Source organism: Paenibacillus sp. FSL R5-0744 (assembly GCF_037972555.1).
Taxonomy (GTDB): Bacteria; Bacillota; Bacilli; order Paenibacillales; family Paenibacillaceae; genus Paenibacillus_AQ.
The window spans coordinates 3,979,329-4,036,999 of sequence record NZ_CP150228.1 but is presented as its reverse complement, the minus strand read 5'-3'; the positions used below and the strand labels follow the sequence as shown (position 1 = coordinate 4,036,999).

Below are 57,671 nucleotides of genomic sequence, written 5' to 3'. Positions count from 1 at the left end.
AGATTGGACTGTCTTATGGAATCATTTTTATGAAATTAATCCCGATGACTTTCATGACGACTCATTTCCTTATGTATGGGAGCTACATGAGGATATATTCTATTTAAGAAATGAAAAGACAGGTTTGATTTTGGATTTAGGATGCTATCCAGCTATGCGTTCAGAGGGTGTGTATACATTGCATTTAGTGAAAATTGGTGATGATGAAACTGGACCCGAATATTGGGCTAACCCTATTTTAAAATATTGTTCCCGCAAAATTAACGACATAACAAATATAATCCATGAAGTTCTCAATAAAGAGCAATAGGATTCGTCCGAAGCAAAGTAAATCATTAAGCTCACGAAGAACGACAGTAGAATAGCGGCTGCTTCGGCAGCCGTTTTTTATTGTTCAATTAGCCGGCAGAATACTTACAATTTGTGGCGCTATAGCGTCACATTATTAGCATTAGGTTATGTAATGATATTCTGATACTCAAAAAAATTGGAACAATGTGGTAAAGTGGGATGATGGAAGAAGTACTCAATAAATAATAGAGGAGGAGACAAATATTTCATGGGCAACGACTTTTACAGAAAACTAGGTGCATCCTTTCTAATTTCCGCTGGAGTAATCTATGCAATCGAACGAGTAGGCTCTTTGATAGCTCGCAGCCATGAAATTGCAGCGTTGTACGAAGCAAATATGTTCAATGCCCTACCTGAAACTCATATTACAAGCTTCTTCGATAATATCTTTGTGCCAATCCTTGCGTTTCTCGGTATGATACTTTTTGTAAATGGGTTTCCAAAAAAAATCAAATGAGATAACTCATTCAACGCGATGTGAGCACATAATGAGTTGTAATAAAGTTACAGAGGAGGTGAATAGGTGGCGGAAAGAAGATGGGGTATTGTCCAATGGTACAAAGAAGATAAAGGTTACGGACGGATAATGCTAGACGGGCAGGAAGGTAACCATGTTTTTGTACACTTCAGCGAAATACTACCAGACCCTATTAGATTACCGAACGGCTTTCGGTTCCTTAAAGAGGGTCAAAAAGTTGAATTCGACCTATTCGAGTTTCCGAATATAGTTGATTCTCAGCGTAGGACAGCTAAAAATGTACAAATATTAGAGGAATGAAGGAATCGAGACGTACTTGATGAATGTATGGACTTTCGGGAATCATAATTAAGCTAACAGGAGACGATAGTTCAATAAAAACACGATAAGGCAGTCAATCAGTCAACATGATCGGCTGCCTTTATTCAATTAACGGGCATTTATCTTCAACTACTAATTACAGTTTTCTTGCTTTGATTACGAAAGTTACAGGAAGCATCTTTGCTTTTTTTGCAAAATCGTCGTTATCGTCCCGCAATTGAATAATTTCATCATCAGATTGCTCAATCATTTCATCAATAACAAAACCCGCTTTTGAGAGCGCATTCACATAGGTTGATAGTTTACGGTCAGCTAATGTTAGCGTACTTTCGTCAAGAGTTACCGAATACCAAGATTCATCGAAGTAACATTTTTTAAAAACAAGCATATCATTTTCTGCAACAACACATTTGTGTATAGGGTGAGACCAACTGAAAATAAATACGCCGTCTTTTTTTAGGTAAGAAGCAATCCTGCTAAAAGTACCCTCAAGATCGGTTGTCCAGCCTATAGCATAAATCGAATAAACAAAGTCAAAATAATCCTCAGGTAGTCCACATTTTTCTTCCATGGGAGAACAGATTAATTTTGCTGAAAGTCCGTGATCTGACAAATATTCTCTTGTTTTTTCGATTTGGTTTTCTGATATATCCATACCCCATAGTTCAGATGCTTTACGTTCCCCGAGATATTGCAATGATTGACCGCTTCCACAGCCTATCTCCAACATCTTTTTTCCTGAAATATCGCCAAAAAGCTGGCATTTTTCTTCTGAGACAAATGCTCCATATAAAGGAAGTGCGGTTGCTCCTAAAATATCATTTCCTTTTGTATCCCAAAATAAGCTGTTAGTTTCATGAATAACATTCTTGTCCATATCGACCGAGATAGCGCTACCAACCTCGCCAGCGCCTATAATATTTGTTCTATAAACAGAATTCTTGTCCATGCCAGTACCATCCCCCAATATAAAAATATTAGTCTAAATGTATATCCTGACTTGCGCGCTATTGATTCCAAAATAATGTACCATTTTTCTATGAATACATCTACCTAAAATCTTCCATACTGCATCCATTGGATCTAGTAGACTCATTGCGCTAACGGGACACGATAGTGGAATAGCGGTTGCTATGGCAGTAGGTTTTTAATTGTTCAATTCATGGGCAAGATAGTTAAAAAAGGAACTTAAATTTAAATCTCGAATATTTATTGAGAACGGATAGCTAAAAAATTGATGACTGACAGGAGATAAATACGATGATAAAAGGTTTCGGAGGAATCTTTTGGAGAACTAAGAATCTTGAAGTTATAAAAAAATGGTACAGTGAGGTCTTGAAGATTGAAATAGATCATTGGAATGGGACTGTGATAAAGCCCCAATCAGGAAATGAGACTATCTTTTCTTTCTTTACCGAGGATGACAGTTATTTTCCAACAGAACAACAAGTGATGTTAAATTTCCAAGTACATAATCTAGACGAGACTATTAAGCATCTTGAGCATATTGGTATACCACTTGCAAAGAAAGAAGAAATTAGTGAATTTGGAAAGTTTGTTTGGATTGAAGATCCTGAAGGTCGACTGATCGAGCTTTGGGAGAAATAAAGAGCTGTGCAATAAAAATGAGTTGACACAAAAGTAGTTAGGGACCATACTACATATATGAACAACAATAATAAAAAAATAAATGACATTGAGGCTATTCCCTCGCTTGTACAATCCAAGCGTCAGATTGATCGCTATAACCTAGACATAGACGCACAGGCTATACTCGTCGCGTCTAGGCTAATGGCAGCGGGAGCCATGCTTGGACACGCCTCAGAGATTCATTTCTCTAGATTCGGTTTATCAACAGGGCGTTATCGTTTATTGGCAGATCTTGAAGATAACGAAGGAGAAGAGTTGCCTTCGCAATTAGCGGAGCATCTAGGCGTTACACGTGCTACAGTGACTGGTCTTATCGACATTCTTGAACGAGATGGGCTAGTATCTCGGCGATCAAGCTCAGACGATGGCCGTCAGAAATCAGTCGTTTTAACGGAAGAAGGAGCGAAGAAGCTCCGTGAAATGGCTCCTGAGCATTTTGCTCGGTTGGAAGCAATGGTGGGCTTGCTCAACATCGAAGAACGCTGCGTATTTCTCGACTTGCTAGGTCGAGTTACACAAGGCATCTCAGCACTTACGGGCGAATTAGGCTCGAAACCAAAGGGAAACATCAGTAATGAGTAGAATGGGCTAGTGAAGCTAGCCTATTTTTACTCTTATATAGTTAGGCACCTAATTATATCTAGCTGAACGCAATCATTGAACTACTTCAAAGAAGAAAGGAGCAAGTAAATGAACCAGATGAAATACTCTAATCAGACAGATGATGTTTACGGCATCAAGGCTGCTGGTTCCAAGAAAAAGACTTTTGTACTATGGCGTGAAGTTGTAATGGCCTATGCTGCTCCTGCCATTATGGCAGGTATCGGGGGATTGGTTACTGCAGATAGGGGGCTTCAAATAGCGGCATTGACCACAATTGGCGGTGCATCGGCCTTGATGGCCTTGATGATTGGGCTATTGTTGCACAGCCGAGTGGGCCATTTGCGATGGGTCGTCGGTGCACCTCACTTGGTTGTGGTAGGGGTATTCGCAATGGCCGGGTCCTCATTTGGACTATACGCTGCATGGGTGACATCTGTTGTAGTAGAAATTATGATTCCGAGTAATCACTTGGCCTGGGTAAATCGTGTATGGATCGATTTCCCGTTGTCTGGATTCATAGCAAGCACGATAGTGACATGGCGGTGGCGACTTGCCGTCACAACTAATTTTTCATCTAAAAGGAGAAGATAAAAAATGATAGTTATTATGGGAGCAACAGGTACGATAGGTAGTGCGCTTTTGGAACGTTTGGTTGATCTTGGCGTACCTGTCAGGGCGCTAAGCAGAGAGCCAGAGAAGTTACGTGATCAGATCGGAGAAAAAGGCCGATCGACTACCGAGGTCGCAAGGGTGGATGCTTCCGATCCCGAATCACTGCGCCGCGTGTTTACAGGTGCTAGCCAGCTCTTCCTTGCCATGTCCAACAGTCCAAGACAAATCGAATTAGAAACCTCAATCATTCAGATTGCCGCCGAATCTGGAATCAAACACATCGTAAAAATATCCAGTCCAGCCTTTGAGCAGAGCTCTCCAGTAGCAGTGGCGGGCTGGCATCAAGAAATTGAGAAAACGCTCAGGGAGTCGGGTCTCACTCACACCGTGTTGCGCCCTTATGCGTTCATGCAAAACTTAATGAACTTTGCACCAACGATCACAACCCAAAATGTTTTCTTCGGCTCTATGGGTGATTCACCGTGTAACTTCATTGACTGTCGCGATATTGCAGACGTTGCCGCAGAAGTTCTGACCAACCACGAGGTATCAGGCCATATATATACGCTTACTGGTTCGGAGATTTTCAGTTATCCCCAGATCGCGAGTCGACTATCTGCTCTGCTTAATCGGCCGATAAGTTACAACAACATGGAACCCCAAGTACTACTCCGCAATCTTATCGATCACGGGAATATGCCTCCTTGGCTCGCGAACCATGTTGTGGAAATTCAAACCATGTCTAGGATGGTGCCAGAAAGTCCAAATGACACTGTGAAGCGCTTGCTCGGCAGAGAGCCACGCACACTAGACGCCTTTCTACATGAGTGTGCAGAAAATTTCCGGTAGAGGCGGAGGCCACCTATTCTGATATTTCTGTTGTTAGCAGTATTTTATTCCGATTTAAGATAAGTCATTGAGCTTAAAGAGAACGTTAGTGGAGGAGCTTCCTATATGGTAGCTCTTCTTTATCATTTAAGCTAACAGCAGGTTAACGGAATGGGACCGCAGTCGAAAAAATTTTGCGTCATTTGGCCCGGTTATTGTTCCGACACGGTGTCTGCGAACCAGTTTCGGCTTGAAGATGGGAACGAGATTTCGTTTACACGGTCACCTGTAACGAATAAAGAAAGATGCTATGCCGAATACGAAAAAAAGACGACCATTTTGTTGGTCGGCCACTAATTATTCTATTGCGGTCAGGATAAAGTAGTGATTATCGACTTAAAAAGTAGTTATGTAAGGTTCGATAAAAATTGATTATAACTATGAATTACCAAATGGTTTATCGAATAAATAGTAAAATATTACTGTTAAGTACGAGGGTTATCAAGAGGACTTTTATTTTGATTATCCTTTTTTGGTCAATATAAGTACTTTCCTAATGAAAATTATTTTTTCTCTAATGTAACATTGAAATGAAAGAGGGGGATGGCGTTGATTGAACATAGCAATCTTGAAGAATATCTGGATCCGGTAAATTATGATCTTGAATTTGACGGTGAAATGGACAAATATCAGTTCTATCTTGAGCTTGCAAGATCGAGTCCTGGCGAAGTGTTAGAACTTGCTTGTGGTACAGGCTTAACAACGATACCCCTGTCAAAAGCCGGTATAACGATGACCGGCGTAGATATCTCTTCTGTGATGCTCGCGTATGCGCGGCTGAAGGCGGAAGGGTTGACTGTTACTTTTATGGAAGGCGATGCCCGTACCTTCGAATCGGACAAGCGATTTTCGATGATTTATTTGACTGGCAATGCATTTCAGGCATTCTTAAGTGATCAAGATCAAATCGATTTGCTTACTACCGTTCACAAACATTTACAACCCCATGGAATCTTTGCATTCGAGACCCGTAATCCGGAGGGAACTGATTTATCCGATCAAGAGGAGACAGAATGGGGATCATTTATTGATAAGGATGGGCAAAACGTAAAGGTATCAGGCACACAATATTACGATATTAGCCAGCATATCATGCATTGGGTCACGATGCGTGATTGGGGAGATAAACGAACGACTTCCCGAATTGCTTGTCGATTCACAGATCAGGCTACGCTGCAATCTTTATTAATCCGTCACGGATTTCGCGTCGAACATCAATATGCTGACTGGGATAAAACGCCGTTCTCGCCGTCATCTTCATCTATTATTAGCGTCTGTAGAAAATGTTAGGAGAGACGTAATTCATTTCAATAGGAAAACTCCCCTCAGGTCGAGGGGAGTTTTGGTGATCCTAAGCAGATTCCCATTTAAAGTCCGGCTTTAATCAACAAGACGGCAAGATAGCGTAATAGCCTGTCTGAAAATATGGTACAATTTGTAACACTAAAGCGAGGTGAGAGAATTTGAGAAATATTGTTGAGGACTCACAGTTTCTCAGTGAAAGAGCTGAGATGATGTACTATTTTCAAGATGAATTTTACATCTCTGAGAAAACTGAAATTATTTATTCAACTTCAGGAAAGTTCAAACTTGAAATCCATCACTATAACCATGTTGAAGGTTTTATCAGACATAATTACACAAAAGGGATTGTTACGGATAGTGAGCATAAAATCATCGACATAATATATAGAAATTATGACCCATTCTTATTCAGTTGGTTGGAGGTAAATGGCACAGAATATCTGTTGTGTGGGTTAGATTATCAGGGGTATTCAATTGTTAATTTATCAAATACAGAAACCAATCATTATGTTCCCGAAGAGGCTTATAAAGGGCATGGATTTTGCTGGGGGGAAATAATATATTTTCAACAAAAAAAACTAATAGTGATTGATGGATGCTATTGGGCATGCCCCTATGAACTTGTTTTTTATGATTTTTCTAATCCTATGAATGTACCATATAATGAATTATTCCGTGTGGATGTTGATAGCGTATTAAATTGGGATAGTTGGAAAGATTCCTGTAGGGTTATATATCTTGATAAGGAAAACAACGAGACAGAATTTGTATTTTAGAAACTAAGCTAACAGAGAACGATAGTGGAATAGCGGTTGCTTCGGCAGCCGTTTTATTTGTTCAACTAATCGGGTAGTATAGAGAAACCTATTTTTGTAAATTATGGTCTAATTATTATAGAGTACGTATTAGCTCCAGTCCTAAGGATTAAGGAGGATTTATGAAAACTGCAGCAAAAATAAACTTATGATCAAAGGTGAATGCAGATGGAACAACTGAAAATTGAACCCTATAAACCCGAAAGGGACGAAGCTTCAATCATAGCCATGTTGTGTGAAAATGAACAATTTAATATGTTTCAACAGAGTAACAAAATGCTCTCAGACGGTATATTTGTTGTTCGTTACAACGACTTAACGGTAGGTTTTCTCTCTTTTGATGGTTTTAAGAGAAGAGCGTTGGCGACGATATTTGTTAACGAAGAATACAGAAGAATGGGTATCGGTGCCACACTTATGGAAAAGACGGATAAAATGCTTTCTCAAAACGGAGCGGATGAGATTCGCCGAAGATAGAAGCAATAGATTCGTGATGCTTATTGATGGTGAAATAGCAGCAGTCGGAATTATTGACGGGGTTGAACTGAGTCATGTGTCTGTTCGTCTAGATCTTCAATCACGAGGATACGGAAGAGCTTTTATTTCATTTCTTGTAAATGAAATTGTGCGAAGGGGTGGGTAAATCGTGACACTCGGGGTTGTGAAAGGCAATCCTGCAATAAAATTGTATAAGAGTCTTGGTTTCAAAGCAAAGTCATTAAACCATTGGGTAACAAAATATTATAAGCCGGACACTCGATTGAGCAGACCACCTAGCGATATATATCCTCAAATGACTCGTTGAGCTAACAGGTAATGTTAGTGGAATAAGCATAGAATATTATTAGAAGTGTTCGATATTTCAGGAGAGATTGGAGAAAGTATGAAGAAGATAGACTGGATTAAAGTAATTCTAATAGTATCGCTATTCGGTAATGTTGTCTTTTTTATGAATCAGAAAAAGGATAGCAGAAATCAAGAATTGAAATATGAATTATTGAATGCTAATATCCACCGAGATCTAGCTCAACTTGAAGCAACTATACAGTATCAACAAGATCATAATTGGAATAATGAAACTCTTGTTACACAGAAACTAGATGATGCAATCGATTCAATTATCTTACACAGTGGAATGGAAAGAGATAAGGATAAGGAAGATATCCTTATGAAAATGTACGATTACATGAACGAATTCAAGTTTGGTGACGAGATTTTAGATGTAAACCTAAATGATAAGCAACGCGCCGATTACATCTATTTAGGTGAGAAGCTTCGATCTAACGGGTGGACGTTTAATGTAGGATATGATACAAGCTGGGAGACCTTTGCATCTAAAGTAAAGGAGTTGGTAACGGAGTCATAGATGTCACAAGTCTGTACTGGATTGCACGAATACGGATTAACTAGTACAGCAAGACTCACATGGATCTATACAAACATTTTAAAAAACTTACTTGAACTAATGGGAAACGTTAGTTTTATGAATACAGAGAGGCTACGGACATAAGCCTGCGTTAGTTCGGGGATTGGGGAATTAATTATGATATGTGAGAAGAAATCTAAGCGTCTTGGAATTGTTCGATCCCTTGTTTATGAAATGCAGAGCAGCTTCAAGAATCAGAAAGCTTGGGCTCATCTTTCAGGAGTGTCTACCTTCGCTTCGATGCTCGCTATGAGAAGAGGACAAGATTCGGAAATAGCTGCGATCGCGGGGGTGCTACACGATTTTTATTTCTATAAAACTGGAATAAATACCTTTCCTGGTCACAATAGCGCAGACGCGGTAAGACCTATAATACGTAGCACTCAAATCTTTACCGACGAAGAGATCTCAGTAATTCTTAGATCAATCTTTTATCAAGAAGATAGAAATCGAGTTCATGGACCAGATGAGGAAGTTATTAAAGACGCTATTTTATTGCAGAGGTACTTTCAAAATACAGGAAATCATTTACTTAAGACGGATATACATAGACTACAAAATGTATTTATTGAATTAGGGATTCAGGAGGGAAATGTAGATACAGAATTAAACGTAGATGTGGAAGCATTAAATAGAGAAACTAAAGACAGACGACTTATGCTGGCTGATTTTGCGGAAAAGCTCGCAGAGCAAAACATAATCGGGGTACCGGAAGATGAACGTTATCGGGAAATTTGCAAGTATTGGCCGGACTCTGATATCTATAAATTACTAGAAGGTAACTGGTGTGCTGCATTTGTATATTACTGCTGTATGCAGGTTGGAATACTTCTTCCAATTCGATATCCTAACCGAATGTATCGTCTAGCTGGGGTTGGTGCGTGGTTGGATTGGGCTCAGCTGCACGAAACTAGATTTTTCTATGACGCTAAACAAGAAGAATTTATTCCGGCACGTGGTGATATTGTTATTTTCGATAAGCTTCTCTCCGATAATTCTCACGATCATATCGGAATTGTTTTAGCTTGTGAAGACAATGAAATTTTGATTGCTGAAGGTAATAAAGACAATAAAAACTACTCTAGTGTCTCATTCAGGGGTAGAGATCATTGTATACTCGGATATGTCCGAATAGATAACGGCTACCGTTATCATTTCAATGGAGAGTATGTACCCTTTGGTTATTGATTTCGAGCAGTTATTACGCTAACGGATAGGATAGTTTAATAAGAGTTATGTTGAGTTTTTTCGGGCCAGTCTAACCCAAAGGCGATAAAATGGTAATAAACCGATTAGGGAGGCAAATCCATGATTGATATTGAAAGAATTAAAGAGATTATTCCTCATCGGAATCCATTTCTCTTGGTCGATAGAATATTGGAGATTAATGAGGGGAAGAGAGCTGTTGGGATTAAAAATGTAACCATTAATGAACCTTATTTTCTCGGTCATTTCCCTGACTATCCCGTAATGCCTGGAGTCTTAATTGTAGAAGCACTGGCACAGGTCGGTGGAGTCGCTATGTCTAACGTTGAAAGCAACAATCATAAAATAGGCTTACTGACTGGTATTGATAATTGTCGTTTCAAACGACAAGTAAAACCAGGAGACCAACTCCTTCTTGTATTTGATGTAATTCGAATCAAGGGACAAATCGTCAAAGGAAAGGGAGTCGCCACGGTAAATAATGAATTGGTATGCGAATCTGAAATAATGTTTGCATTCAGTTCGATTTAGGTTTTAATGTAACGGGAAACGACAATTAAACAATATACATTGATGAGCAGGTGCTTCGGTATCCTGCTCTTTTCATTAAGCTAACGGGCAGGCTAGCGTAAACAAAATGATCAAAAGTATTAACCATACGTAGTTAATTACATTTCGGGATTAGCGCAATGATTTTCGGCAGCTTCGTTTGGTTAACGGGGGTAGTTTAAGTAAATGTAAATATTTACTTACGAACTAGTGTTCGGTATAATAAACTTGATTCCATTACAAAAAGGAGATGTTGGATATGTATAAACACATTAAAGATTTTGCCGCAACTTGGCAGAATGAAACGGAAGCAACAATGCGGACACTGGAGATCCTGACCGACGAGTCTCTTGGCCAACAGATAACAAGCGAACATAGAACGCTTGGACGTGTTGCATGGCACCTTGTACAGACATTGCACGAAATGCCATCTCGGACGGGACTGTCTTTCGAAGGACCGAGCGAAGATATGCCGGTGCCAGCTTCGGCAGCAGACATCGCGTCAGTCTATAAGAGGACCTCACAAGCGCTCCTTGATGCTATACAGTCCAGTTGGAAAGATGAGAATCTGCTTATCATGAGCGATATGTATGGTGATCAATGGCCAAACGGCTTAATGCTGGATATTCTCGTAAAGCATGAGATTCATCATCGTGGTCAGATGACAGTCCTGATGCGTCAGGCAGGCCTTCGTGTGCCGGATCTTTACGGCCCGACAAAAGAGCAGTGGGCCGAGTACGGAGCGCTACCTCCAGTAATTTAGAGTAAGATTATATCCGCATTTGGCCGTTTGCTATAGTGGGATTTATAAGTATTTTATCATAGGATTGAAAGTGGTGGCTTGAATCATAGACAAGAGGATACCATCGGACTGAAACTGTTAATTCTATTGAACTAACGGGGAACGTTAGTGGAATAGCGGTTGCTTCGGCAGCCGTTTTTTATTTGTTCAACTAACGGGCAGTAGAGCGTGATGTTGCCTTGTTGAACTATTAGGCAGTTAAATGCGGTATTATATTGTACGATTATCCATAAGAGATGAGGTGCTTTTATCAAGAAGAAATATGCTTTCCTAATAGTTTCCATATTATTATTTGTGATGGCTTATACAAAACCAAGTAGTCAAGATTATGATAATTACCTCCATAAGGTTCACGGTCTTAAATGTGACAGTTCTGAAAGCTCAAATTGCTTTCATACTATTAATGACTTGAAATCATCAAGTCTCACACATCAGATTATTTTTATGACAGCAGAAACAAAAATTTTTGGAGAGGCAGATAATAAAGTACGAGTAGTAGGTATTTTCAATCATTTTTTTGTAATAGAAAATCGTCTTCATCCTAAATCAGATAATAACAATAATATCGAAGTTCCGTTAAGCTAACGGGACACGATAGTTGAATAATACATATTGATGAGCAGGTTACCTTAATCAACTAAGTGATGGATAAAAAATAAATATAAGTGTTCTCTCTCAAACTATTGGAAAATATTATGGTACGATGTCCTTGTTCGGTTGTTTCAAGGGGAGGGAAGATACCGTGCTAAATACTCAGGATATTGCTATAGAAGCATTAACTTGTTATCCAATTACTTATCAATCAATAGCTCATATTGGACAAAATGCAAACACCATCTATAAAGTGACAGATAAGGAAAGTAACTGCTATAGTTTGCGAATACATCTATCAAAAAATGATTCGATGGAAAGTATTTGGTCTGAGGAAAAAGTCATCCATTCAGAAATGATTTGGCTGGAATCATTAACAAATGATACAAATCTGGTGTTGCCATCACCTATAAAAAATAACATTGGTGAATATGTTACTAAGATAGCTGACATAAACTGTACATTGTTAAAATGGGTAGATGGTGAACAAAAACAATTTGTTCCAACAGTCAATGATGCCGAGTGCGTAGGCGAATTGATCGGAAAGCTTCATAAACAATCATCCTTTTGGAAAATTCCGTCATCATTTACTCGACCGTCATTTGATAATTCTAGAATTTCACAATCATTAGAAAAGCTAAAACAGCTTGCTAACGCTGGTGAGCTCGATAAAAATGATGTGGAAATTCTGCAATTGGCCGGAGAGTGTGCAATTTTAATGATGAACGACATAGAAAGAACACCAGGCAATTGGGGGATAATTCACGCAGATTTGATTCCAAGTAATTTTGTGTTCCATGAACAAGAAGCTAGAGCTATTGATTTTGGAGCTTGTGGGTTCGGATATTATTTATTCGATTTAGGTTGGACACTTTCTTATATCCACCCAGCATTCAGAAACCAGTTGCTAGAATCATACGCAAAACAATTCGACCTGCCTCATAACTATGTTCAACGTTTAGAAGGTTTCTTTGTAGCAGCCCAACTCGAAACAATGAATTTTTGGCTTGGGCTGCCTGAATCTAATGAGTGGTTACCCAGTCACATTAGTAAATTAGCAAGTCGGGAATTTAAGCGATATGTAAATAAAGAAGAATTTCTCTTTAGTGGCACTCCTTACTGGGAGTAGTTTGTTCAACGAACGGAGAACGTTAGCCCAGATACTTTGGGAGCAGTTTAGCTTCAGAAGAATAGAGATCATGATAAGCTTAAAGTCGAAAAGAATCTATAACTGCATAAAACAAAAGGAGAGGTACTTTGAAAAAAATTAGGGAAGCAACAAAAGAGGAAATGATCGAAATTTATAAGATGGGCTATGATGTTTGGGAGATAATCTGCCATATGAAGAATATATAACTATGTGCCAGGCTTCCAAAAAGTATAAAAAGGGAAAGTGGTACGTTCTTGAAGCAACAGATACAAAGCAGCTATTAAGCTCCCTCATCGTATATGAACTAAATCTTTCTGATGACCAAGTTGTAAAGGGGGTTGGTTCAATTGCTACCCCTTTATATTTAAGAAAAAAAGGATATGCTTCTTTATTGGTCAAAGAAAAGATAAATAAACTTGAACAGGAAGAAAAGTGTAACAACTTTTTCCTTTATAGTGATATTGGAATAGAATTTTACAAAGAATTAGGTTTTATTGTACTACCTAATGAGTTTCAAAAATATAAAGACAGTGTTTGTATGTATTACTCAAAAGAAAATGATATCGACTCCATAGTACTTGATATCCCCGATTACTTTTAAAGCACATCCTTATTGAAGTAATGGGAAACGATAGGCTAACCCAGGTGATTTGAATTACAGATATGAGATTATAGTGGGTGTGAAAAAACGCCAGTCACCTTAAGCAGGTGACTGGCGTCTTCATATTAGCTTTTAGGCATTTTGCTCTCATCCATGTACAACAGGTTCCAGCGGTGACCGTCCAGGTCGGCAAATCCTGCGCCGTACATCCAGCCGTCAGTTTCACTCGGCTTGCCAAAGATGTTTCCTCCGGCAGACTCTGCTTTTTGAATAAAGGCATCTACTTCCTCTCTGCTTTCAGCGCCAATGGAGAATATTACTTCTGCGCTATGGGAAGTATCTGCGGTTTTAGAACCTGTGAATTTCTCAAACGCTGCATCCGGGAACAGCAGTATCGTTGTTTGGCCTATGTCAAGCTTGGCTCTCTCGTTACCAACGCTCACTGCATGGAATCCAATCTCATTGAAAAAGGCAGTTGACCTCTCAACATCTTTGACCGGCAGGTTAATCCAGATCTCCTGTGGCATGGCTATAGCCTCCTGGAATATATTTTTAACAACTCCTACTATACTCTAGTTCTGGCAGCAGAAGCGAATCTTACAAAAGAATCCGTAATGACATTTCTGTCATGCATTCTGCGGTTTCCTTTGTAACTTTTCTTCTCTAAATCGCAACTCACTCTTAATTGAAATACTCGATAGTTTTCTCAATAAATGCCTTGGCCGATTTTGTCAGAAAACGGTCGGACCTATGAATGATCTCAAAGTGACGGTATGGCGGATCGTCTGTAATTCGGACGCAGCGTAGTGTTGGTTCATTCATCGCTTGGATCAAACGATAAGGCAGCAATGTTCCTCCGACGTTGGCTTTAACCAAGCTAATAATGGAAGTAGCCGAACTGGTCTCCATGATCGTATTTAAACTGAAGCCATATTTACGGCAATAGCCATCAACCAGTTCTCTGCCTGTAAATCCTTCGGGGAACATCACAGTTTGGATATTTCGCAGTTCCTGGATTCCAATCGTGCTTCGTTCAGCCCAATCATGATTCTCGGAAACGACGAGTACATATTCTTCACTGCACAAAGGAATGCGTACAAGCCGATCATCAGGAGCAGACGTGATCTCGATACCGATGTCTACTTCATTATCGAGCACTTGATTCAAGACATAGATCGAAGAGATAACCTTCAGTTGTACCTTGGGGAATCGTGCATGAAAATTCACGAGCAATGGAGTGAGCCGATAGTCCAGATCGGAAGGAAGAACACCAATTACTAAGCGACCTCGTTGATCATTGCGGAGTTCAGCTAACGCATCCTGGGTATTCTGTAAATGCCGAATCATCTGTACACAGTGCTCCAGAAACAGATTTCCTGCCTGGGTCATCACAATCTTTTTGCCGACTCGGTCAAATAAGGGAACACCGAGTTCATCCTCGAGCGCGCGTATTTGTTGGCTCAACGTAGGTTGAGATATGCCGAGTTTCTCAGCTGCTCGTGTAAAATGAAGCTCCTCACAAACAGCAATGAAGTTTTCCATCTGACGAATCTCCATATGTATTACCTCTAATCATTGGTTTTAGTAATCATTTTAATAGAAACTATAGTATTGTTCAATCATTCTAAAGATTCTATACTTAATCGTGCACCACCCAACGATCTGTCGTTAAAAAATAGGATGATGGGTGAATGTAACGATACTACTACCATGAGGTGATTCATAATGAAACTTTTTTATATCGTCCTAGCGCTTATCCTGGCTTCACTGAATTTACGACCACCTATTACATCCATTTCACCTCTAATGAGCACCGTACAGAATGATCTGGGTATAAGCGGGATTACCGCCAGTCTGTTAACCACACTTCCGGTATTATGCATGGGCATATTTGCTCCGTTCTCCGTAAGATTAAGCAGAAAGTGGGGGAATGAGGGCGCAATTGTTCTGGCTTTAATCCTCATTGGGTTAGGTACAGGATTACGATGGTTTGTTGGTACAACTCCATTGATGATGTTCACTTCTTTTCTGTCCGGTGTAGGAATTGCATTGGCAGGGCCGCTATTATCCAGCTTCATTAAGCAGTACTTCCCTGACCGAGTGGCAGCTATGGTGGGCATCTACTCTACAGCGATGGTGATGGGGGCCAGCATTAGTGTGGGATTATCGGTTCCGCTTCAGCATACGCTGGGTGGTTCGTGGAGGGGCTCGTTGGCTGTATGGGCATTTCTCGCAGCCATTGCATTGCCGATCTGGTTGAGATTAGCCTGGTCTGCGCGCATAGATCGACAATCCGGTAAAATCTCGAGTGTACTTAATTCACCACTTCCGGTGAACAACAAGCGTGCCTGGATGCTGACATTATTCTTCGGGCTGATGGCAGCGATCTTCTACTCATTGACCGCTTGGCTTGCGCCAGCAATCCAAAGCCAGGGGTATAGTCAAGAGACGGCCGGCAACATCCAAACCTTATTTACATTGATATCTCTGCCCTCTACGTTGTTCATTCCCATGCTTGTACACCGTTACCAAAGACGTGTATTCTGGCTTGTCGGGTGTGCTTTATTAGAGTTGATGGGTGTCCTGATGCTGAACATATCCGTTAGCCCCTGGCTCGCGGCGATTCCACTCGGTATTGGAGCGGGTGGACTGTTCCCGATTGCACTGATGTTGCCCATTGATGAAACAAGCAATGCTCAGGAAGCCAGTAGCTGGTCCGCAATGACCCAATCAGGTGGCTACATTCTCGGAGCGCTTGGGCCGCTAGCCATTGGCTGGCTCCACGATGCAACGGGCAGCTTCGTCCAAGCATTCTATGGTTTGGCTGTAATTATCGTGCTTCAGATTATCGTTCAATTGGCTATAGGTAATAAAAAAAGTTCTCCAGCGAGTTAGGATAAGCCCCAGAGCTGAGAGGATGTACTATTTTCATGATGAATTTAGAAACGGATTTTGTTGGGGGGAAATAAGTAGAGGAGCTTCCTATATGGTAGCTCCTCTTTTCTAGTAAATTAAATGGGCAATATACTAAGGTAATATTGGATTATAGGTTCATTCTATAAAGATTATTCCTTTTATATATTAGACCAATAAAAGCCTGTAGCGATATTATGTTATTTATAATAATAACGCGGAGGAATGGTGGTCTGATGTCTATTTATGATTTTCAAGCGAAGTCAATTAATGGTGAGCCTGTTGAATTGTCAATTTATCGTGGAAAAGTTCTGCTTATTCTGAACACGGCTAGTAGATGCAGCTATTCTCGCCAATTACCTGATCTTCAAAGGCTTTACGAAATACACCATGAGCAAGGGTTTGAAATACTAGGTTTTCCTTGTAACCAATTCAACGAGAAAGAGCCAGAGAGTAACTCGGAAGTACATGAATATTGTGAGAGCAACTTTGGAGTTAAGTTTTCTTTATTCGAGAAAGTTGAGGTTAGAGGACCGTCTGCTCATCCGTTATTTCAATATTTAACACAGCAAGCACCATTTCAAGGGTTCGATACTGAGACATCAGGCGGTCAATGGATGCAGGATTTTCTGCGGGAAAAGTATCCGGACATATATGCCGGTGACGGGATCAAGTGGAATTTCTCAAAGTTTTTAATCGATCGAAACGGCCATATATATGGTAGATACGAAACTACGACTGAACCATTTGACATAGAGGTATTTATTGAATCACTTCTTTTAAAGTAAATGAATCCGATTAGTGATTAAGCTAACGGGCAGATTAACGCAACAATTCAATCGCTCCTGCGTCTTTACCTAGTAATAAATCGATAAAAGGAAGATCTTGAAGGCGAGTGGGACGTGCCGGTTGCGCACATCGGTTTTTCGAAGATAAAGAGAGGAAGAGCAGAACATGAATGTGGAAGTGTATACGTTAAAAGCGTTTGCGAAAGGGGAGCGTGGCGGTAATCCAGCAGGCGTTGTCTTAGAGGATGGCCTTTCTCTGGATGCTGCCGAAATGCAGCTCATAGCGAAGAAATTGGGCCTTTCGGAGACGGCCTTTATGGAAAAATCTCTGCTAGCGGATTACAAAATCCGCTATTTCACCCCCGCCAGCGAAGTTGATCTGTGCGGACACGCCACGATTGCTGCGTTTGGACTAATGCATTCGCTGGGTTTGTCAAAGGAAGGGACCTCCTATTCGATAGAAACTAAGGCAGGGATTCTGGATGTCGATATTAGCTCCGAGGGTCTTGTTTATTTGTCACAGGCATTACCACAATTTCTTGAAAGGATATCCTGTGAGGAAATCGCCCCATCTTTGGGGATAGATGCCGAGGATCTGGAAACCGGGTTGCCGATCCAGATTGTTTCGACGGGCCTGCGGGACATTATGATCCCGATCCGCAGCAGGAAGCTCTTGAATGAGGTTCAGCCAAATTTTGATGCCATAACCGCCATCAGCGAAAAATATGATGTGGTTGGATATCATCTGTTCACGATGGATACTCCAGACGATGCTGCTGCGGAATGCCGGAATTTTGCGCCGCTGTACGATATTCCCGAGGAGAGCGCGACAGGAACATCCAACGGTGCTCTGCTCAGCTATTTGTACCAACATGGCCAACGATCTTTGCGGGAAGTAGAGAATGTCATTTTCAGGCAAGGGTATTCGATGGATTGTCCTTCTGAAATCAAAGCAGGATTGCGCCTGAGCGAGAGCGGTGAAATCAATCAGGTTCGGGTCGGCGGTGCAGTGGCTGGCATTGAACGAGGACATATCATGATATAAGCGGAATCAATAAGCCTATTTGCAGCCACCGTACCATAGGAGGCAAATAGGCTTATTCTGCTACTGCGAGGCTAGATAGCAGAGGATGCTTGCGTAAGCAGACGGGTTAACAGTTCTTCATCTAACCTGTCGTTTTCCTTGATTTTGATCGTTTTGCGTTCCTCGAGGCCATCGAACAAGCCCCTCCCGCAATGCTAGGCCGTTTGCGTTGAAGATCGTGAACGACACGTATTTGTATTGAACTAACGGACAGATTAGTTATAAGCATAACAACTTGACCATCCTTTTGATTCCGTGGTACAAAATGCTTATGCTTTATACAAGACGAATGGCGAAAGAGTTTTTTTGTGTGGAAAATTGGGGATTTTAACTTTGAACTCTAAGAAAATATAGGAGAAAGTGCAATGGCAAATATTATTGATATTGCGAAGCGTGCGGGTGTATCTGTGTCAACAGTATCAAGGGTGCTAAATAATCATCCTTACGTATCTGAGTCGAAGCGGAAAGCTGTGCAACGAGTGATTGATGCCCCGAATCGGTTAGCTGTCGATTTAGTCCGTAAGGAAACAAGGAGTATAGGCGTGGTCATGCCTTACAACAACAATCAAGCCTTTGATCAACTGCTCCATGGTGTACTTAATCGATCGGTTGAGCATGATTATTCTGTAATGGTTCTTCCTACGAAGTACGATCCGGAAAAAGAGCTAAGCTGCTTAAATATGCTGAAAAACAAACAATTGGACGGAATCATTATTACTTCTCGTTCGAATGATTGGAATGCAATTATTCCATACACCAAGTATGGAACAATTGTTGCGTGCGAGTTTACGGATCATCCTGAGATTGGCTGTGCCTATATGGATCGATATGCATCTTTCCTAGACACGTTTCAACTGTTGAAAGATAAAGGCCATTCACGAGTTGCCTTTACAACAGCAAGAGGAGAAGAGAGTGCTAGCACACAGCTGACAAAAAAAGCATATAAGCATATATTCGGTGATCTGCCGCCAGCATACCATATCAGTGATTGCCAAAGTATTGATGATGGGTTAAGAGTGGCACAACAACTGCTTAATATGGAGGTTAGACCAACGGCTATCTATGCGAACGGTGATGAGGTTGCGGCGGGTTTTTATCAGTATTCAAGAAGTATACAATTGGAAGTGCCCAATGATCTAGCGATCATTGGCCAAGAGAATCAGCCTGTTGGAATAGGTTTAGACCTATCTACGGTCGATCATCAATTGGTGAAAGTCGGTGAAGAAGCCTTTGATCTTACAATTGATAGCTCCAATAATAAGGTGGAAATTCCCTACCATATCATTGTACGGCATTCAATATAGGTATTGACCTGAAAAGGATTCCATACTTTAGCATTCATATAGGAGCTCATTTCTAATAATGCTTAAGGAGGATGAAATTATGTATACTACCGTTATCTTTGACATTGACGGCACATTAATAAATACAGAACAAGCGGTGTTGGGATCCTTACAGAAGTTGCTGAAGAAGAACTATAATAGGAAAATGGCGCAGCAAGATCTCGCATTTGTGCTCGGAATTCCGGGTACAGTATCCCTGGGACAACTCGGTATTGAAGATATTGAACATGCGAATAAATGCTGGAATGATCTTATGAGTGATTACCGGCATACCATTCACGTATTTGAGGGTTTTCATCAACTGCTTACTAACCTAAGGAAGCAATCGATTGCTACAGGGATCGTAACTTCTAAGACAAAAAAAGAGTTTCACGATGACTTCGTCCCATTTGGCCTCGCTCGTTATCTTCCTTATGTTATATGTGCAGATGATACAGAGCTGCACAAGCCTCATCCCGAGCCATTGCTTAGATTCCTTGAGCTATCAGGTGCAAAGGCTGAAACAGCCATATACATCGGTGACACCATTTATGATTACGAATGTGCCAGAGACGCTGGAGTAGACTTTGGATTAGCATTGTGGGGATGCAAACAACCTGATGCTGTTCCAGCTAAGTATAAGTTCGAGAATCCAGAAGATATTCTTACACTTTTGGATCTCAAGTAATGTTATGTGTCGCTCTAATATTTTTCATTGTTAAGCTCCCATGAAAATTAAATTAGCTCAAAACCTGAAAAAGAGCATAATAAAGCAAACCCAGAAAAACACTTTTAAAAAAAGGATGAGCCTCTTGAGTAATCATATAAAGATTGTTAAATCTATTAAGCACAAAAAACATCATAGATAACAAACAAAAAGGCAAGGCTGGTGCAACAACCAAAAAAGAATTAATCTCCCATGAGTGCTACCCATATAGGGTGCGACATTCTGTGATGCACCGTGGTAGTCGGAGTCAGACTAACGGTTGGGCTCTATGGCACGATAGCTTATCGACCTTCTTCGCCAGCCGTACAAACAGTATTGACAGAGGTATCCATTTTCATCCTCTGTGGTGCAGCCAGCTCTTAGGCTGCATGTATGGCTAACGGGACACTTTAGTTCAATAAACCAACAGTAGTCTAGGACTTTATTTTTTAGTTTAAGGCAACTGTTAGTTTTTTATATTGGAACCCTCAAAACGAGTTCTTTTGGAATTCACTAGTAAGCAGTATGAGTCTACTGCGATGTATCTACGTACTGCAAATAACAATGGAAAGTGATTAAACTTTGGGCAGAATAATTCTATCATTTATGCGGAAAATAACCCAAACATTTATGGGGGATTCTGTTCAATGTTACGGAGAGGCGTTTTGATTTTTTTGATCTTGTTAAGCGGCATTAATGTAATGAGTAAAGCCAAAGCATCCACTAGTTCAGGGATCACATTAGTAGACGCTTTCCAGATCGGTCTTACAGAATCAAGAAAATGGGATGCTCAGGCGAATCTAATCTCAATCACGAGTGTTGGTGACACAAGCTCAACACCACCATCTACTCTTGGTATTGATGGCAAAAGAGAAATTTGAAATTTGCTCTTTGGAAATGGTCAAAGAAATCAAATTTTAATCATTAACATAAAAAAGGTAAGATTGCGATTATGCGAACTGTACAAGAAGACATTCAAGACTTTGAAATTATTCCACAAAGTGATCTCATACTTGACTCACCTAATATGGTACAGATTGCGATTGAAAACGATGTCAAACCAGGGGAAGGATGGGCTAAAGGATATCATTTCAACGTTATAAAAGACCATCAAGCCTTGTTTTTTGGAGTAATTAGGCATAACAAGTACAGTATGATGACAAAACTGTACATGGACAAGACAGGGAAGGTTCTGGGTTCCGAAACTAAAAATGAAGGTCTGAAATAACTTTTCCTCCATGAACTCATTGAACTAACGGGACACTATAGTTCAATAATGAGAGGGCTGCCGAGAGGTAGCCCTTTGTTCAACTAACGTGCAGGTTAGTTGAAAAGTTTCGCGAATACCCTACATATGAATTATTTATAGAGTCCGTGATAAGACGATATTGGAAATAACGCCAAGATACACAAATGAGGAGTACAAAATGATGAATAACCGATTCTCAATGCCAAGTAAATTAGTAAATCAGTCAGAATTACTTAAAACTACAATCATTGATAAAGGAAGACATTATCAATCTTTGCACATTTTAGAGTTTGATAATTCTGTAAAATATGTGTTGAAAGAAAAAAACGTTAAAGATTCTGGAAGTTTAATGGACGAAGCAGAAAGACTAAAATGGGTAAATAATGTGATTCCTTCTCCTAAAGTAATAAGTTATCAGATGGAGAATGGAAAGGAATATTTAGTTATGACCTATATAGAAGGTTGTACTGCGGAAGAATACCAGCAGGAAGAGGGAGATAAAAGTCTAGGCTATATTTTAGGAGAAGGTTTAAGAACAATACACAATGTTCCCATTGATGATTGCTTTTTCAATGATTTTTTGCCAGAAAAACTGATTGATATGGTCAAAAACAATATTAATGAGAGAAAACATGAAGTCATAGAGGCTATTAATAACTCATTTCCCAACCATACTATTGAGCAACTAATTGATTTTTTGGAAATGAATAAAGCGTCGACAGAGGAACTAGTTTTTACTCATGGTGACTATGGTTCTGGAAACGTTATGATAAATAATGGATGTATTGAAGCATTTATTGATTTAGGAGCTTCAGGGATATCAGATCCATACTATGATATTTATTATCTTGTAAAAAGTCTTACTTATTATACAGATAGGAAAGAAGAAATAGTTGAATTTATGAAAGGATATGGAATATCTGAATTAGACGAGGATAGAATGAAATTTCATCAAATTATCGATACTTTATTATTGTGATTTATATAGTAGTAACTCTAAGAAGGCGTTGACATCCTGTAACACCGTATGCTGAGTCGCATTCACTCCTTGATTCTGTCCGAAGCATCTCTAGGAAGAGCAATCAGTCAGACCATTCTACAATGGCGAAGTCCGTCGGACCCGTGCGTCATGTCGTTAAGCTAACGAGGAACGCTAGCTCAAGCAGGTTAGAAGATTAAAACCTCCCTTTAGAAGCAAACCTAGTTGTAATAGCTTCTAAGGGGAGGTTTTATTATGAAGTTAAGTGAGTTGTGGCATCTATATGAGGCTGATAAACGAATTCAAGGATATAGTCCGAGAACATTGAACGCCTACGTCCTCCAAAACAAAATGCTAATGACGGAACTAGGTGATCCCGAGATAGCGGAGATTACATTGCCAATGCTGAAGCAATATTTGGCGAAACAAGCAGAACGTTTGAAGCCAAGCAGCCTAGGGCATCGAATTCGTTTCGTCCGATCCCTATTTCGCTATGCGTATGAAGAGACTTACCTGACTTCAAATCCTTCTTTAAAACTAAGAGAACCCAAATTGGACAAGCGAATTCCTAAGTTTTTAGTCGAGGAAGATGTTATTCATCTTAAGATCTCGTGCCAAACATTAAGAGAAAGAGCTCTGCTTGAGCTTCTCTATTGTACTGGCTGTCGAGTCGGGGAAGTAGAGAGGATAAACATCAAGGATCTCAACTGGGAAAACTGCTCTATAGTCGTAAACGGTAAGGGCTCCAAGCAGAGAGAAGTGTACTTTACGACAGAGTGCAAAGTATGGTTAAGGAAGTACCTGACCAGTCTTGGAGATACCTGTAAAGCCTTATTCGTAACGGATACCAACCCAACTAAACGCATGGCTATTCCTACAATAAGATAGACATTAAAACGACTTGCAGATCGAGGAGAGATTGAAACGAATGTTTATCCGCATCGCTTTCTACATACCTATGCTTGCCAACTCCTTGATAATGGTGCTCCCTTGGATTTCATCCAAGGTATGTTGGGTCATGAGAAAGCCTCAACCACGCAAATATACGCACAACTTCGTGGCGAACGCAGGAGAGAAATGTAGCGACGATTTTTTTAGCATATAATAGCGGCAGATCCCTTTTAGAAATCTGCCGCTATTCAACTAAAGGGCAGTATAGTTTAATAAGCACGGAGAACCTACCAAAAGACATCCCCTTGTAACCGAATGAGAGAGCAACATTTCAAATGTTATCCTGTGATATAACTATATTTGAATTCGGACAAGGAGATGAAAGCATGAGTAAGTTGGAAGGTAAAATCGCTTTAATAACTGGAGCGAGCCGAGGAATTGGCCGCAGCATCGCATTGCGTCTGGCACAAGAGGGCGCATTTGTCGTCGTGCACTATGGAAAAAGAAGAAATGAAGCGGAGGCAGTTGTTCACCAGATCGAGCAAAGCGGAGGTAACGCGTGCGCAATTGGTGCTGACCTAAGCACTCTCGAGGGCATTCATGATTTATTTTCGGTACTGGATGATGATATTCGGGAACGTACAGGCGGTAGCGGATTCGATATTCTTGTCAACAATGCTGGAATCGGTCAAATAGTTAGCCTAGAAGAGACAACTGAAGAATCTTTTGACGAGGTGATGAAGATTAACGTAAAAGCACCGCTTTTTGTTACCCAGCAAGCTTTACCGCGTCTAAAAGACGGGGGGCGCATTATTAATATTTCATCCTTTGTGACGCGCGTAGCCTCTCCAAGTGTGTTCACCTACAGCATGTCGAAAGGGGCCATCGATACATTTACGCATCTTCTGGCCAAACAACTGGGTAACCGCAATATTACGGTAAACGCCATCCAGCCCGGCATTATTAACACAGAGATGAATGCCGGGACGTTGCAAGATCCCCATGGACAAAAATATGCGGCCGGTCTTTCAACCTTCAACAGGTGGGGAGAACCTGAGGATGTAGCGGATATTGTTACCTTTCTCGCTTCGTCGGACAGCCGTTGGGTAACTGGTCAATTGCTCGATGCAAGCGGTGGATCTCACCTATAAGTAAAATCATTAGAATCCCACACTTTATGTTCATTTCACTATTACAATCCCACCCGATTTAAGGGATGAAACAGAGTGTTTCATCCAAGTATGCTTATATCCTTGATTAAGCTAAGGGGGAACGATAGTATAGTATATCATTAGGCTTCGAGCACGATCGGCAGCCTGTTTAGTTAACGTGCAGAATAGTTGGGTATTAATGGTGAATATTTGAAAAAGGGGCATACATCACATCAAAATTTCAGTGTAGAGGGAGTGAGCAATTGAATATTAGAGAGGCTCATGAAGGGGATTACCCTGAACTAAGAAAGCTGTATCTCGAATCACGGCACAATACCTTCGTATGGGACAATATTATTGAAATGACCTTGGAGGATTTCGACAAGCATACGGAGGACGAATTCATCATCGTAGTAGAAGAGGCCGGTATCCTTATGGGCTTTACCTCCTTGTATTTGCCGGATAACTTCATTCATAATCTTTTTGTTCACCCGGATTGCTCAGGGAAAGGAGTCGGCAGTCGTTTGCTGCAAGCAGCTGACGTTAAAATGAATAAACCGATGCGATTAAAATGCGTATCTAAAAATCATAAGGCATTGACCTTTTATGAACGCAACGGATGGAAGAAGGTTGTTGAGGAAGGCCGTCTGGGAGAAGAGAAGTACTGGGTTATGGAATATAAATAAAACAAGGAACCGCATTTGGTTCCTTGTCAGGCTGTCGAGAAAGGCTCGACAGCCATTCTTTTTGCTTAGTATTTCTATACGACAAGATAACAGGCAACCTCAAAGAGTTTCATTATGTTTATGCCTCCAATAACCGACCTTATAGTGACCAAACAGTGCATTTCGTTCGACTAACGAGACACGATAGTTCAATAATACACATTGATGAGCAGGAGCTACGGTATCCTGCTTTTTTCATTGAACGGGCAGGACGGTTCCAATATATGGTATATTTAAATAAGACGAAATCCTACTTATTGGAGGCCATATGAATTGTCCAATCCATTATTGGGGTATGGTAGAGGGAGCGTGATGTAGTGGAAAAGATAGCTGAAATTTTTTTGTTTTTTATTTTTATGATTCCTATGTATGGAGTATTAATATGGACCTATTTTTGTCCTGAGGATAGTTTATTATGGGGGAAACGATGGATGTATAAAGAAGAACCTGAAGTATCTGAGGGGGCAATTCGTTATGCAAAAGTAGCCTCATTGACAGTTATTGTGGTACTGACTATTATATTTGGAGTCCTAATATTTAGTTAGCATCAACGTCCGTTTGTACTTTTTTGATTCTCGTGATACCTCAATCTTGTTCAAATAAAATCTAGGGTTGTTCCCAATAGTAAGCAAAAAGCGGTTAACCTAACGGGAAACTATAGTTCAATAATGAGAGGGCTGCCGAGAGGTAGCCCTTTGTTCAACTAACGGGCAGGATAGTTCAATCATTTCTCGAATATTTTATGAGTTGGATATTTTTATGAACTTTGTGATTATAACGTTATCTGAAAAATACGTTTTTGAAGGGATGATTAAATTGAAACAAGGGATATTAGTTTATCTAAATGGAACTTCAAGTTCTGGAAAGACCTCCATATCGACTGAACTGATAAATCAGAAAGAGATTCCTTTTTATCATTTATCAATTGATGATTTTTTTAATAATTACAATGATTTTATTAATAATAAATTTCCAGATGAACCTCCAAGAGAAATAGATCATCAAGTTGTTTCACAAATACTTGATGATTCCATATTCTCAGTGTACCATTCGACAATTAAATTGTTATCAGAAATGGGTTTTAATGTAATAGTAGATACCGTAATCGACAATGACAAGAGGTTTAATGAGTTTCTTGATCAATTTTTCGATCAGCCTACGTTATTTATAGGTGTAATATGCTCGAAAGAAGAACTCATAAGAAGAGAGCAAGCAAGAGGAGATAGAAAAATCGGACTGGCAGCTTCACAGTTTAGCAAAGTATATTGCTTTGATGAATATGACCTCGAAGTAAATACTGAAGAGATGAATCCAAAAGAATGTGCCGAAAAGATATTAAGTTTTATTAAGTCCAATAAGGAATACTCGGTATTTAAGAAATTAAGTAACAGAAATGTTAGTGTCTCTTAGAAGGCGTATTCATCAGATAACACCATATCAAGCGTTGGGGCTATCGCCCCTCGGTCTGCCCGAGGGATTTCGGAATTAAGGTAAAAGGAAACGATAGTTCGATTAGACATAAGGGCAGCCGATCAATGGATCGGGTGCCTTTATTCAACTAACAGGCAGGATAGCGTAGTGATAGCTTTTTTTTGTATCGAAAGCACTTAAACCCCAAATGATTATAATTAATTATTATAGATACAAATAATTAGTAAGATGGTAAAATTTACATTTGATCATTACCTGATTAGGATTATGAACTGATATATGATCAAGAAAAAATTGAGGAGTAATGCGATGTATACACAACCTACTGTCTTACGTTCAGTCCTAGATCCAAAATACTTGGAATATTGTTTGAGCAAACATTATGATATCGGGCAATGGATTGAATGTTTGTATTGGTTACGAGGATTAAATGATACTTACAGGGTGCGAACTTCTAATGGATTTTACATACTTCGTATTTACCGCCTTGCAATTAACGAAAATGATGTAGCGTATGAGTTATCCTTATTAACTCAATTGAAAATTGTCCTTAACTCTGTGGACACAAAAGTGTCGGAACCCATAGCAAAAAAAGACAATAGCTTGTATACCGTTCTAAATGCACCAGAAGGGAAGCGAATTGCTGTAATTTTTCGCTATCTCAATGGCACGGAGAACATACTTCATGACGAGGCATCATGCTTTACCTTTGGAAGATCAGCTGCCGAACTGCATACAGCAATGGATCAAGTTATTCTAAACCAACCGCGATGCGAGTTGGACACAAATTTTCTCATCACTCAACCATTGGAACGAATTGTTAACTACATTGGTGAAAAAAATGAGGCAGTACCATTTCTACATGAATTTGCGAATGCATTGAAAGAACAAATCCTTATTGCTTCAAGACAAGGCTTGGATTGGGGGTTATGTCATGGAGATATGCATGGAAATAATAATGCATTCAAAGAAGGAAGCTATTTTACTCACTACGACTTTGAATGGTCTGCTAATGGTTGGCGTGCATATGATTTGGCACAAGTTCGGGCTAGAAAGCGTCAGTTAGAGGATCAAAAAGAACCTTTATGGAATGCGTTAATCTCGGGTTACCGATCTGTCAGAAACTTCTCGGCACAAGATGAAATGGCAATAGAACTATTTGTTATAGCTCGACGCTTTTGGGTGATGAGTCTAGATGTCGCTTTTATCGAAAGTGATTCTGGTGCTTTAGACTATTCAGATGATTGGCTTGAATGTTTTATTGATGAATTTAGAAACTTTGAAATTGTGTAAATGAAATATTATTATTAATTCTTACTAACGGGACAAGATAGCGCCATGAGAACAGGCTGCCAGCATAATTGGCAGCCTGTTCTGCTCAACGGGCAGGATTGAATGGTAGATAAGTTGAATATTTTAATAAGTTATTGAATATGCCTCATCGAAATCCATTTCTCTTGGTTGATAGGATATTGGGAATTAATGAGGGAAGAGAGCTGTTGGAATTAAAAATGTAACAATTAATGAACCTTATTTTCTAGGTCATTTTCCTGGCTATCCTGTTATGCCTGGAGTCTTAATTGTAGAAGCACTGGCACAGGTCGGTGGAATCGCGATGTCCAACGTTGAAAGCAGCCATCTTAAAATAGGCTTATTAACGGGTATTGATAATTGTCGTTTCAAACGACAAGTAAAACCAGAAGACCAACTCCTTCTTGAATTTGAGGTAATTCGAATTAAGGGACAAATTGTCAAAGGAAAGGGAGTGGCCACGGTAGATAATGAATTGGTATGTGAATCTGAAATTATGTTTGCATTCAGTTCGATTTAGGTTGTAAGCTAACGGTCTGTTTAGCTTCAGAAGCATAACCGGTCAATGGATCGGATTTATCATAAGAAACAATATAACAACGATACAAAAGAAAGTATTAATCAATATGACGAAGTGTCTAAATTGTATTACACAACTCGCTCAAAGAAAAAACAGAATAATCAAAGGGTCTGAGTCAGCAGCAGGAAGTTTGTTCGTCATGCTAGAACCTTTATGAAAGATTTTCCTAACGAAAGGATAGGCTAAACGTTAATGAAATGAATAGAGTGATTAAAACACAATACGTGTTGGATTAACTAACAAAATATAACGAATTCCATAGACGACGATCACCTTTCTGAGCACTATTGGCGAGAGATCTCACTTAGTGGACAGTGGGATTTTGTTTGTGTTTGTGTTTGATTTTTTAAGCGAATTCGGATTCGCAGTTAAACGGCGATAGCCCATTGGCGGGAGACCTGTCCAGCGTTTGAATTGCTTGCTGAAATGGGACACATCACGGTACCCCAGTCGTTGAGCAACCGATTCGACAGATAGACTATTATCCATCAGCAGCAGTTTGGCGTGTCGAATGATTAAGCGTGATAAATATTGCCTTGGTGACATCCCGTAGATTTGATGAAAAGCACGATTACAGTGAGTAGTGCTATATCCGAGCTTGGCAGCAATGTCCTCAATACCGCTACCTCTTTCGCCTGTGCTGGCAGCGGTGGAGACGGATTCCTGCAATAGTCCTTCAATAGCGTTAGCTAGGGCAACTGTATTTTCTGTAGCTTCTGTATCTGCTGGGAGAGGCATTTCCGAAAGCACCCAACCGCTAAGCGCGGTCAGAAGCTGCAGTGAAGCATGCAGTGTGATCAAGCGATTTCTATGTGTGTCTTTAGACTCTGACAAGATGGAAGAGTTAATGATTACATCTAGCGCGGAACGGATGGCCAGCAGTTCGGGGGTGTTCCCGCTGAGACTAACAGCATCTGCTGTAAGTAAAGCACGCCGCAAAATCAGGTCATCAATATCAAAATGCAGGCAGTAATAAGTCATGTCACAGTCAGCATTTGAACCCATACTACTATGCTCAACACCGGGGCGAATGAATAAAATATCGCCGCTTTTCTGTATAAAAGACTTATTGCCTACCGTCATTTGTTGCTCACCTTGAAGGACAATATTAATCTCAAACATCGGATGAGTGTGTACAGGATATTGCCAATCCGAATTTACTTTTCTCCAATGTGCGGCGAAGATATGAAAGGCTGCTTGAATGTCTGGTGACATCTGACCGTCAATAGAATTATGGAAGGCGGGATCATTCGAGATCATTTCAATCCTCTTTTACAATAAAATTTGGCTTAATTATATCATAGGTTGTTATCGATGTTTGATTTGCCCAAATAATAGAAGGCTTTAGCCCTGTTGCACTTCCAGAAATATCGATAACATGGATATATAGCCCGAGGTATCCGGGATCATGTTGGAGGGAGTGCATTTATTTATGTTACATAATAAATTTTTTAATGCTCATCATTCACCGATCGGTGCATTTGCGAGTTTTACCTTAGGATTTAAAGGAGCTAGTGGTGGTTTCGATTTGGAGATGGCCAAACCTCCTAGACAGAATATATTCATAGGATTAGAACGCACTGATGGGAAAGGGTATGACACACTACCATTTCACGAGATTGGCGGAGACGACGAGAGCAAACGCTATGACATCGAGAATCCAGACCCCAATCCAGACAAGGAGAATATTCTATTCCCTTTTCAAGATCGTGAGATTTCAAGAGATTTTCAAGTAGCTACAGACAGCTGGAGTGCGGGGGATCTGACCTTCCGGATTCTCTCGCCAGTTCGATCAGTACCAGATCCTGAAACTGCGTCTGTGGAAGAAATGAAGGAAGTGTTGCTGCCAGCAGTACTGGTTGAGCTCGAAGTGGATAACACCTCATCAGCTACCTCACGTCGCGCGTTCTTTGGTTTTCAGGGAACAGATGTGTATAGCGGAATGAGAAGACTGGATGATGTGTCATCTGAAATTACAGGCGTTGGACAAGGAAGATTTATTGCGATTGCTGCCGAGAAAGGCACTACAAAGTCCGCACTTCATTTCACGATGGAGGATATTCTAAGTGAGGAGCTTCAGGGAAATTGGACCTTTGGACTGGGTCGCGTGGGTGCTTTAATCATGGATGTTCCAGCCGGAGTAAAAGAAACGTACCGGTTTGCGATTTGTTTTCACCGTTCGGGTTATGTTACCTCTGGTATGGATTCTTCCTATTACTATAATCGCTATTTCAACAATGTTGAGGCAGTAGCCGAATATGCATTAGCTAAATTCGATGTTCTTAAACAAGCAGCGGAGAAAGCTAACGAGATGTTAAATCATGCAAACCTATCCGAAGATCAAACCTTTATGCTAGCGCATGCGATTCGTAGTTATTATGGTTCCACACAATTACTGGATAATAAAAATAAGCCGTTCTGGATCGTCAACGAAGGCGAATACCGGATGATGAATACCTTTGATCTGACCGTCGATCAGTTATTCTACGAGCTGCGTCTGAATCCTTGGACGGTTCGTAATGAGCTGGATATGTTCGTAGAGAGATTCAGCTATGAAGATACGGTACGTTTCCCTGGGGATGATACAGAGTATCCAGGTGGAATTAGCTTCACACATGATATGGGTGTAGCCAACGTAGTTTCACGTCCGGGCTATTCCTCCTATGAGTTATATGGGATTGATGGTTGCTTCTCACATATGACACATGAACAATTGGTGAACTGGGTGCTGAGTGCGGCAACTTATTTTGAGCACACAGGTGATCGGAGCTGGATGGAACGTAATCTGAGTATCTTGGAGAAGTGCTTGGATAGTATGTTAAATCGGGATCATCCAGATCCTGAGCAAAGAAACGGTGTTATGGCACTAGATAGCTCACGTACGATGGGTGGAGCAGAGATTACTACCTATGACAGTCTGGATGTCTCTTTAGGTCAGGCTCGCAACAATATTTACTTGGCAGGAAAATGCTGGGCGGCTTACTTAGCTATGGAGAAAATATTTGCAGAGTATGAGCGTGTGGAGCTGTCCAAAACAGCAGGGGCAGGGGCAGAGAAATGCGCCGCAACGATGGTGGCAAGCGTTACAGCAGATGGATATATCCCGGCTGTGATTGGAGAAGGTAACGACTCCAAGATCATTCCAGCTATCGAGGGTCTTGTATTCCCATACTATACGGGTTGTAAAGAAGCTCTTGATCGCAATGGACGGTTCGCCGCATATATCAGCGCACTCGACAAACATCTTCATGCGGTGTTGAAGCCGGGCGTTTGTTTATTTGATGACGGCGGTTGGAAAATCTCATCCACTAGCAATAACAGCTGGCTTAGCAAAATCTATCTCTCGCAGTTTATCGCCCGCAACATTCTGGGACTGGAATGGGATGAACGCGGAGCGGCAGCAGATCACGCTCATGTGGCATGGCTTACCCATCCAGAATTATCGATCTTCAGCTGGAGTGATCAAATTATTTCCGGGGAGATTACAGGCAGTAAATATTATCCTCGTGGAGTAACAGCGATATTGTGGTTGGATGAGAAGTAGGGATTTGGAGTTTCATTGAATAAATGGCAAACGGACCTCTTATTAGGGGGGGCGTTTGCTTTTTTTGTTAAATTATGAATTTCTTTTTTTGATTTATATTCCCAAAACTAGTACTATAGTATTAATTTGTAATTAATTCTAATAGGATGCGGAGCGGTGTATATGGTAAAAGTTACACGTACAAGGTTGCGACTAACAATTCGGAAAAAACTGCTCATGATGTCACTCACGCTACTAATTCTTCCCATCGGAATATTAGGAGCAGTTATTTATCAGATTTCAGTCAAAGAAACGAATCAGCTCATTGAGAGTAAACTGAGTTCAAGCGTAAACCTGGCTGTCGCCTTAATTGAGAATTTGGAAAATTCCGTTCAATTGGGACAGTTGACTGAAGTGGAAGCCCAAGAGCAAGTACGGACCTTACTACTTGGAAACAAAAATGAGGATGGTACTCGGCCTATTAATCAATCAATTGATTTGGGACCAAACGGCTATTTCTTTATATTAGATAACAAGGGGGAACTGCTTGCTCATCCCAAACTAGAGGGAGACAATATTTGGGATAAACAAACCTCAAACGGTACTTTTTACATACAGGATTTGATTAAAGCAGCACAGAACGGTGGTGGAGCTACTTACTATAAATGGCCGCTACCTAAATCGGATGGTACTGGAAACGCTGTAGGAGAAGAAGCGTTGAAAATATCTTATGCTAAACTATCGCCCTCTTGGGGCTGGGTCGTAGCAGCAGGCTCTTATATGCAAGACTATAATACCGGGCAACAAACCATTCTAAAGGGAATTATTACTACATTGATTGTATGCGTTGTCATCGGAATCGCTGTAATATACATATTTGCACAACATATTTCAAGACCGATTGTACGCATAGCCCGTGAAGCTGAACGGATCGCTCAAGGGGATCTAAGCGGTAAATCATTGACTGTGCGCAATCGGGATGAGATCGGACAGCTCGGAATCAGCTTTAATCAATTATCGGGTAATATTCGGGAGTTAGTTGGGAATTTAACTATAAGCTCGGAGTTATTAGCTTCTTCCTCCAAACAGTTGTCTTCAACGTTAGGTGAAACCACAGCGGCACTTGTTCAGACTTCATCCTCAATGACTGAAGTGGCGAACAATAGTGAGAAACAAGCTTCCTCAACGCAGGAGACTTCCCAATCGATGGAGGAGATGGTAAAAGAGATTCAGCGAGTAGCTGAAGCCTCTACACATGCCTATCAGCTGTCCATGCAAACACTGGAAGAGGCTGATAAAGGAAACAGCCTTATCATTAACTCTTCCGAACAAATGAACGCAGTAAGTAATACTGTTGTTGATTTAGGAATCACCGTTACTAGTTTAAATGACCAGTCTCAACAAATAGGCACCATCGTCAGTACTATTAAAGGAATATCTGAGCAAACGAATCTATTAGCGCTTAATGCAGCAATTGAAGCTGCTCGATCAGGAGAACAAGGTAGAGGATTTGCAGTGGTAGCTAGTGAAGTCCGTAAGCTGGCAGGACAAACAAGTGAAGCAGCTGAAAGGGTTTCAGTCATGGTCGAAGAAATTATTACGAGTATAGGTCATGCCCATCATTCGATGAGTAAAGGCCAAAATGAAGTCGCAGCAGGAGTTCAAGCGATTGATGATACGGGTAAAGCATTTGAACGCATTTTGCAGGCCACCCGGACCATTGTAGATCAGGTGGAGCAATCCTCGACCGCTGCACAACAGATGTACACGGGCTCCGAACAAATATCAGCTGCGGTGATGGAGGTCGAGCAGGTTTCATTGCACTCAGCTTCGGCTGCACAAACTGTATCTGCTGCCACTCTGGAGCAGCTTGCATCTATGGAGGAAATTGCTGCATCTGCTCGCAAGCTCCAAGAGGGTTCAAATGAGATGCGTGCTTTAGTAAATCAGTTTAAATTAGAATAGATACTCAGACTTAGAGTTACAGAAATAGAATATGTAAAATATTAAAGAGGGGGAGTAACCCCTCTTTTTTGCTGTTCTGACGTAAATAACCTTTTGAATACTAAGGGGAAATTAATATAGCTTTTACAGCTCATTAACGCGGAGCGTATACTGGCTTGCTATATTGAAGGGAAAAGGGGGATGAATATGAAAGAAATGGAAGAGTCGTCCTTTGCAGCTGCTCAGCCTGTCCTTGCAAGTGATACTTTTGGTTGGGATAAGCTTCAGGTTTCGCAATGGTATAGCCCGCAGCAAGCTTTCACCCCATCCTCGGAGTCTAAATATTTAATAGGAATTCACTGCACAGCCTACTACGAAAATTACTACACCATTCATATTACCCCCTGTAATGAGAGCCTTCTTTGCCCTTGGGGCAGAACCTCGCTCTATTTTTTGAAAATAGAAATTACGCCAGCGGTACTCGAAGAGATTGCTCGTGAATCTGGTTATCTAAAGGAAGGCCATATCCAGTTGGACCGCAAATTTCATGTCAAGGATTCCAAGCTACTGCAATTAGGGCTTTGGATGCTGGAGGAATTACAGAATGGCGGTGCCAAAGGGAAAATATATAGCGACTCTTTATCCAACATGTTAATTATTCACTTGTTACAACACTATTCTTCAGTGATTCCCCAGCATTCAAACCGAAAAACGCCAGCCAATCAAGAAATATTTCAGGTCATTCAATTTATGCGTGAGCGTTTAGAAGATGAGATTCAACTGAATGATCTCGCTGGCATGGCTAATATGAGCCAGTCGCATTTTATTCGGATTTTTAAACAACAGACAGGATATACTCCCCATAATTATTTAATTCGCCTGAGAATCGAACGTTCTAAATTTCTTATTCGTTCCGGAAAAATTGGTTTGAAGGAAATTGCATCTCAGGTTGGTTTTGCCGATCAAGGTCATTTTACTAGATTATTCAAACGAGAAACCGGCCTAACCCCAAAGCTGTATGCGAATCAAAGCTCCTCCAAACCTAATCATATGATTTATTGATTTTATTTTTGCAAATGAGAGTTTTGTTCAAGGAAAGAAGTGTTTTGTTCAATTAGAGAGCTGTTGCCAGCTCCTATAATAAGGTTGAAGTAAGGCGCACAAATGCCGAACTACAACCTTATTAGGAGGAGAGAAAACATGAGATTAAAGAGATTATTCAGTCTGATTTGCGCGGGGGTACTTACGACCAGTTCTTTATCTTTAGTAGCATCTGCCACACCAGTCGGACCGGATAACCTAGTAAACACTGAGGTAGAAATCAGTGCAGAGTCAACGTCGACTTCAGCTACAACTGCTGGAACTTGGCATGAAGTATCTAAGCAAACCTTCTGGTTACTTGATGCCCTGGAACGGGGACAAGGGGTGGCTACGGACGGGAATTCATGGATCTTTAATTCCTCGTATGGGCTCTTACGGACTGGACTTGATGGAAAATCCGTAAAAGCACGGAATGAATTGGCTATTCCACTGGAGATTGCCTCCCAAGGTGGAGACCATATCGGTGATATTTCCTACTATAACGGTAAAATATACGCTCCTATTGAAGACGGCAAAAACTATCAGCATCCTTACATCGCCCTCTATGATGTGAACACTTTGAAATATACGGGTACATCCTATGCTTTACCGTTGAATCTGCATATTGGCGGTGTGCCTTGGGTAGCCGTTGATGCCGCTCGCGGTCAGGTCTACACAGCTCAGTGGAGTAATGCAAGCGTCTTGAATGTACTAAGTCTTGACGATATGCATGTGATCACAACCATTCCACTTTCCCAAAGTATTGATCGAATTCAAGGTGCCGAAATGTACAACGGTGTTCTGTATGCTTCTACGGATAACGCAACCCAAACGGTTTATCAGATTGATCCGGAGACTGGAAACGTATCTGTTGCCTTTGATCGCAATCTGCCTAGTGGTACTGAAGCCCAAGGAATTGCTGTATTGCCTACCGCTGATGGTGCACAGCTCCATATTCTTGATGTAGGCTCGAATCGCATTAGTGTGAACTTTCGCCATTATGCATTTTAATTCAAATCCAAGCGAAAAAAGGGGCTAACAGAAATGCTAAAGCAAACCAAAACTATTCTAACACTGCTATCCGTCTCAATGCTGGCAGTAGCGGGCTGCGGACAATCTAATAACAGTACGGCTGAAGCCAAAGAAAATACCGCTCAACCCACAGCAATCGCTGCAACTCCGGAATCCACAGAGACTCCAGCCGCTAAGCCGGTGGAGATTACATTTTATTATCCGGTTAATGTTGGTGGTCCCCTTACAAAAGTAATCGATGGGATGGCTAGTGCATTCATGGAGCAGCACCCGGAAATTAAGGTTAATCCCGTGTACACAGGTAATTACGGTGACAATACCGTGAAAATTCAAGCGGGTGTACAGGCCAAACAGCCACCGGATGTCGCGGTCATGATGTCAACAGAGCTGTACAGTATGCTCGATATGAATGCAATCATTCCGCTGGATGATTTTATTGCAAAGGACACGGATATACAGATGGCTGATTTTTATCCCGCCTTTGTAGAGGATACACAGTCTGAAGGTAAAACGTACAGCCTGCCTTTTCAGCGAAGCACGATTGTTATGTACTACAACAAAGAAATGTTCAAAGCCGCAGGACTTGATCCAGAGAAACCACCCACTACATGGGATGAGCTTGTAACCTATGCTAAGAAGCTGAACAAAGACGGTCACGTGGGGCTGGAAATTCCGGGCAATGATGATTCGTATTGGATGTTTCAAATGCTTGCAAGGCAAAATGCTTCCGATCCGAAGCAAAACATAATGTCCTCCGATGGCAAAAAAGCGATGTTCGATACGCCGGAAAATGTGGAGGCATTGCAATTCTGGTTAGATTTGTCCCATAAATATAAGGCGATGCCCGAAGGTGTTATTGATTGGGCGACCGTTCCGACAGACTTCATTCAAGGCAAAACAGCCATGATGCTGCATACAAGCGGCAACTTAACCAATGTAAAAAATAACGCGAAGTTCGAATTCGGCGTAGCGTTCCCTCCCGCACAAAAGCAATTTGGATCACCTACTGGGGGAGGTAACCTGTATATTTTCAAGGACACATCTCCTGAAAAACAAGCTGCGGCTTGGGAATTTGCCAAATATATGACGGCTTCAGAACAAGCTGCCCTCTTTAGCAGCTCATCCGGTTATGTTGGCGTAAGAAAATCTGCATATGATACAGATGCTATGAAGAAGTATACGGCGGATTTCCCGCAAGCATTGGTAGCGAGAGATCAATTGGAATATGCGTTCCGGGAATTGTCCACTCATAATCATGGTAAAGTATCGACGGCAATTACGAACCAGATTCAAGCGGCATTGGCAGGAGAGATTGATGCAGCAGGTGCACTTAAAAAGGCTCAAGCAGAAGCAGAACAGGCACTTGCTCCCTTCAATAAGTAAGCTTTGAGGTATGGAATACGCCAGGACGGCTCGATAGCTTGTTCTGGCGTCATTACTATATTCATTAATCGTAGAAACCTTAATCAAGGAAGGATTGAATGGTATGAATGCCGGATGGAGTGAGAGGCTTAGACGAAACGGATTTGGCTGGGGACTAGTGTTGCCTTCGCTGCTCTTTCTTTGCTTGTTTACTTATTACCCTATGTTTAAATCGTTCTGGCTTAGCTTTTACGAGAAAAATTTGGCGACTCCTGAGCCTTTGTTCGTCGGTTTTGACAATTACGCTAATCTATTGCACGACAATGTCTTTATGAAGGTGTTCAGTAACAATATATGGTTCGCCATTGGCACAGTACCCACTTCATTAGCTTTGGCTTTCTTGATGGCACTGTTTGCCGACAAGGCGATAAAAGGGCGGGGACTGGCACGTCTTTCATTTTTCTATCCGAATATGATCCCGATGATCGCTGTGGCGAACATCTGGTTGTTTCTGTATACCCCTCATTTTGGGCTCTTTGCCAGACTGGCTTCATGGATTGCGGATCAGCCTGTGAATTTGCTGGGAACACCTGATACGGTGATGGGCGCATTAGTCATCATGATGATTTGGAAAGAAGCCGGATATTTTATGATTTTTTATTTAGCAGGAATGCAGCAGATTCCCAAGGATTTATATGAAGCGGCTGCAGTAAGTGGAGTCGGTACATTCACTTCCATCCGCAGAATCACAATTCCGCTCACGATGCCGACTACGTTGTTCGTGGCTGTTGTGGCGATAACCAATTCTTTTAAGCTGGTAGACCATCTCTGGATTATGACAAAAGGCGGTCCGAATAATGCAAGTAACCTGCTGCTTTATTATATCTACGAGTCCACCTTTAATTTCTACGATCAAGGGATGGCCGCATCGATGACGGTGGTCATGATCGTGCTACTGCTCCTGATTTCCTCTTTGCAGTTTTTTGGCTGGGATCGGAAAATCCATTATGAATAGGAGGTGGAATCCATGGAGGATAATCCACTAAAGCTGCCCTTAGTATTAAGGCAGAATACACGCAAAGCTTTAGAAGAGGAGCGCATGCTGAACTCCGAAAGAACGAAGCGCCGAATCGGGCAGATACTGTGGCATGCGGTTGGATTTACGTTTGCCGCGGCCTGGATCATTCCCTTCCTATGGGTGGTCAGAACGGCTTTTCTACCCAAAGACGTCGCTATTGATGAGGGATGGTCTTGGGACTTCACGTTTGAGAATTTGATTCATGTCTGGAATGGAGCGCCTTTTGGACGATTTTTAATGAATACATTGCTTGTGTGCGGTGTTGTGCTTGCTGTGCAACTCGTTACAATGACGATGGCTGCTTATGCGTTTGCACGGGTACGATTCGCCTTGAAAGATCTGTTATTCATGTTATTTTTGGTGCAAATTATGGTGCCGCCAGATGTACTTATCTTTTCCAACTATCAGGTGTTGAACGAAATGGGTCTGCTGGATACCAAGCTGGGGATTATGCTACCTTACTTTGCCTCCTCCTTTGGAGTGTTTCTGTTAAGGCAATCCTTCAAGCAATTACCCTATGAGCTGGATGAAGCTGCCCGGGTGGAAGGCGCCTCACGCCTGCATATTCTTTCAAGAATCTATGTCCCACTGTCACGCCCGATTTATGTGTCCTTTGCGATCGTGTCGGTCAGCTTTCATTGGAATGATTTCTTGTGGCCCCTTATTGTAACCAATTCTGAGGAGAATCGCTTATTAACTGTAGGCTTGGCGATGTTCGCAAAAGCCACAGAGTCGGGTGCACAATGGTCCGATGTTTGTGCGGCTACATTGATTGTGTCGGCACCCTTAATGATTGGATTTTTATTGTTTCAGCGGCAAGTGATAGGTAGTTTTATGAGCTCTGGCATTAAAGGTTAGGAGGAGGCATTTATGAGGCTGGCGATTATTGGGGACTTACATTACCCGGACGAATTGTTAAACAACAAGGTTTTGATTAAAGAGGCACGAGATGCTTTTTACGAGCAATTTATGAATCTATTTTTGTCCATCCCAGCCGATTATCATATTTCCGTGGGAGATATGGTGCATGCAGGAGAATTTAGCGAATTTAATTATATCATGGGTAAGATTAAGGACAGCAAGCATTCTAGACGTTTTCTACATGTTCTTGGTAATCATGATACGTACACTTATCCTAAGGAAGAAATCCTTTCCGTCACCCGGCAGCAGCGATACAGTGTGATTGAAGAGACGAATGCAATCATTATATTGCTGGATACCGCACGGGAAAATCGTGAAGATTGGAGCGGAACACTTGATGATGAACAGCTGACTTGGCTCGAAGCACAAATGAAGCGGAAATCGGAAAAGCCTTTATTCGTCTTCGGTCATCATCCCTTGTATAATACGACGGCTAGATCAACTGAGCCAATGATGTCACTGGATCCCAGCTTAGATATTTGGCCGATATTGAAGCAATGGCAAGGTGTGGGTTTCTATTTCAACGGGCATAATCATGTGCATTCTATCGTCAGAAAAGAAAACTGGAATTTCATTCAAACAGCCTCCATCCTGGATATTCCTGCTGCTCGAATCCTTACTGTGCTTGAAGATGAAATCAGGTTAGAGATGGTGAATCTGGCAAGCGAGCAATTGAGTAAATGGTCTTCATTATTTACCTTCAGCATTTTTGATTATGAAAAATATCCGCAGGCTGAAGGGGAGACGAGAGATCAGGAGCTAATCATCAATCGACTTCAAATGGATAGAAAGCAGGTGGACCAGCAATGAATCGTCAGCCAGTAAGATTAGCGATCGTAGGTGGAAATCGCGGAGCCAGTTTTATGAATGCACTGTACTCTCTATCGGATCGGATACATCTGACCGCCACTTGTGACTTGAATGAGTGGGTGCTTAACCAATGGAAAGAGAAATTCCCAGAAATCCGAACGTATCGGGATTATCATGAAATGTTAAAAGATTCGGCGATAGATGCGGTGTTTATCTTAAGCCCCATGCATTTGCATGCCAGACAATCTATTGATGCTTTAAAAGCGGGTAAGCATGTCCTAAGCGAAGTGATTTCGATCCAATCTTTAGAGGAAGCTTGGGAGCTTATCGAAACTGTTGAACAAACTGGACTAAAATATATGATGTCTGAAAATTACTGCTTCTCGCGCTCAAATCTGACGATTAAACATATGGCGGATCAAGGCATGTTCGGTGAAATTACTTATCTGGAAGGCGGATATATCCATGATTTACGTCATTTGACTCATCATCCGGATGGTTCTCTGACTTGGCGGGGGCAATTACATCAGCAGTATAACGGGATCAATTATCCAACACATTCTATTGGTCCAGTTGCGCAATGGATTAACCTCAATAAGCCTGAGGGCGATCGATTAAAAAGCGTCTCGTCTTTTGTTTCCAAATCTAGATCCTTACAATATTATTTCGGAGAGCATTATGGAAAAGATCACCCAGCAGCACGGGAGGGATTCTGGCGGCAAGGGGATAGCGCGGTTGCGGTCATTCAAACGGAAAAGGGTGTACTGATTGAACTGCGTGTAGACTGGTCCTCCGTTAGACCGCATAATAAAACTCATTATTTACTGCAAGGAACTGAGGGAGCGTATATTACGGGCCGCCATCAGTACGAAGAGGATTTGATCTGGTTCAAGAATCTCTCGCCCAAAAATATAGCGGATGGAGAGGAAATGTGGGAGCCTTTAAGCAGTTATCAACCACTCTATGATCACCCGACATGGATGAAATGGGGCGAATATGCCGCTGGGACGAAACATGGCGGAGGCGATTTTATGGTGCTTGAAGAATTTATTTCTGCCATTCAGGAGGATCGAACCCCTTCGGTGGACGTATATGATGCCGTTACTTGGAGCTCTGTGTTTACTTTGTCTATGGAATCTGTAGAGAATGGTGGGAAAGCAATAGCCTTTCCTGATTTTAGAACGAGAGTGAGGAATTGATGGTGGATCAGGCCCTTTCCAAACTTGTGATGAAAAAAGAAATGCTGTCCGACTTGCCTGTTTTTCACTGTCCTACCGGGTATCTAATTCGTCATTTCGAGCCGGATGATGAACGGAACTGGGAAGAGCTTATACGCCATTCTTTTACAAGGGAAGTTAAATTTGCTCATAAAATCAGTGATCATGTACCTTTGTATTCGGATCGCTTGTTGTTCATTTGCCGCGGGGATCAACCTGTAGCTACTGCTACGGCCTGGGAGTCGGGTAGTGAGGACAATAAGAACTGGTACTTGCATATGGTTGGAGTGCTTCCAGAATATTCTGGTAAAGGTCTCGGCTATGCTGTGAGTCTAGCTGTCTTGCACAAAATAAGAGATTCAGGGGGAACGGCGGCATGTTTAGAAACCGATGATTTCAGACTGCCCGCCATCCGCATTTATTTGAAATTAGGATTTCAGCCTGTGTACTTGGATGAAAGCCATCCTGAAAGATGGGAACGAATCCTGCAAAGGCTTTGAATTTGTTGATAATTAGGGGGGGGCTTCATGCCCCTTTATTCATGCTAGAGTTTCAGAAAGGGCAGCATCCAAAAATTATGTTGTCGTTAAGAAGTATTCCTGCTATAGTCATACTGACTTATTAAATGCATTTAATAAGTCAGTATGACTATAGGTGGGATAGCCATGTCAAGTGATAAAAGACTTCCTTCACAGCAACTCAAATCTGAAATTATTCGAAATATTCGAACAGCATTATTAGAATTAGGAAGGGCTACGAAGGCGGAGTTAAGTCAAAGATTACAATACAGTTTTCCAACGATCAGTAAATTTCTAATGCAGATGGAAGAGACTGGGGAAGTAACGATCATTGGCCTTGATGAGTCTAGTGGCGGAAGAAGGGCAATAAGATACGCCTATAATCCGAATTACCGATTAGGGATGGCTATTTTTTTGGAAAAAAATGAAACAAACTATACGATCTATAATTGCATTGGCGATGTTGTAAAAGAAGGGAATTTACCTAGTATTCTTGAGGAAGACGTTAGTACACTGGTCTCGCTTATCGAAGGTGAAAAAAAGGCTAATCCTAAGATTCAATCTGTAGCGATTGGTGTTCCAGGCGCGGTGAAACAGGGGAAGATTTTTCTGATCCCAGGTTATGCGAAATATCAGAATCTAGATTTGAAAAGATGTATAGAAGATCAGCTCTTTATCCCGACAATCGTGGAAAATGATATGAATGCCGCTGTAATCGGTTATATGGCGCAAAAAAATTTGAAGGAGAATATTTCTTTGATGTATCTGTATTTAGGGAAAAACGGACCGGGAGCTGGGATAGCCGTTAATGGTGAAATTGTTCGGGGAAAGACGTTTTTTTCAGGGGAAGTTCAATACATGCCCCAGTATGACAATAGAAATTTCATAGAAGCATTAACTGGAGATCAGGGTGGATCAAGCATGCAGCCGGATCATAAAGTAGATGCGATTAGTCGGTTAGTGGCTACTATGACCTCTATTTTGAATCCGCATTATATTATTTTTTGTGAGGATGAATTAGCTCCAGCTATGCTTAATCAAATCGCCGATCGAACTGCTACATACGTTCCTAAGGAACATCTTCCGGAATTAGCGGTAAGTGACTTGAAGCGTGATTATCTGAATGGATTACAAAGTCTTGGATTAGGTTTATTAGTTTCACAACAAATAGATTAGAACCCTTAAGGAGATAACGATGGCTACTTTTTTTCTTATTATTATTTATTTAGCATTTATTAGTTTAGGACTGCCAGATTCATTGCTTGGATCCGCATGGCCGGTAATGAGATTAGATCTAAATGCCTCATTAGGTACTGCTGGTATCCTTTCGATGGTTATTGCAGTAGGCACAATTGTCTCCAGTTTGATGAGTGGTACAATCCTTAAACGTTTTGGTACGGGGAAAGTGACCCTTGTAAGCTGTATTATGACGGCTGTAGCTTTATTTGGTTTTGCATGGTCACCTTCGTTAGTATGGCTAATTGTTGCTGCGATTCCACTCGGTTTAGGTGCGGGATCTGTAGATGCCGGATTAAACAGTTATGTTGCTACGCACTATAAAGCCCATCATATGAGCTGGTTACATTGTTTCTGGGGAGTGGGCGCGACGCTGGGTCCGATTATTATGGGTTCTTTTATCTCTGGTGAAGGTCTTTGGCGAGAAGGTTATCTTACGGTTGCTTATATTCAATTGAGCTTAGTTGTAATTCTCTTCGTTACGCTGCCTTTATGGGATAGAGTGGCTGGAAACAATAGCAACCTGAACGCTGATAGCGAACATGAGCTCAATCATCCGGAGCTAGAGCAAGCTGCTGAGAACACAAAACCTTGGAAACTAAGAGGGGTTAAGCTTGCGATGTTAACCTTCTTATTTTATTCTGCCATCGAAACGAGTATGGGGTTATGGGGGAGTAGCTTTCTAGTAAATATCAAAGACATCCCTGCATCCACTGCAGCGACATGGGTATCGGTATTTTATCTAGGGATTACCTTCGGCAGAATGGTGACGGGCTTCATTACGTTTAGAATGAGTAATAAACAGCTAATACGATATGGCCAGCTCATTGCTTTAATCGGTACAGTGCTCTTAGTACTACCGCTTCCAACGATAGTTTCGCTGGTAGGGTTTATGATTATCGGTCTGGGTTTAGCCCCTATTTTCCCATGTATGCTACATGAAACCCCTGTACGATTCGGGAAGAAGCATGCTCAGTCAATTATGGGCTTTCAGATGGCAACAGCTTATACTGGTACCACGCTGGTACCGCCATTTATCGGTTTACTGGCCTCGAATTTTACGTTGGGTATTTTTCCTGCGATGATCGTTTTTTTCGCTATCGTCATGCTTTTATGTACAGAAAAGCTTAATAAATACTCAGCTAAAGTAAATGTAGGTTAAATTTGAATTGAATATATTACGGACTAACCCTTCATATATATAGATGTAGAAGGGGGGGAACCGTAATGTGGTTGTTAATGGTTATAGGCGTTGGATGTCTCTCCGGTTTTATTTTGTTCAGAAAGAATACTTTGACCACTTATCACGAGCCTATTCAAGGACCGGAGAAATTGTCCATCATCATTCCCGCAAGGAATGAAGAATATAATTTGCGCTTTTTGCTCGATTCACTTCAGTCTCAGACCATTACACCCTATGAAATTATTGTTGTAGATGACTTCTCGGAGGATCGGACCAAAGAAATTGCTGAGAGCTATGGAGTTAAGGTTATTGCCAACAGCAGTCTCCCTGAGGGGTGGACGGGTAAGAGCTGGGCAGTATGGAATGGATATTTACAGGCCTCGGGCGATATTTTTGCTTTTTTGGATGCGGATATTCGATTAAAGCCTAACGCCTTGGCTTCATTATTAAAAGCAAGGGAGCTATCGAAAGGCGTCATTTCGGTAGTTCCTTTTCATCATACAGAAAAGCTGTTTGAGAAGCTCGCCCTAATCATGAATATGCTGGGGATCTTCACGTTCACCTCGATCTTTGAAAGGAACAACGCGAAAAAAGGGCTGTACGGCTCGTGTATTCTAGCATTAAGGCAGGATTATGAAAAAGTTAATGGCCATCAAAGCATTAGATCTGAAGTGCTGGATGATTTGTCTTTAGGAGAGAAATTTATTGCGGCAGGTGTTCCGATCACCAATTATATCGGGTATGGCTTAGTATCGTTTCGCATGTATCCGAAGGGAATCAAAAGTGAAATTGAAGGGTTCAGTAAAGGGGCTGTCTTAAGCACTTCAACGATAAGTCCGCGAACAATTATTCCAATCGCGCTTTGGGTGATCGGACTCATCATCTCAGAAACCGTGTTTATTTTTGCGAATACTTCATGGTTTATGCCTTTATTGATCGGTTATCTCCTTTATATGTTCCAGCTCTTTTATTTTATAAAATATGTAGGTGTATTTGGCATCGTTATTCCTGTATTTCACGTGGTAGCAACTGTTTTCTTTATCTTGATCATGCTGTATTCGATTTATCAGGTTGTTTTTCTGAGGCATGTAAGCTGGAAAGGAAGGCATATCCAGGTGGGAGGCCATAGGGACTAATGATCATATTGTGGGTCGCGGGTTTATTTTTGTCGGGATCTCTTATGTTTTCCTATTGGCTTGGTCTAGCGCGTTAAAAAGAACCTGAAAAACATTGGCGACGGTAATCCAGGGGCTTTGAATCTATGGAAGTCGTCAGGCTATAAATTCGGCATCTTGGGGATTATATTGGATTTTTTAAAAGGGTATCTACCTCTTCTATGGGTAATGGGAAGTCATTATAGTCAGGGGTATTTCATTATTCCGTTAGCCTTAGCTCCAATTGCGGGTCATGCCTTCTCTCCCTTTCTTAAAGGAAAAGGTGGGAAGGCAATTGCCGTAACCTTTGGGGTATGGAGTGCATTGACAGGATTCAAAGCTTCTTTAGCGCTAGCAGTCATTTTAGCAGTGCTGAAAATGCTCAGCAGTTGGTTCAAAAGCAGAGGAAATTCACCTGTATCGGATGGTGTGCAAGTGGTTAGCGGAATGCTGCTTCTTTCCGTTTTTTTGTACATTAGTAAATGGTCTGCTCCTATCTTGTGGGTATGGTTTGGAAGTTTTGTGATCCTTGTGTATACGCACAGGTTAGAATTGGCAGTGTGGGTGAGGAAGTATTCATCAAGGAAACGAAAAGGAATATAATATAGGCGGTATAAACGAGGGTGTCCCAGCAGCTATCGCATAGCTGTTGAGACACCCTTGTTTGGTGAAGCAGTAGCTTCATCTTTTCTAATATTAGTGTTCTATGATTGAGGATTTACGTTTTGACGCAGCACGGATAATAAACGCAGAAGCTAACAGAAGGATTGTGGCAGTGGCAAGGACAACAATAAAAGACTTATCAAAAGCTGATTGTGCGGCTTCAACGAGCGCGGATCCAACAGCAGAAGGCATATTTTCTGCGGCTAGAAGAGCCTCGTCAAGGCTGTCGCGAACGATCGGCGGGACTGTTAGTTCATCAGGGAGAACTAATGATGCTGTATAGATGAATGACGAAAGACTGCCCAGAAGTGTAATACTTAGGGCGCTGCCGAGTTCGAACGATACTTCCTCTATAGATGCGGCCATGCCAGCTTTTTCGACGGGGACATTTAGCATGATTGAATTTGAGGCGGCAGTCATGGCTCCCCCAAGACCTGCACCCAGAATCATTAAGGCTGCGAATTGTAACAATATATTTCCGTCATGGAAGAGTAGAAGGGTGCCCATTCCTATACCTGACACTAACAGACAGACCCACTGTACTTTTACTTTGTCCACTCGATGCAACACAAGTCCGATGAGTATCCCTGAGATGAAGGACGCTATCGAAGTGAATACAACGTACAAGCCCGCTTCCAACGGTGTATATCCAAGAACAAGCTGGAGCCGTTGAGTCACGATCAATTCCATTCCAATAAGTGCAAAACAAGACAATAGAGCTGTAGCCACTCCAGTAGTAAAGTGGGAGTCTCTAAATAGTGCAAAATCTATTAATGGATTCTGGCTCTTACGTTGATGGCGCATAAATATGATCATAGCTACGACACCAATCACGGCAGATAACACAGCGATGGAAATTGAACCTTCACGTCTGCTGATCTCCTTAACTGCATAAACAAGGGCAACCAGACCAATCATGATTTGAACAGAACCAATGAAATCCCATTTCTTATTCTTATTCCCTTTAAGGTTTGGGATTAGTAAGATGGCCAAGATCAGTGCAAGAATAACTATAGGAATATTGATGAGGAACACAGATCCCCACCAGAAATGTTCCAGTAAAAAACCACCAACGAGTGGACCCATTCCTGCTCCTACAGAGGAGACAGATGCCCAAATACCTACGGCTAGTGAACGCTCACGCTCATCCGAAAAGGTAGTTCGAATAATGGAGAGTGTTGCGGGCATCATCATGGCTGCACCAATAGCTAGTAGGGTACGCGCAGCAATAAGCACGAGAGGTGTCGGCGCGTAGGCGGCGATTAATGAAGCCAACCCAAAGATAGTAAGTCCCATAACGAAGAGTTTTTTATGCCCAAGACGATCGCCTAGTGTGCCAAGACCGAGTAATAATCCTGCCATTACAAGTGGATAAATATTTACGATCCATAGTTTTTTCGATGCAGAAGCAGCAAGATCATGCGTAAGTCGTGGTAGAACCGAATAAAGTACGGTCATGTCGATGACGATCATAAAGAGTGCGCTGGACACAATCGCCAGCACGATCCAGCGTTGAAATTTAGATAGATTTGATGAAAACATAGGTAATCCTCCTAAGATGATAGTAGCTAATAACGTTACCTTGACAAGGTAATGGTGTTCCGTTATTGTACTTTGAGGTATAGGGTAACCCGATAGTCAAGAGGAGTGATTTGAATGTCTATTGATTATGATCAATACTTTACGACGAGTGAGTTCGCAAAGGTATGTGGGGTAACGAAGCATACGTTATTCCATTATGATGACATTGGTATATTAAAACCGGAGATCGTGAAGGAAAACGGATATCGTTATTATTCCTATAAGCAGTTTTATACCTTCGATATTATTGCCGTACTAAAAGGGACAGGAACGCCGTTGAATGAGATCAAAGAATATATACAAGATCAAAACACATTGCATTTTTTATCCATGCTTAAGCAAAAACAGCTGCAGTTGGTTGATGAACAAAAAAAGTTAGAGCGAATGCAGAGGCTTTTACAAGGGGCTATAGATAATACGAATCGTGCGCTCCATGTTAATTGTGGAGAACCCTGGGTCGAGGAATGTGATGAAGAGTATTTTATTGCGGTTAGACTCTCGAAGGAGAAGGGGGAGAAGGATCATGTACGAAAAGTATATCGAATCTTCGATTATTGCGATGAACATCATCTTGAATATGACTTTCCGATAGGTTCGATTATTTGTAAAAGCAGTTTGGAAGAAGGCGACTATGACCCGGATTATTATTGTAATAAAATCAATGAAAAGCATAACGGTGAATTACTTTATATTAAGCCAAAGGGTAAATATTTGATCATGAATCACAAGGGATCTTATGAAACCTTACCTGCGTCCTATGAGAAGCTAAAGTCTTATATTGCTGAAAATGATTTACACATAACCGGAAACGCTTATGAGTATGAATTGCTTAGTTATTTAGCTGTAGGGGATCCGGATAAGTATGTTATTCAAATTGCGATCCAAACCTTTTGAGGTTTAGAGCATTGGATTGACTTTTAAATTGGCTTACAAACTGACACGCTTGGGATTCCAAGCGTTTTTTTTTGGATACCTGATGGCTTGAGCATTAACCAGTTGCGACATTTTCATTGTCTATATTAATTGACAATGATAATCATTATTATTAATGTGTAAACAGGCGTGAATCCTTATGCTCACCTTACCGACGCCAATGCCTCTGAGCTGGTGCACTATGATTGAGTTTTGTTGATGATTATCCATATAAGAGACTACTATTGAAATGAGGTATGCATTGTGAAAATAGATGTTAATCAATTAGCAGAGCATTTTGCACACACTCCTTTCCAAGTAGAAGGAGTATATCGATATGCTGAAAATCCAGGTGTGCCTTACGCTGACTATACAGATTCTTTTCCTGGATTTGTGTTTCCACTTACAGGAAAGATTAAATTTAAATTTAATGGCACGCCTTATATCTTTTCGCCTGGAAAAGTTGTGCATGGGGGTGCAAAAATGAAACTAGATCAAAAAATGTTAGGTAGGACCAATTGGGAATATATTCTTGTTCAATATCGGATATGTAACTCAGAACTAAAAGAGTCAAGCTTTTCTCATCAGCATTTTGAATTATTAACAGGTCAATCTCCTCGTCTTATTGAATTAATTATGCGTCTTTGGCATGTGTATAATCAGCGTGGAGGCATTTCGATGTTTCAGACTGAAATGCTGTTTCGCGAAGTGCTGAATGAGGCCTTATTATGCGTTATTAATAAGGAAGATAGCTGTGAATCACATACTTTATTCGAACGGGTATCTAATTATATTCATCAAAACTATTATCAAAGTTTTACAATAGCTTCGCTTGCAGAACAAAATAACGTTAATCGAAATCGACTTTCTTACGTATTTAGAACACATGTCGGTATGGGACCAGCAGAATATTTATTAAAATATCGTATAAATATAGCGCAAAAAATGCTATTTACAAGTGATGCGCCTGTACAACAAATTGCGCAAACCGTTGGAATGGCTGACCCCTTTTATTTTAGTAGAGTGTTCAAAAAACAATGTGGCATTTCACCTACCGAATATCGAGAGAAGTTCATCAATAATCCATGGTGAATTCAACCTGCATCCATTCTTATCTAAAAAGTACTCTACTATAATAATGGTTAAGCAAAGAAACCATTATGTTGGAGGAATTTCGAATGAAAAAGATTGGAGGACTGCTAGTCGCAACACTATTATTAGCAGGTATACTAGCGGGTTGTACTGAAACACCTGCTGAAAATAAAGAATCAACTAAAGAAGGCGTATCTTCAACAGCAGTTAATGTAGATGCAGCTGATTGGCCAAGAACATTTAAGGATGCCTTAGGTAAAGAAATTGTTATCGAGAAAAAACCGGAAAAAATAGCCTCGCTATGGTATTTTTATCCTGAAATATTAGTTGCATTAGGTGAGCCACCTGTTGCATCTACAGAAAAAGATTATCTATCTTCTTTATCTTATTTAAAAGGAAAGCTGGATTCAGCTGAAGAACTAGGAGATAAAGTGTCTCCAAGCATTGAGAAAATTCTATCGATTAATCCTGATTATATTTTAGCAACAGAGCATCATGAAGCAGTGTATGATTCACTAGATAAAATTGCACCAGTCATTACATTAAAATACAAGGACATCTATGAAGATTGGCAATATGGACTCCGTACAGTAGCCATGATTATTGGCAAAGAAGACGAAGCGGAAAAAGTAATTGATAAAATGATGAAAGATATTACAAATGGGCGTGAAACATTAAAGTCGATGGAAAGAGAGACAGTATCGCTTATATTGTCTTGGGATGGAAAAACTTTTAATGTTCTAGGTGAAGGGAATCCTGTCTATAAACTTGCGTTTGATAAAGAAAAGGGACTGGGGCTTACACCGGATGATACATATACAGGAAATAATAATGAGTTTACTTCGTTTGAAGGAATATCAACTGTTCAAGCAGACCATATTTTCCTTATAGGTGACATTACAAAAAAGGAGGAATTAATGAATAACTTAAAACAAAGTAATGTGTGGAATGCTATGAATGCCGTAAAGAAAGGCAATGTCTATTTAATGGATAATTCCGCTATTACTGGTGGACCATTAGCTATTAATTACGCTTTACAAAATATATTATCCGCCTTGCTTAAGCGCTAATAAGTTGAGGAAAATAAGGAGTGATTACTATCCATTATCAAGCTATTAATCTGAAAGATAAGTTATCTAAATTTAACGACCTTTGGTCTCCGAAAGTCATTGGTGAAATGAATGACTATCAATTTAAACTTATTAAGATCACTGGGGATTTTGAATGGCATGTTCATCAAGATACCGATAAGGTATTTTTCACGCTCGAAGGGGAGATGATCATTGATTTCCGTAATGGTCAGGTTAAAATCTCCAAGGGTGAGATGTTTATTCTCCCAAAGGGAGTCGAGATGAAGCCTTCCGCCGAAAAGGAATGCCATATCATGTTGGTGGAGCCTAGAAGCGTAGTAAACACTGGCGGTACTGAGCCCGAATTAGCAGCAGCAAATGATACTTGGATCTAGTTAAGGCTTTCCTCCGCTATTCCCTTAAGGTCTCTGCAAATTGACATAACACCAAATGGTGTTATAATAAAAACGAAACCAGAAGGTGTTACATTAAAATGAATTTTGGAGGAAATTTATGCAAACTCAAGGACCACTACAAGATATTCGTCAAACAATTACACTCAATGCGCCCATTGAAAAAGTATGGAAAGCTGTTTCCACTGCTGAAGGAATAGCTGCCTGGTGGATGCCAAGTACATTCGAGCCAGTGGTAGGTCATGAGTTCATTCTACATGCTGGACAATTCGGGGATTCCCCATGTAAAGTTACAGAGATTGATGAACCGAATCGAGTCGGTTTTAATTGGGGGAAGGATTGGCATCTTGCTTTTGAATTGAAAGAGATTAATGGGAAAACGGAGTTCACCGTGATTCATTCTGGATGGGACCCTGAAAAGGTAACTGAATTTGGTCAACCGCATCCAATCGTTCGTGGCTTTATGAACGGCGGCTGGGAGAAAATCGTCCAAGAAAAACTTCCTGCTTATATCGAGGCTTAAGATGCCAGTCGCTGAATCTGGACATGATGTATTTCAAGCGATAGCAGATCCTACCCGCCGCAGTCTGCTAAAGCTGCTTGCTAATAAGGAAATGTCCATAGCATCCATCTCGGACTGCTACCCGATCAGCCGAACCGCTGTTAATAAGCATTTACAAGTATTGTCCGATGCACAGCTTGTTAGCAGTCAGAAAGTCGGTCGGGAGACTAGGTACAAGCTTCAGCCAGAGCCTCTACTGGAGCTTCAAGATTGGCTTACCTTTTTTGAACAATACTGGGCTAATAAACTGTTTGCGCTTAAAGAATATGTTGAAGCAGATCATAACAATGAATGATAAACCGAGAGGCGTGAGATCGCGCTTCTCGGTTTTTTTGATGCATTGTGCAAAAATATTTAAATGAAACAGATATAATGGATTCGTATATACATATGAACTGCTATTTGCTCATTTTGAGGCATTTGGGGCGAGTTGCGGACTAGAGAGACGTTAATCATCATTATCAGGGGCAATATTGTGTACTTTCAGTCCGATAAAGCTCCATGGAGTCCGTTAGCATTCCAGATGAACATAAGGACAAGGCAGAAGCATTTTTGAAAGAATAAACGGCGTAGCATTGAGCTACACCGTTATTTCTGCATTTACAGGATAGCTTTCAACGGAAAGCATATCTCATTTATAAACTCAGTTTAAACCTTCGTTTAAATTCAGTTTATAAAAGGGAGTTAGCATCACAATACAAACTAAAACGTTGGAGGAATTGTAATGGTTAATGAACGCAAAAAAATAATTGAGCACAACCCTGGAGATTGGGCCGTCGAGGCGCGTGGACTCGTCAAAACATTTGGTGACAATCGCGCTGTGGATGGGGTGAATTTAAACGTAAAAGCAGGTACGATCTATGGAGTTCTTGGTCCAAATGGAGCCGGAAAAACTACCGTCATACGGATGCTGGCGACCTTACTTCGCCCTGATGCAGGTTCAGCGCGAATCTTCGGACATGATGTAGTGAAGGAATCGCAGATAGTGCGGCAATTAATTGGTGTGACAGGACAATACGCCTCGGTAGATGAGTCACTTAGTGCTACGGAAAATTTGATCATCTTCTCGCGTTTGTTAGGACTTGGCCGCGCGGAGGCACGACAAAAAGCTGCTGAACTGCTTGAAGAGTTTGGTTTGACAGAAGCGGCTAAGCGTCCACTAAGAAACTTCTCTGGTGGTATGCGTCGTCGTCTGGATCTGGCAGCAAGCCTAATTGCTCAGCCACCGTTGATTTTCTTGGATGAGCCAACTACAGGGCTTGACCCGCGTACACGCTCACAGATGTGGGATACGATTCGCCGATTGGTGAATACAGGATCAACAGTTCTTTTAACGACGCAGTACCTTGAAGAAGCAGATCAACTAGCAGACCGGGTGGCAGTTATTGACCGTGGGCAAGTCGTCGCCGAGGGCACTGTGGATGAGCTGAAATCATCCGTGGGTACCACATCTTTACTATTGAAGGTCCGAGAGCTAAAGGATTTTAAACAAGCTCGTCAGCTTGTAGAACATGTTCTGCATGTCCAATCCAATGTGTCTTCGTTGGAGGAAGGGCAGATTTCTGCACCGATGGCGAACGCTGATTTAGTGACTGACCTACTTATTGCTCTGCGCGAAGCAGGCATTCCACTTGCAGAGGTGAGTGTGCAGAAACCAACACTTGATGAAGTATTCTTAACAATCACGGGTCAGGGTGTAACAGATAACGCTTCAAATGCGTCTGGGCAGTCAAACAAGAAGGAGGCAGTAAGAGTATGAGTACAAGAACTTCTGCAATAAACTCAGGAACTACAAGACAATTGAAAAACCATACGAGTCTCAGACAGAGTATACGAAATTCATTCACAATGGCGTATAGAGGTATACTAAAAATACGGCGAACACCTGAGCAATTATTCGATGTTACGCTTCAGCCTATTATTTTTACTCTGATGTTTACCTATATTTTTGGTGGAGCCATCTCTGGTGACATTGCTAGCTATTTGCCTGTTATCATTCCTGGTATTCTCGTTCAGACCGTAATTACTACTTCGATCGTTACTGGAGTTCAATTACGTGAGGATATGGATAAAGGTGTGTTTGACCGATTTAAATCACTGCCAATTGCAAGGATAGCTCCGTTAGCAGGTGCTTTATTAGCAGATACGATTCGGTATACGATAGCGACTGTGCTCACTTTCACCATGGGTTATATTATGGGATTACGGCCCGAGGGAGGGCTGGGGCATGTTGCTATAGCGGCACTTCTTGTTATTGTCTGTGCTTGGTCGATTAGCTGGATCTTTGCATTCTTTGGTGTCATTGCAAGAACAGCCTCAAGTGTACAAGGGATCTCGATGATTGTACTGTTCCCGCTTACGTTTCTGTCTAACGCATTCGTACCGGTAGATACAATGCCTAGCTGGCTTCAATGGTTTGTTAAAGTCAATCCGATCTCACATTTGGTGACCGCGGTGCGGGAGCTTACTAACAATGGTACCGTAGGCTGGGATTTCGTAATCTCTCTGATCGGAGCAGCTGTCATCGTTGCGATTTTTGCACCAATTACAGTTCGTGCTTATATGCGCCGGACATAATATGAAATAAAAAAACGGCAGAAATGCCGTTTTTTTGTATTAGCCGCAAAAAATCTTCTTTTTTAATTATCGCTTTTAAAGAACGTATGGATTAAATTGGATACTGATCTATCATACAATGTTTTAGCAGCTTCCTCATTTTGAATATGTCCCCCCAAATGCAGATGAATGACGCCATGCAACGATGCCCACACCAGATTCACAACAAGGAGGGGATCTTTCTCCTCAATAAACCCTTGTTCGATGGCTTCTGTAATAAGGGCTATTACTTGTTGAAGTGCCGTGATGATAGCATGTAAACTTTCTTCCTCCGGTTTGAACTCGCTAAAAGCCCCTCCAAACATAACCATATAATAGCTGGTATGATTCCGTGAGAAATCCCAATAAGCTTGTCCAAGATCGCGAAGATATAAATTTAGATTGTCTTGTTTTGGAACCGCTTGAAAGGCAGCGGCCAACAATTTACACCCTTGCAGAAAAAGCTCCTTCGCTAAACCTTCCTTGTTTCCAAACAAGTTATAAATGATTTTTGTGGGACATTCCATTTTGTCAGCAACCTTGCGAATGGTTACACCTTCAGGTCCAGATTCATGCATAATGGCCGCAGCGGCTTCGATAATATTCAGTCTTAATATTTCTGCATGCTGTAGTTTTGCTTTTGGGTAGGTTGTAACGGATTGAGCATCTATAGAAGATATTTTGGACGATTTTTGCATGTAGTTTCACTTCCTTAGAACTTTACTTTAGCTTTTTTAAATAACCATCATTTCTAAACCTTATTTTACTGATGTAGAGGAGAAATAGCCAATATTTAAATGTAGAACTTTATTTGACAACGTAACTTCACTCAGATACAATGATTCATATTGAAACACTGTTTCTAGATGGTCATTAAAGGGAGAGATGATAGCAATGATTACAATTCAAAATAAATGGACATTGATTACAGGGGCTTCTTCGGGGATAGGTGAAGCGTTTGCTCATGATCTTGCAGCTAAAGGAAGTCACTTAATTTTAGTCGCCCGTTCCGAAGATAAATTGATTGCTTTAGCGGAAAAATTACAAAGAGAATTTCATATTCAAGCGGAGGTTATCGTTGCTGATTTATCGCAAGAAGGTTCTCCTAGCAGGCTCTATCAACAATGTATGGAACGTGGTCTGAACGTTGATATTCTTATTAATAATGCAGGTTTTGCTACGTATGGGCTTTTTGAACAACTATCTGGTTCGAGACAACATGAAGAGGTGATGCTAAATGTTTTGGCGGTAGTAGATCTAACCCATTTATTTTTGCCAGAGATGTTAAGAAGAAAAAGCGGAGTGATTATAAACGTTGCATCAACAGCAGCATTTCAACCTCTCCCTAATATGGCTGTATATGGAGCGACAAAAGCTTTTGTATTATCATTTACACAAGCACTATGGGAGGAAAATAGAAAACGGGGTGTACAATTTCTTGCGTTATGTCCGGGGTCTACGGAAACAGAATTTTTTAATGTTGTGGGAGCCGATGAAGCTTCAGTAGGGAAGCGAGATACTCCAGAAAATGTGGTTCAAGAGGCTCTTCGGTCGCTTCAGGCAAAAAAAATATTTGTTGTCCCAGGATTTTCAAACTATATTTCAGCTCAAATATCACGTTTTTTTACACGTAAACAAATGCTTTATTTAGTTGGACGTATGCTCCGTACGCGACATTAATAAGTCAACATTTTGCTTCGATGATGTAAAATAAAGAGCCGTTATCTATGGACTACTCCATGATAGCGGCTTTTTTCAAAAGTTAATTGCCTAACTCCGAATTCTAACCCTACTTCTTCATGTCCTTCGATGGTACTATGATATAAAAATAGAATGATGCATATAGAAAGGACGACAGTATGAGAAACTATCTAATCTTGGGGGCAAGTAAAGGTTTGGGAGATGCATTTGTGAAAGGTTTACCTGAGTATGGTGATCGAGTGTGGATCGTCTCCAGAAGCAGACCGGGCAGTCTGGATCTTAATGATGGCATACAGCGGGTATGGATTGCAGTAGATCTATCGCAGCCAGATGCCGCACAAGTCTTATCAAAGGGAATTCAAACGGAGAAGATTGATGTTTTAGTTTATAACGTGGGTATTTGGGAGAAAGAAGGTTTTGAGGATCACTATACTTTTGACAAGGATGAGACGAGTGACATTGCCAACATTATAAATGTGAATATAACTTCAACAATTACCTGCATACAGGCTGTATTACCTAATCTTCGTCAATCGGAAGCAGGAAAAATTATTCTAATTGGCTCCACAGCAGGACTGGATCATACCAATAACGCCCAGGTATCATTTGTAGCTTCCAAGTTCGGTCTGCGTGGTATTACACATGCATTGCGTGAGCATGTACGTAAGGATGGCATTGCAGTAACTTGTGTGAATCCGGGTGAGCTGGCAGCAGAAATTCCTTATGAGGATGGCGCGGAAAAAGCGATTGCAGAATATAGCGGCACAAGAATTCCTGTTCAGGACATTGTCTCCATTGTGAAATGTATCGTTAACCTCTCTAGCGCTTCCTGTGTCAAAGAAATTCATATTCCAGCAATGGCGGATTTGAATGCATAATAAATCTCATTTATCCGTTAAGATTTCATTAAGATTCAATACGAAGATAAACCATATAATTGGATTATAGAAAGGTTATCAAAAAAATGCTACATAAGCGCGCCAACTAGCACGACGTATTATTAGGTTGTAGTAAAAAGTGAATATATAAGGCTGTCTACCAGTAGAATCCTACTAGTAAACGGCCTATTTTTGTTGGGATTTAATAGGGAGTCGGGTGGTTTTTTTTAAAAGAAGGCTTATAAATTCCCAACTTTTTTTGGACATATATTGGGCTAACGAGAATATAACTATACAATAAAACACTTGTTGAAGAAGAGGAAAATACATTAACGGTTAGGAGAAATGAACGATGGAATTCGAACTAGGCAGCATTTTGAAACTAGTGAAACGTAGGCTGCTGTTCATCATTGTATTATGTATTGTTGCGGTCGGAATTGCTAGCTTCGTTAGCTACTATGTCTTAAAACCGAAATACGAGGCGACGGCTTCTATTCTTATTCAAGGGGATAGGCAACAGAAAGCCATCAATGACATTATGGCTGGGCAAAAACTAGTAACCACTTACGGAGAAATTATCCGAAGCAGTAGAATCGCTGAAGAGGTCGTTAGAAGACTGCAATTAAACATGACCCCTGAAAAACTATTAGAAAAAGTGAAAACAAGAA

62 protein-coding genes and 2 pseudogenes (2 of these 64 cut by a window edge) are annotated in these 57,671 nt (G+C 41.0%); 58 read left to right on the top strand and 6 right to left on the bottom strand.

The window, feature by feature from the left end:
• The 3 genes from MKY19_RS17755 to MKY19_RS17745 all read left to right on the top strand — a co-directional run.
• Positions 1–310, top strand: the 3' portion of a protein-coding gene (locus tag MKY19_RS17755) for a hypothetical protein (protein WP_339796509.1). The gene continues 65 nt to the left of window position 1, outside the view; 310 of the gene's 375 nt are visible here — the last part of the coding sequence; its start codon lies off the left edge, out of view; the stop codon is at positions 308–310.
• A gap of 249 nt (positions 311–559) precedes the next feature.
• Positions 560–808 (top strand): hypothetical protein, encoded by a 249-nt coding sequence (locus tag MKY19_RS17750; protein ID WP_339265391.1) that lies wholly within the window; start codon positions 560–562, stop codon positions 806–808.
• 66 nt (positions 809–874) lie between these two features.
• Positions 875–1,129, top strand: coding sequence for a cold shock domain-containing protein (locus MKY19_RS17745; protein WP_339265389.1), 255 nt, complete (start codon positions 875–877; stop codon positions 1,127–1,129).
• Positions 1,130–1,286: 157 nt separating this feature from the next.
• Here the strand turns inward: MKY19_RS17745 and MKY19_RS17740 are convergent, their stop codons facing one another.
• The gene (locus MKY19_RS17740; protein ID WP_339796506.1) at positions 1,287–2,099 is read right to left on the bottom strand and encodes a class I SAM-dependent methyltransferase; all 813 of its coding nucleotides are present in this window, start codon (positions 2,097–2,099) and stop codon (positions 1,287–1,289) included.
• 311 nt (positions 2,100–2,410) lie between these two features.
• On the opposite strand from MKY19_RS17740, the gene MKY19_RS17735 reads away from it, so the two are divergent.
• The 15 genes from MKY19_RS17735 to MKY19_RS17665 all read left to right on the top strand — a co-directional run bounded on the left by MKY19_RS17735 (position 2,411) and on the right by MKY19_RS17665 (position 13,348).
• Positions 2,411–2,758: a glyoxalase gene (locus MKY19_RS17735; RefSeq protein ID WP_339287005.1), complete on the top strand. Its 348-nt coding sequence runs from the start codon at positions 2,411–2,413 to the stop codon at positions 2,756–2,758.
• 57 nt (positions 2,759–2,815) lie between these two features.
• Complete coding sequence (locus MKY19_RS17730) at positions 2,816–3,382, top strand: MarR family transcriptional regulator (RefSeq protein ID WP_339796502.1); 567 nt, start codon at positions 2,816–2,818, stop codon at positions 3,380–3,382.
• Positions 3,383–3,490: 108 nt separating this feature from the next.
• Positions 3,491–3,994 carry a hypothetical protein gene (locus tag MKY19_RS17725; RefSeq protein WP_339265383.1) on the top strand — a complete coding sequence of 168 codons (504 nt, stop codon included), beginning with the start codon at positions 3,491–3,493 and terminating at the stop codon, positions 3,992–3,994.
• A 3-nt stretch (positions 3,995–3,997) separates the two neighbouring features.
• The gene (locus MKY19_RS17720; RefSeq protein WP_339265381.1) at positions 3,998–4,864 is read left to right on the top strand and encodes an SDR family oxidoreductase; all 867 of its coding nucleotides are present in this window, start codon (positions 3,998–4,000) and stop codon (positions 4,862–4,864) included.
• A 582-nt stretch (positions 4,865–5,446) separates the two neighbouring features.
• The gene (locus tag MKY19_RS17715) at positions 5,447–6,193 is read left to right on the top strand and encodes a class I SAM-dependent methyltransferase (RefSeq protein ID WP_339265380.1); all 747 of its coding nucleotides are present in this window, start codon (positions 5,447–5,449) and stop codon (positions 6,191–6,193) included.
• A gap of 173 nt (positions 6,194–6,366) precedes the next feature.
• Positions 6,367–6,984, top strand: a complete 618-nt coding sequence (locus tag MKY19_RS17710; RefSeq protein WP_339265378.1) for a hypothetical protein — start codon at positions 6,367–6,369, stop codon at positions 6,982–6,984.
• A 207-nt stretch (positions 6,985–7,191) separates the two neighbouring features.
• Positions 7,192–7,500, top strand: a complete 309-nt coding sequence (locus MKY19_RS17705; protein WP_339796498.1) for a GNAT family N-acetyltransferase — start codon at positions 7,192–7,194, stop codon at positions 7,498–7,500.
• A 13-nt stretch (positions 7,501–7,513) separates the two neighbouring features.
• The gene (locus MKY19_RS17700) at positions 7,514–7,666 is read left to right on the top strand and encodes a hypothetical protein (protein WP_339796495.1); all 153 of its coding nucleotides are present in this window, start codon (positions 7,514–7,516) and stop codon (positions 7,664–7,666) included.
• 240 nt (positions 7,667–7,906) lie between these two features.
• Positions 7,907–8,389 (top strand): hypothetical protein, encoded by a 483-nt coding sequence (locus MKY19_RS17695; protein WP_339796493.1) that lies wholly within the window; start codon positions 7,907–7,909, stop codon positions 8,387–8,389.
• A 309-nt stretch (positions 8,390–8,698) separates the two neighbouring features.
• A complete protein-coding gene (locus MKY19_RS17690) occupies positions 8,699–9,637 on the top strand; it encodes a CHAP domain-containing protein (RefSeq protein ID WP_339265372.1) in 939 nt (312 codons plus the stop codon).
• Positions 9,638–9,757: 120 nt separating this feature from the next.
• Positions 9,758–10,186 (top strand): 3-hydroxyacyl-ACP dehydratase FabZ, encoded by a 429-nt coding sequence (gene fabZ / locus MKY19_RS17685; protein WP_076287072.1) that lies wholly within the window; start codon positions 9,758–9,760, stop codon positions 10,184–10,186.
• 277 nt (positions 10,187–10,463) lie between these two features.
• Positions 10,464–10,967 (top strand): DinB family protein, encoded by a 504-nt coding sequence (locus MKY19_RS17680; protein ID WP_339265370.1) that lies wholly within the window; start codon positions 10,464–10,466, stop codon positions 10,965–10,967.
• A gap of 333 nt (positions 10,968–11,300) precedes the next feature.
• Positions 11,301–11,591 (top strand): hypothetical protein, encoded by a 291-nt coding sequence (locus MKY19_RS17675; RefSeq protein ID WP_339796489.1) that lies wholly within the window; start codon positions 11,301–11,303, stop codon positions 11,589–11,591.
• 157 nt (positions 11,592–11,748) lie between these two features.
• The gene (locus tag MKY19_RS17670; protein WP_339796486.1) at positions 11,749–12,726 is read left to right on the top strand and encodes a phosphotransferase; all 978 of its coding nucleotides are present in this window, start codon (positions 11,749–11,751) and stop codon (positions 12,724–12,726) included.
• 193 nt (positions 12,727–12,919) lie between these two features.
• Complete coding sequence (locus MKY19_RS17665) at positions 12,920–13,348, top strand: hypothetical protein (protein ID WP_339796483.1); 429 nt, start codon at positions 12,920–12,922, stop codon at positions 13,346–13,348.
• A gap of 125 nt (positions 13,349–13,473) precedes the next feature.
• On the opposite strand, the gene MKY19_RS17660 is transcribed toward MKY19_RS17665, so the two are convergent.
• Both MKY19_RS17660 and MKY19_RS17655 read right to left on the bottom strand, forming a co-directional pair.
• On the bottom strand, positions 13,474–13,875 hold the full coding sequence (locus MKY19_RS17660; protein WP_339265365.1) for a VOC family protein: 402 nt from the start codon (positions 13,873–13,875) through the stop codon (positions 13,474–13,476).
• Between the two features lie 154 nt (positions 13,876–14,029).
• Positions 14,030–14,890 carry a LysR family transcriptional regulator gene (locus MKY19_RS17655; RefSeq protein ID WP_339796479.1) on the bottom strand — a complete coding sequence of 287 codons (861 nt, stop codon included), beginning with the start codon at positions 14,888–14,890 and terminating at the stop codon, positions 14,030–14,032.
• 183 nt (positions 14,891–15,073) lie between these two features.
• Between MKY19_RS17655 and MKY19_RS17650 the strand changes: the two genes are divergently transcribed.
• The 15 genes and pseudogenes from MKY19_RS17650 to fabZ (MKY19_RS17580) all read left to right on the top strand — a co-directional run bounded on the left by MKY19_RS17650 (position 15,074) and on the right by fabZ (MKY19_RS17580) (position 28,418).
• On the top strand, positions 15,074–16,243 hold the full coding sequence (locus tag MKY19_RS17650) for an MFS transporter (protein WP_339241940.1): 1,170 nt from the start codon (positions 15,074–15,076) through the stop codon (positions 16,241–16,243).
• 254 nt (positions 16,244–16,497) lie between these two features.
• Complete coding sequence (locus MKY19_RS17645; RefSeq protein ID WP_339796475.1) at positions 16,498–17,049, top strand: glutathione peroxidase; 552 nt, start codon at positions 16,498–16,500, stop codon at positions 17,047–17,049.
• Positions 17,050–17,215: 166 nt separating this feature from the next.
• Positions 17,216–18,094 (top strand): PhzF family phenazine biosynthesis protein, encoded by an 879-nt coding sequence (locus tag MKY19_RS17640; protein WP_339796471.1) that lies wholly within the window; start codon positions 17,216–17,218, stop codon positions 18,092–18,094.
• 404 nt (positions 18,095–18,498) lie between these two features.
• Complete coding sequence (locus tag MKY19_RS17635; RefSeq protein WP_339796468.1) at positions 18,499–19,437, top strand: LacI family DNA-binding transcriptional regulator; 939 nt, start codon at positions 18,499–18,501, stop codon at positions 19,435–19,437.
• A gap of 79 nt (positions 19,438–19,516) precedes the next feature.
• Positions 19,517–20,143, top strand: coding sequence for an HAD family hydrolase (locus MKY19_RS17630; RefSeq protein WP_339265355.1), 627 nt, complete (start codon positions 19,517–19,519; stop codon positions 20,141–20,143).
• 683 nt (positions 20,144–20,826) lie between these two features.
• Entirely contained in the window at positions 20,827–21,042 is a 216-nt protein-coding gene (locus MKY19_RS17625) for a hypothetical protein (RefSeq protein WP_339796464.1), read from the top strand.
• Between the two features lie 71 nt (positions 21,043–21,113).
• A complete protein-coding gene (locus MKY19_RS17620; protein WP_339796461.1) occupies positions 21,114–21,389 on the top strand; it encodes a hypothetical protein in 276 nt (91 codons plus the stop codon).
• 199 nt (positions 21,390–21,588) lie between these two features.
• Positions 21,589–22,389 (top strand): phosphotransferase, encoded by an 801-nt coding sequence (locus tag MKY19_RS17615; protein ID WP_339796459.1) that lies wholly within the window; start codon positions 21,589–21,591, stop codon positions 22,387–22,389.
• A 255-nt stretch (positions 22,390–22,644) separates the two neighbouring features.
• Positions 22,645–23,472, top strand: a pseudogene (locus MKY19_RS17610) (tyrosine-type recombinase/integrase).
• A 194-nt stretch (positions 23,473–23,666) separates the two neighbouring features.
• The gene (locus MKY19_RS17605) at positions 23,667–24,431 is read left to right on the top strand and encodes an SDR family oxidoreductase (protein WP_339265347.1); all 765 of its coding nucleotides are present in this window, start codon (positions 23,667–23,669) and stop codon (positions 24,429–24,431) included.
• A gap of 263 nt (positions 24,432–24,694) precedes the next feature.
• The gene (locus tag MKY19_RS17600) at positions 24,695–25,117 is read left to right on the top strand and encodes a GNAT family N-acetyltransferase (protein ID WP_339265345.1); all 423 of its coding nucleotides are present in this window, start codon (positions 24,695–24,697) and stop codon (positions 25,115–25,117) included.
• Between the two features lie 356 nt (positions 25,118–25,473).
• Entirely contained in the window at positions 25,474–25,701 is a 228-nt protein-coding gene (locus tag MKY19_RS17595; protein WP_339265342.1) for a hypothetical protein, read from the top strand.
• A gap of 271 nt (positions 25,702–25,972) precedes the next feature.
• Positions 25,973–26,566, top strand: coding sequence for an AAA family ATPase (locus MKY19_RS17590; protein ID WP_339271700.1), 594 nt, complete (start codon positions 25,973–25,975; stop codon positions 26,564–26,566).
• Positions 26,567–26,896: 330 nt separating this feature from the next.
• On the top strand, positions 26,897–27,880 hold the full coding sequence (locus tag MKY19_RS17585) for a phosphotransferase (protein WP_339265340.1): 984 nt from the start codon (positions 26,897–26,899) through the stop codon (positions 27,878–27,880).
• Between the two features lie 140 nt (positions 27,881–28,020).
• Positions 28,021–28,418 (top strand): annotated as a pseudogene (fabZ, locus tag MKY19_RS17580) (3-hydroxyacyl-ACP dehydratase FabZ).
• A gap of 360 nt (positions 28,419–28,778) precedes the next feature.
• On the opposite strand, the gene MKY19_RS17575 reads toward fabZ (MKY19_RS17580), so the two are convergent.
• On the bottom strand, positions 28,779–29,738 hold the full coding sequence (locus tag MKY19_RS17575) for a helix-turn-helix transcriptional regulator (RefSeq protein ID WP_339796455.1): 960 nt from the start codon (positions 29,736–29,738) through the stop codon (positions 28,779–28,781).
• A gap of 172 nt (positions 29,739–29,910) precedes the next feature.
• Here MKY19_RS17575 and MKY19_RS17570 point away from each other — a divergent pair, with 172 nt between their 5' ends.
• The 14 genes from MKY19_RS17570 (at position 29,911) to MKY19_RS17505 (ending at position 46,139) form a co-directional block, all read left to right on the top strand.
• Positions 29,911–32,022, top strand: coding sequence for a glycoside hydrolase family 52 protein (locus tag MKY19_RS17570; RefSeq protein WP_339796451.1), 2,112 nt, complete (start codon positions 29,911–29,913; stop codon positions 32,020–32,022).
• 162 nt (positions 32,023–32,184) lie between these two features.
• The gene (locus MKY19_RS17565) at positions 32,185–33,966 is read left to right on the top strand and encodes a methyl-accepting chemotaxis protein (RefSeq protein WP_339796448.1); all 1,782 of its coding nucleotides are present in this window, start codon (positions 32,185–32,187) and stop codon (positions 33,964–33,966) included.
• Positions 33,967–34,152: 186 nt separating this feature from the next.
• Complete coding sequence (locus MKY19_RS17560) at positions 34,153–35,007, top strand: AraC family transcriptional regulator (protein WP_339796445.1); 855 nt, start codon at positions 34,153–34,155, stop codon at positions 35,005–35,007.
• Between the two features lie 138 nt (positions 35,008–35,145).
• On the top strand, positions 35,146–36,036 hold the full coding sequence (locus MKY19_RS17555) for a hypothetical protein (protein ID WP_076300873.1): 891 nt from the start codon (positions 35,146–35,148) through the stop codon (positions 36,034–36,036).
• Positions 36,037–36,069: 33 nt separating this feature from the next.
• Positions 36,070–37,440, top strand: coding sequence for an ABC transporter substrate-binding protein (locus MKY19_RS17550; protein ID WP_339796440.1), 1,371 nt, complete (start codon positions 36,070–36,072; stop codon positions 37,438–37,440).
• A 103-nt stretch (positions 37,441–37,543) separates the two neighbouring features.
• Positions 37,544–38,434: a sugar ABC transporter permease gene (locus tag MKY19_RS17545; RefSeq protein WP_042189146.1), complete on the top strand. Its 891-nt coding sequence runs from the start codon at positions 37,544–37,546 to the stop codon at positions 38,432–38,434.
• An 84-nt stretch (positions 38,435–38,518) separates the two neighbouring features.
• Positions 38,519–39,355, top strand: a complete 837-nt coding sequence (locus MKY19_RS17540) for a carbohydrate ABC transporter permease (RefSeq protein ID WP_339804376.1) — start codon at positions 38,519–38,521, stop codon at positions 39,353–39,355.
• 12 nt (positions 39,356–39,367) lie between these two features.
• Entirely contained in the window at positions 39,368–40,228 is an 861-nt protein-coding gene (locus MKY19_RS17535) for a metallophosphoesterase family protein (RefSeq protein WP_339796435.1), read from the top strand.
• Complete coding sequence (locus tag MKY19_RS17530; protein WP_076118940.1) at positions 40,225–41,427, top strand: Gfo/Idh/MocA family oxidoreductase; 1,203 nt, start codon at positions 40,225–40,227, stop codon at positions 41,425–41,427. The genes MKY19_RS17535 and MKY19_RS17530 overlap by 4 nt, the downstream gene beginning before the upstream one ends.
• Positions 41,428–41,456: 29 nt before the next feature.
• Complete coding sequence (locus MKY19_RS17525) at positions 41,457–41,945, top strand: GNAT family N-acetyltransferase (RefSeq protein WP_339271696.1); 489 nt, start codon at positions 41,457–41,459, stop codon at positions 41,943–41,945.
• Positions 41,946–42,089: 144 nt separating this feature from the next.
• Positions 42,090–43,139 carry an ROK family protein gene (locus tag MKY19_RS17520; RefSeq protein WP_339796430.1) on the top strand — a complete coding sequence of 350 codons (1,050 nt, stop codon included), beginning with the start codon at positions 42,090–42,092 and terminating at the stop codon, positions 43,137–43,139.
• A gap of 19 nt (positions 43,140–43,158) precedes the next feature.
• Positions 43,159–44,361: an MFS transporter gene (locus MKY19_RS17515; protein WP_042189135.1), complete on the top strand. Its 1,203-nt coding sequence runs from the start codon at positions 43,159–43,161 to the stop codon at positions 44,359–44,361.
• A gap of 65 nt (positions 44,362–44,426) precedes the next feature.
• Positions 44,427–45,518 (top strand): glycosyltransferase family 2 protein, encoded by a 1,092-nt coding sequence (locus MKY19_RS17510; protein ID WP_339796427.1) that lies wholly within the window; start codon positions 44,427–44,429, stop codon positions 45,516–45,518.
• Between the two features lie 117 nt (positions 45,519–45,635).
• The gene (locus MKY19_RS17505; RefSeq protein WP_339796424.1) at positions 45,636–46,139 is read left to right on the top strand and encodes a glycerol-3-phosphate acyltransferase; all 504 of its coding nucleotides are present in this window, start codon (positions 45,636–45,638) and stop codon (positions 46,137–46,139) included.
• Between the two features lie 93 nt (positions 46,140–46,232).
• Here the strand turns inward: MKY19_RS17505 and MKY19_RS17500 are convergent, their stop codons facing one another.
• Positions 46,233–47,741: an MFS transporter gene (locus MKY19_RS17500; RefSeq protein ID WP_339796421.1), complete on the bottom strand. Its 1,509-nt coding sequence runs from the start codon at positions 47,739–47,741 to the stop codon at positions 46,233–46,235.
• A 114-nt stretch (positions 47,742–47,855) separates the two neighbouring features.
• On the opposite strand from MKY19_RS17500, the gene MKY19_RS17495 reads away from it, so the two are divergent.
• The 8 genes from MKY19_RS17495 (at position 47,856) to MKY19_RS17460 (ending at position 54,406) form a co-directional block, all read left to right on the top strand.
• Entirely contained in the window at positions 47,856–48,674 is an 819-nt protein-coding gene (locus MKY19_RS17495; protein ID WP_339265316.1) for a MerR family transcriptional regulator, read from the top strand.
• Positions 48,675–48,956: 282 nt separating this feature from the next.
• Positions 48,957–49,784, top strand: a complete 828-nt coding sequence (locus MKY19_RS17490) for an AraC family transcriptional regulator (protein WP_339796419.1) — start codon at positions 48,957–48,959, stop codon at positions 49,782–49,784.
• Between the two features lie 86 nt (positions 49,785–49,870).
• A complete protein-coding gene (locus MKY19_RS17485; protein ID WP_339796416.1) occupies positions 49,871–50,854 on the top strand; it encodes an iron-siderophore ABC transporter substrate-binding protein in 984 nt (327 codons plus the stop codon).
• A gap of 29 nt (positions 50,855–50,883) precedes the next feature.
• On the top strand, positions 50,884–51,249 hold the full coding sequence (locus tag MKY19_RS17480) for a cupin domain-containing protein (RefSeq protein WP_339804372.1): 366 nt from the start codon (positions 50,884–50,886) through the stop codon (positions 51,247–51,249).
• Between the two features lie 118 nt (positions 51,250–51,367).
• A complete protein-coding gene (locus MKY19_RS17475; protein WP_042189115.1) occupies positions 51,368–51,790 on the top strand; it encodes an SRPBCC domain-containing protein in 423 nt (140 codons plus the stop codon).
• Between the two features lies 1 nt (position 51,791).
• Complete coding sequence (locus MKY19_RS17470) at positions 51,792–52,124, top strand: metalloregulator ArsR/SmtB family transcription factor (RefSeq protein WP_042128608.1); 333 nt, start codon at positions 51,792–51,794, stop codon at positions 52,122–52,124.
• Positions 52,125–52,553: 429 nt separating this feature from the next.
• Positions 52,554–53,588, top strand: a complete 1,035-nt coding sequence (locus MKY19_RS17465) for an ATP-binding cassette domain-containing protein (RefSeq protein WP_339265309.1) — start codon at positions 52,554–52,556, stop codon at positions 53,586–53,588.
• Complete coding sequence (locus MKY19_RS17460; protein WP_076286724.1) at positions 53,585–54,406, top strand: ABC transporter permease; 822 nt, start codon at positions 53,585–53,587, stop codon at positions 54,404–54,406. Before MKY19_RS17465 ends, MKY19_RS17460 begins: the two co-directional genes overlap by 4 nt.
• A gap of 62 nt (positions 54,407–54,468) precedes the next feature.
• On the opposite strand, the gene MKY19_RS17455 is transcribed toward MKY19_RS17460, so the two are convergent.
• Positions 54,469–55,122 carry a TetR/AcrR family transcriptional regulator gene (locus tag MKY19_RS17455; protein ID WP_339796411.1) on the bottom strand — a complete coding sequence of 218 codons (654 nt, stop codon included), beginning with the start codon at positions 55,120–55,122 and terminating at the stop codon, positions 54,469–54,471.
• Positions 55,123–55,318: 196 nt separating this feature from the next.
• Here MKY19_RS17455 and MKY19_RS17450 point away from each other — a divergent pair, with 196 nt between their 5' ends.
• The 3 genes from MKY19_RS17450 to MKY19_RS17440 form a co-directional block, all read left to right on the top strand.
• Entirely contained in the window at positions 55,319–56,104 is a 786-nt protein-coding gene (locus MKY19_RS17450; protein WP_339796408.1) for an SDR family oxidoreductase, read from the top strand.
• 179 nt (positions 56,105–56,283) lie between these two features.
• A complete protein-coding gene (locus tag MKY19_RS17445) occupies positions 56,284–57,003 on the top strand; it encodes an SDR family NAD(P)-dependent oxidoreductase (RefSeq protein ID WP_076286727.1) in 720 nt (239 codons plus the stop codon).
• Positions 57,004–57,355: 352 nt separating this feature from the next.
• Positions 57,356–57,671: the 5' end (the start) of a Wzz/FepE/Etk N-terminal domain-containing protein gene (locus MKY19_RS17440; RefSeq protein ID WP_042189097.1), read on the top strand. The gene runs 443 nt beyond the window's last position; only the first 316 of its 759 coding nucleotides appear in the window; the start codon lies at positions 57,356–57,358; its stop codon lies off the right edge, out of view.

What these genes read in the sequence shown, in the direction of transcription:
- MKY19_RS17495 (WP_339265316.1), top strand. Translation starts at nt 47,856, where the DNA reads ATGTCTATTGATTATGATCAATACTTTACGACGAGTGAGTTCGCAAAG.
- MKY19_RS17660 (WP_339265365.1), bottom strand. Translation starts at nt 13,875, where the DNA reads ATGCCACAGGAGATCTGGATTAACCTGCCGGTCAAAGATGTTGAGAGG.
- MKY19_RS17635 (WP_339796468.1), top strand. Translation starts at nt 18,499, where the DNA reads ATGGCAAATATTATTGATATTGCGAAGCGTGCGGGTGTATCTGTGTCA.
- MKY19_RS17650 (WP_339241940.1), top strand. Translation starts at nt 15,074, where the DNA reads ATGAAACTTTTTTATATCGTCCTAGCGCTTATCCTGGCTTCACTGAAT.
- MKY19_RS17475 (WP_042189115.1), top strand. Translation starts at nt 51,368, where the DNA reads ATGCAAACTCAAGGACCACTACAAGATATTCGTCAAACAATTACACTC.
- MKY19_RS17445 (WP_076286727.1), top strand. Translation starts at nt 56,284, where the DNA reads ATGAGAAACTATCTAATCTTGGGGGCAAGTAAAGGTTTGGGAGATGCA.
- MKY19_RS17535 (WP_339796435.1), top strand. Translation starts at nt 39,368, where the DNA reads ATGAGGCTGGCGATTATTGGGGACTTACATTACCCGGACGAATTGTTA.
- MKY19_RS17465 (WP_339265309.1), top strand. Translation starts at nt 52,554, where the DNA reads ATGGTTAATGAACGCAAAAAAATAATTGAGCACAACCCTGGAGATTGG.
- MKY19_RS17680 (WP_339265370.1), top strand. Translation starts at nt 10,464, where the DNA reads ATGTATAAACACATTAAAGATTTTGCCGCAACTTGGCAGAATGAAACG.
- MKY19_RS17500 (WP_339796421.1), bottom strand. Translation starts at nt 47,741, where the DNA reads ATGTTTTCATCAAATCTATCTAAATTTCAACGCTGGATCGTGCTGGCG.
- MKY19_RS17615 (WP_339796459.1), top strand. Translation starts at nt 21,589, where the DNA reads ATGATGAATAACCGATTCTCAATGCCAAGTAAATTAGTAAATCAGTCA.
- MKY19_RS17735 (WP_339287005.1), top strand. Translation starts at nt 2,411, where the DNA reads ATGATAAAAGGTTTCGGAGGAATCTTTTGGAGAACTAAGAATCTTGAA.
- MKY19_RS17550 (WP_339796440.1), top strand. Translation starts at nt 36,070, where the DNA reads ATGCTAAAGCAAACCAAAACTATTCTAACACTGCTATCCGTCTCAATG.
- MKY19_RS17605 (WP_339265347.1), top strand. Translation starts at nt 23,667, where the DNA reads ATGAGTAAGTTGGAAGGTAAAATCGCTTTAATAACTGGAGCGAGCCGA.
- MKY19_RS17470 (WP_042128608.1), top strand. Translation starts at nt 51,792, where the DNA reads ATGCCAGTCGCTGAATCTGGACATGATGTATTTCAAGCGATAGCAGAT.
- MKY19_RS17545 (WP_042189146.1), top strand. Translation starts at nt 37,544, where the DNA reads ATGAATGCCGGATGGAGTGAGAGGCTTAGACGAAACGGATTTGGCTGG.
- MKY19_RS17510 (WP_339796427.1), top strand. Translation starts at nt 44,427, where the DNA reads ATGTGGTTGTTAATGGTTATAGGCGTTGGATGTCTCTCCGGTTTTATT.
- MKY19_RS17520 (WP_339796430.1), top strand. Translation starts at nt 42,090, where the DNA reads ATGACTATAGGTGGGATAGCCATGTCAAGTGATAAAAGACTTCCTTCA.
- MKY19_RS17750 (WP_339265391.1), top strand. Translation starts at nt 560, where the DNA reads ATGGGCAACGACTTTTACAGAAAACTAGGTGCATCCTTTCTAATTTCC.
- MKY19_RS17450 (WP_339796408.1), top strand. Translation starts at nt 55,319, where the DNA reads ATGATTACAATTCAAAATAAATGGACATTGATTACAGGGGCTTCTTCG.
- MKY19_RS17705 (WP_339796498.1), top strand. Translation starts at nt 7,192, where the DNA reads ATGGAACAACTGAAAATTGAACCCTATAAACCCGAAAGGGACGAAGCT.
- fabZ (WP_076287072.1), top strand. Translation starts at nt 9,758, where the DNA reads ATGATTGATATTGAAAGAATTAAAGAGATTATTCCTCATCGGAATCCA.
- MKY19_RS17740 (WP_339796506.1), bottom strand. Translation starts at nt 2,099, where the DNA reads ATGGACAAGAATTCTGTTTATAGAACAAATATTATAGGCGCTGGCGAG.
- MKY19_RS17485 (WP_339796416.1), top strand. Translation starts at nt 49,871, where the DNA reads ATGAAAAAGATTGGAGGACTGCTAGTCGCAACACTATTATTAGCAGGT.
- MKY19_RS17570 (WP_339796451.1), top strand. Translation starts at nt 29,911, where the DNA reads ATGTTACATAATAAATTTTTTAATGCTCATCATTCACCGATCGGTGCA.
- MKY19_RS17555 (WP_076300873.1), top strand. Translation starts at nt 35,146, where the DNA reads ATGAGATTAAAGAGATTATTCAGTCTGATTTGCGCGGGGGTACTTACG.
- MKY19_RS17515 (WP_042189135.1), top strand. Translation starts at nt 43,159, where the DNA reads ATGGCTACTTTTTTTCTTATTATTATTTATTTAGCATTTATTAGTTTA.
- MKY19_RS17640 (WP_339796471.1), top strand. Translation starts at nt 17,216, where the DNA reads ATGAATGTGGAAGTGTATACGTTAAAAGCGTTTGCGAAAGGGGAGCGT.
- MKY19_RS17720 (WP_339265381.1), top strand. Translation starts at nt 3,998, where the DNA reads ATGATAGTTATTATGGGAGCAACAGGTACGATAGGTAGTGCGCTTTTG.
- MKY19_RS17530 (WP_076118940.1), top strand. Translation starts at nt 40,225, where the DNA reads ATGAATCGTCAGCCAGTAAGATTAGCGATCGTAGGTGGAAATCGCGGA.
- MKY19_RS17730 (WP_339796502.1), top strand. Translation starts at nt 2,816, where the DNA reads ATGAACAACAATAATAAAAAAATAAATGACATTGAGGCTATTCCCTCG.
- MKY19_RS17455 (WP_339796411.1), bottom strand. Translation starts at nt 55,122, where the DNA reads ATGCAAAAATCGTCCAAAATATCTTCTATAGATGCTCAATCCGTTACA.
- MKY19_RS17715 (WP_339265380.1), top strand. Translation starts at nt 5,447, where the DNA reads ATGGCGTTGATTGAACATAGCAATCTTGAAGAATATCTGGATCCGGTA.
- MKY19_RS17725 (WP_339265383.1), top strand. Translation starts at nt 3,491, where the DNA reads ATGAACCAGATGAAATACTCTAATCAGACAGATGATGTTTACGGCATC.
- MKY19_RS17585 (WP_339265340.1), top strand. Translation starts at nt 26,897, where the DNA reads ATGTATACACAACCTACTGTCTTACGTTCAGTCCTAGATCCAAAATAC.
- MKY19_RS17620 (WP_339796461.1), top strand. Translation starts at nt 21,114, where the DNA reads ATGCGAACTGTACAAGAAGACATTCAAGACTTTGAAATTATTCCACAA.
- MKY19_RS17690 (WP_339265372.1), top strand. Translation starts at nt 8,699, where the DNA reads ATGAGAAGAGGACAAGATTCGGAAATAGCTGCGATCGCGGGGGTGCTA.
- MKY19_RS17525 (WP_339271696.1), top strand. Translation starts at nt 41,457, where the DNA reads ATGAAAAAAGAAATGCTGTCCGACTTGCCTGTTTTTCACTGTCCTACC.
- MKY19_RS17655 (WP_339796479.1), bottom strand. Translation starts at nt 14,890, where the DNA reads ATGGAAAACTTCATTGCTGTTTGTGAGGAGCTTCATTTTACACGAGCA.
- MKY19_RS17560 (WP_339796445.1), top strand. Translation starts at nt 34,153, where the DNA reads ATGAAAGAAATGGAAGAGTCGTCCTTTGCAGCTGCTCAGCCTGTCCTT.
- MKY19_RS17645 (WP_339796475.1), top strand. Translation starts at nt 16,498, where the DNA reads ATGTCTATTTATGATTTTCAAGCGAAGTCAATTAATGGTGAGCCTGTT.
- MKY19_RS17695 (WP_339796493.1), top strand. Translation starts at nt 7,907, where the DNA reads ATGAAGAAGATAGACTGGATTAAAGTAATTCTAATAGTATCGCTATTC.
- MKY19_RS17540 (WP_339804376.1), top strand. Translation starts at nt 38,519, where the DNA reads ATGCTGAACTCCGAAAGAACGAAGCGCCGAATCGGGCAGATACTGTGG.
- MKY19_RS17575 (WP_339796455.1), bottom strand. Translation starts at nt 29,738, where the DNA reads ATGATCTCGAATGATCCCGCCTTCCATAATTCTATTGACGGTCAGATG.
- MKY19_RS17565 (WP_339796448.1), top strand. Translation starts at nt 32,185, where the DNA reads ATGGTAAAAGTTACACGTACAAGGTTGCGACTAACAATTCGGAAAAAA.
- MKY19_RS17460 (WP_076286724.1), top strand. Translation starts at nt 53,585, where the DNA reads ATGAGTACAAGAACTTCTGCAATAAACTCAGGAACTACAAGACAATTG.
- MKY19_RS17630 (WP_339265355.1), top strand. Translation starts at nt 19,517, where the DNA reads ATGTATACTACCGTTATCTTTGACATTGACGGCACATTAATAAATACA.